The sequence below is a fragment of the Clostridium nigeriense genome (assembly GCF_900086595.1).
Classification (GTDB): domain Bacteria; phylum Bacillota; class Clostridia; order Clostridiales; family Clostridiaceae; genus Clostridium; species Clostridium nigeriense.
The window spans coordinates 1585514-1643184 of record NZ_LT575472.1 but is presented as its reverse complement, the minus strand read 5'-3'; the positions used below and the strand labels follow the sequence as shown (position 1 = coordinate 1643184).

Genomic DNA, 57671 nt, shown 5'->3' with positions numbered 1-57671 from the left:
TATTATATAGTAAAATTAAGTTATATTATTTACTAAGGAGTGATATAATGAACGAACATAAACCAAATAAAACTTGTCCTATATGTGGAAAAGATAATAACTGTCAAGTTGGACAAAAAGAATGTTGGTGTCATACTGTAAAGTTTACAAAAGAAATTTTAGAAATGGTTCCAGAAGAAAAAAGAGGGAAAGCTTGCATGTGTAAATCCTGCTTTGAAAAACTATCTCAAACTAAATAAAAACCTCTCCCATGTAACTATTGTTACATACTTAAATTAATATTATATATATAATTATTATAGGATACTATTAATTTAAATTTTAGGAGGTCAAATTATGAGTTGTGGTTGCGGAACAAATACTAAAGACGGAAAAGCTATTGTTGATAGATTAAGACAAAAAGGAAAAGCAGATTTAAAATTAACTACTCCTTATCCAATAAAATGCTTATGTGGAGAAGAGTTTATAATGGAGACATTTGTAACTATTTGTCCAAATTGTAAAATGACTTATGCAATTACTCCATGTTCTCAAAGTGATATTAATAACATAAAGTCAGCAGGAATTAATTATTAAAAAAGGTATGAGTTTCTTCTCATACCTTTTTTACTTTTTACGTACATTTTTAGACTTTTTAACCTTCACTTTTTTAGTTGGAGGTTGTTTTCTTATATACTTTAAATATTTACTTATCTTATCATCGTTTTCTAAACTATCTAATGTATTTAATCTTATAGCTAATTCCCTATTAGTATAAAGTGCATGAATTTGTTTATGGCAATTCTCACAAAGCCAGGCTACTTCACCATAATTCCCTCCTTCTTCTCTAGGAACTAAATGATGCTCTGTAACTTTTGGCACACCTATTCTTTTGCATAACTCACATACATATTTATCGCTCATAATAATTGTTTCACCATATACTTAATAATTTAATCTTCCACCTTTATGATAGCCTCTAAATATAAAATTTAATCAATATTATATACAACCTAAAAATTTATTTTGCTTTTAGTTACTATTTTACTAAACTACTTACTCTGAGCAAAATCTTAATAAATATCCATTTAAATCTTGTACAAGAAATTCTTTTTGCAGTATTATTTCCCCATTACATTCATATTCACTTATAGTTATATCTCTAAATAATTCAATATTATTTTTAACAAGATTCTTTCTTATCTCCTCAACACTAGGTACTTCCATTTGAAAATTGATTCCCCTACCAAATGGGTACTTTAATTCACCAGTATTCCAATATCCATTCACTTCTTCTATCATAATTTGTATATCTCCTAATGATAAAAAAGCAAACTTATCTTCAATTCTTTCATATTCTAACTTAAATCCTAAAATATCAATATAAAATCTTTTAGATTCTTCAATATTATTTACTGACAACTCCGGTATTAAACTATTAAACTTCATAATTATTATCTCCTTAACTAATATATAACGATAATATCATATAATAAAATTACTGTAAAAAAGAGTTAGTGTTCACACCAACTCTTCTAGTCTTTAACTATACAATTTTTGTAGTCCAATCCTCGCAGTTCCATATTTCTGTTACTACATCTCTATAGAATTCTGGTTCGTGAGATACTAGTAAAATTGAACCTTTATATTCTTTTAATGCTCTCTTTAATTCGTCTTTTGCATCTACATCTAAGTGGTTGGTAGGCTCATCAAGGATTAATATATTTGTTTCTGTATTTAAAATCTTACATAGTCTTACCTTAGCTGCTTCTCCTCCTGATAAAACCATTATTTTTGATTCTAATTGCTTAGTTGTTAATCCGCATTTTGCAAGAGCAGCTCTTATTTCGTATTGCGTTTTACTTGGGAACTCTTGCCATACTTCTTCTATACAAGTATTGGTATTTTTCTCTCTATCTTCTTGCTCAAAGTATCCTATATGTTGATAGTCTCCTAAATGTACTTCTCCACTTAAAGGACTAATTTTCCCAAGCAAACTTTTTAATAATGTACTTTTTCCAAGTCCATTTGCACCAACTAAAGCTATTTTTTGACCTCTCTCCATATATAAGTTTAGAGGCTTAGTTAATGGTGAATCATATCCTATAACTAAATCCTTAGTTTCAAATATGATTTTCCCTGAAGTTCTTGCTGGTTTAAAGTTAAACTCAGGCTTTGGTTTTTCTTTTGAAAGTTCTATAACTTCCATTTTATCTAATTTCTTTTGTCTTGATTTAGCCATATTTGCTGTTGCAACATTTGCTTTATTTCTAGCAACGAAATCTTCTAATCTAGCTATTTCCTTTTGTTGCTTTTCGTATGCTGCTTCTAATCTCTTTTTATTTTCTTCATATAATCTCTTAAATTCGTTATAGTCACCAACATATCTAGTTAGTTTTCTTTCTTCAACATGATATATTAAGTTAACTACAGAATTTAAAAATGGTATATCGTGAGATATTAATATAAATGCATTTTCATAATTTTGAAGATATCTCTTAAGCCACTCAATATGTTCTTCATCTAAGTAGTTAGTAGGCTCATCTAAAAGTAAAATATCTGGATTTTGAAGTAATAACTTACCTAAAAGTATTTTAGTTCTTTGTCCACCTGATAAATCATCTACATCTCTATCTAATCCTAAATCTAAAAGTCCAAGTCCCTTTGCTACTTCTTCAACTTTTGCATCTATTATGTAAAATCCATTATGATCTAAAAGATCTTGAATAACTGCTGTTCTTTCAAGCATTTTTTCTAATTCTTCTGGAGTACAATCTCCCATTTTTTCATAAAGAGAATTCATTTCCATTTCTAAATCAAAAAGATATTTAAATGCATCTCTTAAAGCATCTCTAATGCTTTGTCCTTTTTCTAAGGCTGCATGTTGATCCATATACCCAACTCTAACATTATTTGACCAAATAACTTTTCCTTCATCTGGCATAAGTTTATTTGTAACTATGCTCATAAAAGTTGATTTTCCTTCACCATTGGCACCAATTAATCCAACATGCTCTCCCTTTAATAATCTAAAGGACACATCTTCAAATATTGCTCTATCACCAAAACCATGGCTCATATCCTTAACTGTTAATACACTCATTTATTATCCTCCTGAAGTTATATCTATTTAATAAAAAGTCATTCACAAAACACAATTTTTATAATTTTTTAAATTAAAAATAAGGCATGATTAATATCATACCTTATTTATTATAAACTATAATGTAAGAAAATAAATAGATTTTTTTTAACAATTTTAGTATTCATATTCTTTAATATTTTCACAAATAGAAATTTTTAAAGTTTTATTGTCTATAAGCTTTTTATATGAACATAAGAAATCATTTAGTTCTAAATCATTTAAGTCTATTTTTCCTTCACTAGTTAGAATTAACTTTTCTCCATCAGTTAATATATCTACATTATTTTTATCATTTTTTATATAGTAATTATTGACTGTGGAAACCTTAATTCTATCCTTATATTTTTCTTGGAAACTCATATTCTTTCTTATTTTTTCTATATCTCCAGCCCCTGGAATCACATTATTTAACCCTAAGGATTTAAGTTGTTCTTCGATACCAGAAGCATCAAACCCATATCTCTCCATAAGCTTTGTTTGCATCTTTAAAAATTTATCTTGCGATATATTGTTTTCTTCCATGTATTCCATCATCTTTTTAGTGAAGTCTGACATATTTAATTTTCCTGAAGACATATCATAATACAAGTTATAAATATATGATTCAAACTTATCTACATCTTTATCATTAACTCTGTTTTTTAGTTCATTAAAATCTATAATTCTATCCATAATACTAACCAACTCCTATGTTATTAATAGATGTTATTAATATTATACTATTAATAGTTTATTTATTCTATTTACTTAATGTAATATTAATATTTTTTAATAAAATTTTAATTAATCTGCTGTTTTTACAGCATTCCAAACATCTTCATATAATCTTAATTTATCTTGAGGCAAGTATTTATAAATTTCACATCTTTCCATGACTTCTTTTGGCATATATGCTCCTTCATTGTTTCTTACTTCCTCTGGTTGTTCTTCCATTGCTAGTTTGTTTGGAGTAGTATATCCTATTTCTTCTGCAATTTTATAAGCATTATCCTTACCACTTACAAAGTTAATAAAAGCTTCAGCAGTATCCTTATCATTTGCATTTGCTGGAATTGCCCAAGAATCTAGCCAGTAATTAGCACCTTCCTTAGGTATTATATATTCTAGATTTTCATTTTCATCTGCTAAAGTTAAACCTTCTCCAGACCATATCATGGCAATAGCTGCTTCCCCTGAGGTCATTAAGTCTTTAACTTCATCAGCACCGTATTTTAATACTAAAGGCTTTTGCTTTATTAACAAATTCTTAGCTTCTTCAAGTTCTTTTTCATTAGTAGAGTTTAATGAATATCCTAATTTTTTTAATGCCATTCCTATAGCATCTCTTTGAGCATCTAAAACAAAAATTTGTTTTTTATATTTCTCATTCCACATTATGTCCCAGCTATCAACTGTATCATCAACTAAATCTTTATTGTATATAATTCCTATAGTTCCATTCATATATGGTACAGTATAATCATTATTAGGATCATAAGGTTGACCCATATCACTTTCACTCATCTCTTTTATATTTGGAATATTTTCTTTATTTATCTTCTGAAGTAATCCTTCTTGAATCATTCTGTCAGCCATGTAGTCAGCTACTAAAACAGCATCCCATTTAGTTTTTCCTGAAGAAACTTCTATGTACATAGTTTCCATATCATCAAAAGTCTTATAATTTACTTTTACATTATACTTATCTTCAAATTCTTTAATTATTCCATCTGCTATGTTTTCTCCATAATTTAAAACATTAATCGTTTTTTTATCACTTTTTTTACATCCTACAAAAAGTGATGCAGTAAATAATATACTAAAAAGTAATACAGCTACTTTTTTAAATTTACTCATTTCCCTATCTTCCTTTCTTTATTTAATAATCCTTATTTAGCAATAATAATTATAAATATAATTAAATTATTTGCAAGTAAAAAATATCCAATATTTATATATATTTTATTATAAGTGTAAATATACTTGCTTTTAAATATACAGAAAGTATTAACTATGATTAAAACAGTTAATACTTTTCTTAATTAATCTTCTTATATCTCTATTAACTTTGTTGTAACTCCCTTTAGAATTTCTAATTCTTCCTTCAATTTATTTATTTGCTCTTTCTCTTCATTCATTAAATTCAATATTATTAATCCTGAATTAGAACAAGTATCTTTAGTTGCTTCATGTAATCCTAATCTAGTGTGAATTACACATCCATACTTTGTTAATATTTCCTGTACTGTTGGTGCTACTGAAATTCTAGGTTCTAATTTTATAATCATTATATTAAACACATTTATTCCTCCTTAACTTTTCTCACTTGTTATAATTTCCAATATTATCTTTTTTATTCCTTTGATATTTTTTAATAATCTCTTGAACAAAGAACATATGTTCTGTATAATGATAATAAATACTTTTTGTAGGTGATTTTATGGATATAAAAGAAAAACTTAATATACTTTCAGCTGCTGCAAAATACGATGTGTCTTGTTCCTCTTCTGGTTCTAAAAGAAAGAACTCTAATGATGGTTTAGGAAATGCAGCAAATAGTGGAATATGTCATAGCTTTACAGCTGATGGAAGATGTATTTCATTATTAAAAATATTATTAACTAATTATTGTATTTTTAATTGCAAATACTGTATAAATGCTTCATCTAAAGATGTTCCTAGAGCCGCTTTTACACCTGAGGAAGTTGTAGATTTAACTATTAACTTTTATAAAAGAAACTATATTGAAGGATTATTCTTAAGCTCTGCAATTTTTAAAAATCCTAACTATACAATGGAACTTCTACTTTCAGTAGTTAAAAAATTGAGGTTAGAAGAAAATTTTAATGGCTACATACACTTAAAGGCTATACCTGGTGCAGATGAATCTTTAATAAAAGAAGCTGGTAAGTTTGTTGATAGAATGAGCGTTAATATTGAACTTCCTTCTGCTTCTAGTTTAAAGCTACTTGCACCTCAAAAGACTAAAGAGAATATATTAGCACCTATGAATATAATAAAAAATAATATTCTAGAAACTAAGGATTTAAAGAAAAAGATAAAGTCTACACCATTATTTGTTCCAGGAGGTCAAAGCACTCAACTTATTGTTGGCGCAACACCAGAAAGTGATTTTAAAATTTTAAACTTATCAGAAAATCTATATAATAAATTTAATTTAAAAAGAGTTTATTATTCTGCATATGTACCAGTTGTTAAAAATGAAAAAGCTTTGCCTGATATAACCCATCCTCCTTTAGTTAGGGAGCACAGGCTTTATCAAGCAGATTGGCTCTTAAGATTTTATGGCTTTAAAGCTAAAGAACTATTAAAAGATGAAGATGAAAATTTTGATTTAAATTTTGATCCTAAAACTTCGTGGGCTTTAAATAATATAAATAACTTTCCAATGGAAATAAATAAAGTTTCCTATGATGAATTGCTTAGAATTCCTGGAATTGGAGTTCGTTCTGCTAGAAGAATATTAATTACTAGAAAAGTTCACAGTCTTTCCTTTGAAGATTTAAAAAAGATAGGAGTTGTCTTAAAAAGAGCTAAATATTTTATTACTTGCAAAGGGAAATACTATGGAGATGTTTCCTTTAATGATGAGAAAATCAAAAATCGTTTGCTTTATATGGATAAACCTAAATTAGATGATGAAAATTCAACTCAATTATCCTTTTTTGATAATATATATACTACTTCTTCTAATAATATACTTCTTCCTGAACCTAAAAAAATTCTCCTTCCAAAAGATAAAATAACATCTATTACTGGTGAATTATAAGGTGGTGAATAAATGTTAAAATTAATTTATGAAGATTCTTTTGAAGGTTTTTTATCTGCAATACATTATGCTTTTTATTCAAAAGAAGAATTAACTTATATAGGTACTGATACCTCTACCCCTGTTGATATGTTAACTAGAATAGTTTATATAGATACAGATTTAGTTAAATACAATAAAGTTAAAGATGCTATTGTATGTAAAATTGATCCTTATGCATTAAATAAAATATATACACTATATTTATCTAATTATAAGAACAAGGGACTTTTATGTTTTAAATATTTAAAAATTGCTTTTAAAATAGGCAGTGATATTCATAAGTATTTACATTTACATGAAGTTAGGGAATTAGATTTAGTAGAAAGAAGAGTAAAATTAGAAGCTCATAGGTTTACAGGCTTTGTTAGATTTTCATTAATTAATAATAAATTTTTATATTCATCAATAGAACCAGATAATAATATACTTGAGCTTATTTCTCCCCATTTCCAAAATAGATTTAAAAATGAATATTGGATTATACATGATATAAAAAGAAATCTAGCTTCTATTTATAATAAGGATACTTTTGAGATTATGGAAATGGATAATGACATGTACAATTCTTTAAGAAACTATAATGATGAATTTGAAGATCTTTGGAGAAATTATTTTAAATCTACTACTATAAAGGAAAGAATAAATTTAAAACTGCAAAAACGCTCTATGCCTAAAAGATATTGGAATAACTTAACTGAATGTAAATAGGAGCCTTAGGCTCCTATTTACAATTATAATGATGCAATAGCTTCTATTTCTACTACACAATCCTTAGGAAGTCTAGCAACTTCAACACAGCTTCTTGCTGGTGCATTTTCAGTGAAATATTGTCCATAAACTTCATTTACTTGTGCAAAGTCATTCATATCCTTAATAAATACTACTACTTTAACCACTTTATCTAAGCTACTACCAGCTTGTTCTAAAACAGCTTTAACGTTTTCTAAAGATTGTTTAGTTGCTGCCTTAATTTCTGTTACAGCTTCTCCTGTAGCTGGGTTAACTGGAAGTTGTCCAGATGTAAACACCATATCTCCTATTTTAATTCCTTGTGAATAAGGTCCTATTGCTGCTGGAGCATTAGGTGTTGAAATAATTTCTTTTTGCATCTTACTGCACGTCCTTTCCTTTATGTAAATTTTTTAATTGTAAGCTAATAAAAAGTAATCTCTACATTTTTTTCCTAATACTACTATACAATTTTTTAGAAAAAACTTCAATATTAAATAAATTTATATATTTTTCACATAAAAAGTTTATTAATTAATTAACAAGTGATAAAATAATATAAAAACCATGAGGGAGGTAGTATTTATGAATAAAAATGTTAATATTGATTGGAATAACCTTGGTTTTAGTTATATTAAAACTGATTATAGATATGTATCAGTTTGGAAAGATGGAAAATGGGACGAAGGTAAACTTACAGAAGATAATATGTTAACTATAAGTGAAGCTTCTACAGCTCTACATTATGGTCAACAATGCTTTGAAGGGTTAAAAGCTTACAGAAGAAAAGATGGCAAAATTCAATTATTTAGAGTAGACAGAAATGCTAAAAGAATGAATGAAAGTAATAAAAAATTACTTATGCCAGAAGTACCAGAAGATAAATTTATAGATGCTTGTATGCAAGTTGTTAGAGCTAATGAGCATTATGTTCCGCCATATGGTACTGGAGCTACACTATATTTAAGACCTTTTATGATAGGAGTTGGAGATAATATTGGAGTAAAACCTGCACCAGAGTACATATTCTGTGTATTTGCAGTTCCTGTTGGCCCATACTTTAAAGAAGGCTTAGCTCCATGTAACTTTATGATAGCTGACTATGATAGAGCAGCTCCTCAAGGAACAGGTGGACAAAAAGTTGGTGGAAACTATGCAGCTTCATTACATCCACATTTAATTGCTGCTGAAAGAGGATTTGCGGATTGTATTTATCTTGATCCTGCAACTCATACTAAAATAGAAGAAGTTGGTGCTGCTAATTTCTTTGGTATCACTAAGAATAATGAATTTATTACACCAAAATCTCCATCAATTCTTCCAAGCATAACTAAATACTCCCTAATGGATATTGCTAGAGATTATTTGAATATGCCAGTATATGAAAGAGATGTTTATGTTGATAATTTAGATGAATTTAAAGAAGCAGGTGCTTGTGGTACTGCTGCTGTTATTACACCTATTGGAGGCATAGAGTATAAGAATGAACTTCATGTTTTCTATAGTGAAAAAGAGGTTGGCCCTGTTATAAAGGAACTTTATAGAATCCTTTGTGGCATTCAATTTGGAGATATTGAAGGACCTGAAGGTTGGATATTTGAAGTTTAAAGTCTTTATTTAATAAAATATTTATAAATAAAAAAAGTAGTTTTATATTTAAATATAAAACTACTTTTTTATAAAATAATTTTAATATCCTAGTCTTCAAATATCTAAATTATTAACTAATAGCCTATAATTTAATCATTAACATTCCTTTTAAAAGAATAATATGTTCCAACAAAATAACATATATAAACTATAATCATCAAAGTAACACCAAAAACTATACTTAAAATAAAAGTAGTATCACCAACATATACATTAATTATATCCTTATAATATAAATAATAGTTATATGTAAATATTGAAACACCAATCATTGCTATAGCTATAGGAACTGTGAAGTACAATGAAATTTGTTTTAGTATAATCTTATCTATTTCCTTACCCTGAACCCCTAGTTTTTTAAGCACACTAAATCTATCCTTATGCTCAATAGAATCAGAAAGCTGACTAAGGGATAAAATAGTTAAACTTATCATAAGAAGTACTACTCCTAAATATATTCCAAGAATCCTCATAGCTAAAGTCATATTTAAAATATTATTGGTTTCTAAGGAATTAACTCTTGTATAAATTACACTCTTTGTTATATCACTTTCACTGCTATACTTTTTAACAAATTCAGAATTATTTTTTCTAAACCACTCATATACATAATTATATTGAAAATCATCAGCCTCTTCATAACTCATTTCATTTTCAATATTAGCTAAAAAATTAACTTCTAAAAAATCAAGTTCTTCACATACTTTATCTGGTAAGATTATAATATTATCTCTCTTGTGGTAAAAGCCTTCTCCAATGGATTCTTTATAATTTGAATTCTCACTAATATTAAAGATTTTCCCATTGATATTCAACTGATAATTTTTCTTTAAATAATTATTTATTACTTCATTATTAGTAGCACCATGCCATTGAGTAGTAAACTCATTCTCTTTAAGTTCTATTTCTTTATATCCTAGCATACTTCTTAGTTTATTAAAATCACTTAAACTTATTGCTACATTAAATGTATTATTTTCATCTATATTTACTATATATTTTTCTACCTCACAGTAACTTTCCAAATCATATCCAGTATTATTTAAATAATCTATAACTTCGCTATAATCTAATTTAGGTAGCTCTTTAACATCCCTTATATTAGCTTCTTTTAAAAATCTTGTATTATAATTATTTCTTATATCTATATCATATGGAACTCTCATCTCTAAATATCCAAGTGACCATTGAGCCATTACAAGTGTTATTATAAAACTTATCATAGCTCCCAAAAAAGTCATTGATATTGTAGCCATTAATATTGGAGCTGTTTTTATTTTAGATACTATTGATCCTATTAAAAATAAATTTGTTCCTTCATACTTAAAATTAATCCATTTATCCTTTATATAAATCATTATATAAGCAATTGAATAAAATAAAGCATAAGTTCCTATTATAAAAGTAATTAAAGATACTCCTATATACATCAAATATATTGGACTATAATCATTCTTTGAATTTAATATTTTAATAGTACAACTACCACAAATACTATATAAAATTACTGATAAAGCAAATATCGAGCTATATACCTTTCCACTTCTTTTAAACTGAAACTCAACTTGTTTATGAGCATTTAACATATCTATAAGTTTTAATTTCCTTAAAACTATAACATTATATAATCCTATTATACAAAACATAGATATAAAGAATATAAATGTAATACATACTGTATCCATATATAATCTTAGGCTAAATATTATTTCTTGTTTTGCACTTATTAAAACTATAGCTGTAATTGCTTGAGAAAATAAAGTTCCTACAAATATTCCTGCTATTATGGCTAAAATTCCAATTACAAGCGTTTCAACAAAAAACATTAATGCCACACTTTTTTGCTCAGCTCCAAGTAATACATATGTTGCAAATTCCCTTTGACGCCTTCTAATCATATATTTATTTACGTAGCTTACAAGTAAAATAAGAATTGCTGTAATCACATAGGTTGAATACTGCAATATTAATTTTAAAGTTTTAAAGTTATAAGACGCCTCAGTGATTAACTCATAGCTTGAACTTGAAAGTGATGTAATTGCATAAAACAAGCTTACGCATATTGTTATAGTTATAAAATAAATTAAATAATCTTTAATAGATTTTTTTGCATTATTTTTAGCCAGCTTAGCGTACATCTCTAACATCACCGCCTAATAATGCCACTACATCTAATATCTTATTAAAAAATTGTCTTCTTGTATTATCACCCTTTACTAATTCCGTAAATATTTTTCCATCTTTAATAAATAATATCCTGTCACAATAACTAGCTGTAAAAGAATCATGTGTTACCATTAATATTGTTGCATCTAAATTCTTATTCAAATTTGATATCATCTCGATTAACATTTGTGCAGATTTTGAATCAAGTGCTCCTGTTGGCTCATCAGCTAAGATTAACTTAGGATTTGTTACTAAAGCTCTTGCACATGCTGTTCTTTGCTTTTGACCTCCTGATACCTCATAAGGATATTTTGAAAGTATATCTTCTATACCTAATTCTCTTGCAACATTTAAAACCTTATTATCAATCTCACTTTTTTTAGTTTTGTTTATGGTAAGGGCTAAAGCTATATTTTCATGAATCGTTAATGTATCTAATAAATTAAAATCTTGAAATATAAATCCTAAGTTCTCTCTTCTAAACTTTGCTATATTCTTTTGATTTATTTCTGTTAAGTCTTTTCCATCTAAATAAATATTTCCTGAACTAACATCATCTATTGTAGCTATTAAATTTAACAATGTTGTTTTTCCTGAGCCAGAGGGTCCCATCACTCCAACAAATTCACCTTTTTTAACCTTAAAGCTTATACCATCTATAGCTTTAACTATATTTCCTTTATTACCATAATATTTTTCAATATTACTGATTTGTAATACTTCATTCATTTATTATCACCTCAAAAATATTTTAGCTTATATACCACATTCTAGATTCGATTTAATATTACTTTTAGGTGACAATCTTGTAACATTATTAAATCATAATTTAGCAAACAATTTCTTTAACTATAAACTACTTCTATGAAGGTTACTAAGCACTAGGTTTCATTACAAAATTTCCTATAGGAAAAGTAATAATCACTTTTGTGTACCTATTTAATTCTGATTCTATATCTATTAATAAACCTAACTTATGGCATAATTTTCTACATAAATATAATCCAATCCCAGTAGATTTACTGTTTAATCTTCCTATATTTCCGGTGAATCCTTTTTCAAATACTCTCTCTAATTCATCTTTAGGTATACCTATCCCATTATCTTCAATAACTAATTTAATTCCATTTTTTATTTCATCTAAATATACCTTAACTTTTGGATCCTTACTATCTCTATACTTTATAGCATTTACTATTATTTGATTTAAAATAAATTCAAGCCACTTGCTATCGCAATATACTGTTTTATCTATGTTATTTATATCAATCTCTATATTATTTAAAATAAAACCTTGTTTATTTCTTGTAATCACATTATTTACACAGTCTTGTAAGCTTATTTCCTTTACAAGATAATCTTTATCTACATTTTCACTTCTTGCATAGAATAATGCTTGCTCTACATATCTATCAATTTCTTCTAATTGCATAAGTATTATTGAACTTTTATCTGTTCTATTGTTTTCTTCAATTAGTTTTATAAGTGATATAGGCGTTTTTACTTCATGAATCCACTGCTCTATGTATTCTTTATACTCTCTAAGTATAAACTTTTCATTATTAATTTCTTCCCTCATTGACTTACTTGATTTTTTAAGAATATAATAATATGGTTCTGCTTCAAAAAATGGAGGAACTTCTAATACTTCGCTTATTAAATATTTTTTATCTATATTTTCTAAACATCTTTCTATTAATTCAAAATGATTTTTTCTTTTTTTATAAGCAATAATAAAGTAGGTAAGTAAAACAATAATCCATAAAAGTACTATTATAGTTACTACTTTTAATTCATTGCCTATGCTAAGTAGAAAAATAGATAAAGTTATTACTCCTATAATATTTAAGGATATTATTCCTATGTTACTTTTTAAGTAATCATTAAAACTCATATAATATAACCTTGCCCTCTTTTTGTTTTAATAAAATCTTTTAATCCTATTTCTTCTATTTTATTTCTTATTCTTGTAATATTTACTGTAAGTGTATTGTCATTTACAAACATAGAACTATCCCATAAATACTCCATTATTTCAACTCTTGATACAATTTTCCCTTTATTAACGAATAAATAATATAATATTTTAAATTCGTTTTTTGTAAGCTCTCTGCTAACTCCATTGTGTTCAATAGTACTTGCCAAAATATTTAATTTTAAGCCATTATACTCAATTACATCTAGATTATTATTATTTGGATATGCCCTCTTAATAAGTGCATTTATTCTAGCTAAAAGTATTTGTGTATTATAGGGCTTAGTAATAAAATCATCTCCTCCTAAAGTAATCGCCATTAGTTCATCTATATTTGTATTTCTACTTGTTATAAATATTATAGGTATCTTTGAATAACTACGTATTTCTGTGCATATTTTAAATCCATCATCCTTGGGTAAATTTATATCTAATAAAATCAAATCTGGATTATTTTCTTTTACTAGTTGAGGTATCCTCTCAAAATTCTTTGGTTTTAGTACATTATAGCCGTTCATTTCTAACACGTTTCCTATTTCATTTTGAAGTTGTTCATTATCGTCTATTATCATTATTGTAAACATATTTTTCTCTCCATTTAATACATCTTTTAAATAAGTAATATCAATTTATTTAATGTAGTTTAATTTATTCAAATTTAATACTGCTTCTTCAATGGCTTTTATTATTTCTTTCTTACTTATATTCTTACCTGTTCCATTGTAAGAAAAAAATCTTTCAATTAATGTATCAGTTGCACCCATTATAGTATTTAAATCTTCAATAGTTTCTTCCTTTATATTATTATATTGCAATTTATTAACTAGTACATCTGAACAAAAGTAAAAGCTATTACTATCCAAGCCCTTTCCTGTAAGTAACATACTTCCACTATACAATACAGTTTCTAATGCATAAAGGTTACTAGCAAAATACATATACTCATAGTTAATTTCTTCTTCATTTAAGCCTCCTTTTCACTTATAACATTACACTTACAATAAAACTGTCTTCTTTTATTTCAATATTAAATTCTCCCCCTTGTGATTCAGTTAGCCCCTTAGCAATATCTAATCCTAGACCTGATCCCTCTGTACTTCTTGATATATCGCCTCTTATAAATCTTTCTACTAACTTTTCTGCATCTATATTTATTCTTTCTTTTACCTTATTAATAAAAGTAACATTGCTGCGTTTATTGACTTTATTTTCATCATATTCAATTACTATAAATATATCTGATGGGCTTAAAGCGTACTTTATGATATTAGAAATTAAATTTTGATATATTCTAAGAATTTTATTATAATCTCCACTAATCATAATTTTATTTTTCTCTTTATAAGCAACTTCTTTAGAATTAATATACAGCCTTATGTTTATGTTTAACTTTTTCTCTATTAATTTTTCTTTTACTTCAAGTAATGCTTGGTTTAATACCTCTCTTATATCTATTTCTTTTATCTCTAAATTAATTGAACTAGAACTTGAAATAATAGAATATTTTAAATCCTTTAATAAAGCACTTATTCTATTGGTCTTTCTTTCTAATATATCTAAATACTCTTTTTTATGTTTTTTATCTATATCTTCTTTACTTAAAAAATCTACGTAATTAAGTACTGAAGTTAAAGGAGTTCTTAAATCATGAGAAATATTAGTAACTAAATCAATTTTATTTATATTAGATATAGCCTCTTTATCTTCTATAGTCTTTGACATAGAAATAAGTTCATATATAGACCTATTAAGAATATTAAACTCTAGTCCATTAAATACTGCATAATTATTTTTATTATTATCTAAAATCTCAATAACCTTATTAATATTGCCTTCCTCTAAAAACTTAATTGTCTTATCTAAAATTAAATTCAAGTTTCTTATTATTAAATTATTCTTCAAAAGACTTATATAAAGATATATTGCAAGTGTTACATTTAATATAATTATCCAAACTAATATAGTAAACTTTATATCTATCCCTTCCATTGTTAGCTGAAAAATAATTTGATAAAAAATCATATAAAAAACAACTGAAAAAACTAGCTTAATAAACCTATCGAATACTTTTATTTTATAGAATTTTTTTTCGTATTCTTCCATGTTACTTTTATTATATATCCTACATTTTAAAACTATTTGAATTAATGAAATAGCTACTATTATAGAAAAAACTACCCAAGTTAATAAAACTATATATTTAGGGCCTTCTGTATTATAATTTGGTAAAAATTCCCCTCCAGTTTTATTTACTAATTTTCTTACTACAAAATAATTAATTAAAATTAATATCTTACCTATCATTGTTTCTATTAATACTTTTTCATTTATTAATGATAAATTTTTAGCCTCGTAATCTTTAAGCCATCTTGTATTATTTTTTAGTAACGCTTTATCTAATAACATTAGATTACCCCCTTGTCTAAGGAAACTTCATCTTTCGTCGTTAGATTAAAAGTAATAGTGACTTTAAATAAATCTCCATCAATGTCAATTTTAAAATTTCCATTTTGTAACAAAACTAAATTTTTAGCTATTTCTAATCCAAGACCTGAAACATCTTCACTTTTATTGTTATTTATTATATGTACCAAGTCCTTTGGTTCTATATTTAACTCCTTTTGGGAAGTATTCTTTAAAATTATATATAACTTCTTATCTTCTTTTTTTACATCTAAATAAACTCTACTATTTTCTAATGAATGCTTTATAATATTATCAAAAAGAATTTCAAATACTCTCCATAACATTTCTCCACTACAAGATAAAAATGTTTCTTCCTTTGGGAAATTACTTCTAACAACTAAATTATTATCCATTAATCTATCTTCTACTTCCACTATAGCTTGTTTTAAAAACTCTGTTATTTCAATATTATTTAACTCTACTTTCATATCTCCTGTAGATGTCTTTGAAGCTTCAAATAATTCTTCAACTAACTTTTTTAAATTGTTAGATTTAGTCTTTAAATTTTTTATTTCTTCCCTATTATTTTCTTGTAATTTTATTTTATCTATAAGTGTAAGAATATCTTCTAATGGATTATTTAATTTTTCTGTTAAATTATTTATAAGCTCCATATTAACTTTTTCATTTTTTTTAATATTAATATCTGTTCTTTTTAAATTTAATGCTATATGATTTATTTTATCTATTAGCTTCTCATAATTATTATTTATAGGTACTTTAATTTCTTTCTTATTAAATACTTCTCGCGTAATATAATAACTTGTTTTTTCTTCATTTTTAAATATATCTATCCAAGATTCAATTCCATTCCAAATAAAAGAACTTATATTATTATTTTTTAATAATTTTAAAAACATCAATATATTTAACAATCCCAAACTTCCAATAAGGAATATTAAAACTTTATAATTAGAAGATATATAAATTGATGTTAGTGTCAGAATACCTACTACTATAGAAATTAAGTATTTTATATTTTTCATATTACTTTTCAAATTTATAACCTACTCCCCATACCACTTTTAAATACCTTGGTTTTTTGGGATCTACTTCTATCTTTTCTCTTATCCTTCTTACATGTACCATTACTGTATCTGTATTAAAACAGGGTTCTTCCCAAACTCTCTCATATATTTCCTTTGAAGAAAATACTCTTCCTGGATTACTTAAAAGAAGTTCTAATATCTTATACTCTGTTTTAGTTATTTTTATTTCCTTTCCATCTAATTCTAATACTTTTTTAATTTTATCTAATTTTATACTTCCATAAGACAAGATATCATTATCATCTTCTTTCCCATAATTCCCCAAATCTACATATCTTCTTAACTGAGATTTAACTCTTGCTATAAGTTCTAAAGGATTAAAAGGTTTAGTTATATAATCGTCAGCTCCAATGTTTAATCCTAAAATTTTATCTATATCTTGAGATTTAGCAGATAAAATTATTATTGGTATATTTTTATCTTCTCTTATATTTATTGTAGCTCTCATCCCATCCATCTTAGGCATCATTAAATCCATAATGACTAAATGTATTTCTTCTCTTTTAATTATATTTAATGCTTCTATTCCATCATAAGCTTTAATAATATTTAAGTCTTCATTCTTTAAATATATTTCAATTGCATCTGTTATTTCTTTTTCATCATCAACTACTAAAATATTATATTTACCCATATTTTTTAACCATCCCCTTATACATTACTAGCATATGTAAATTATAACATCTATGCTTTTATAATAAGATATAAACTTTAAAATAATCTATACTATTTCTAACAAAATTCTTAAAATAAAACTTTTTTAATTAAATATTTATTCATGATATTTTTTAAAAGAATTCTCTGTTTTATTTGAATATTAATAGTTATTCTTTTTTTAGCAAGAATACATTATTTCCATTTATTATGGAATTATGTTCCAAATAAATATATAATAAACATAATTATATTATATTGTGAGTTTTAGAAATAGGAATTTGTAAATTTATTAAAAAGGGGTGAAAATATGAGGGTTTGCTGTAAATGTAATACCGAAATCAGCATTACACATATACTGAAATCGACTTATAAACGTAATGGGATAATAGAGTGTAATAAATGCCACTCTAAATTTAAAATAAAATATTATCTACTTATTGTGATGAGTCTTATAGCCTTAATTTGTACGATAATGAGTTACGTAACTACGTATTATCCAACTACAATAGTAAATAGTATCATAAGGGGAATACTTGCTGTTGTTATTGAATTGATGATATATACAGGATTAGCCTTTTCTGTACCATGGGAAGAAGAACAATAATATATTATCGCAATTTTAATATATTATTAATTAATTTATAGTAAATGGATAATTGTCTTATTTATATATAATTGAGGAAAGGGGCTATAACAAAATGATTGATAGTATTCAGAGGATATTTAGATACTCATTTGCTATTGTTATCACCATTGCATTTATTGCAATGATTTTTTATTTTTTGACTGGTTTAAAAAATAAAAATTATATAAAGGCAAAAATATTTAAGATAGTAGTTATAATATCTTTTCTTTTAATTGTTTTTAATATAATAGTAACACATGTATATAACAAATTTTATCTAAATGGAAACAATGAAGGTAATATTAAGAGAAGTATAATTAAGTTACAAAACAATGATATAAGTGACTTTGAAGACATCTTCATTATCAAGGAAATTCAACTTAATGAAGAGTTAGTTGTTATTTATAAGAATAAATTAAACTGTGGCATTGCCGAATTTAGTAAGGATAAATTAGGAGATTATAAAATTAACCATTTACAAAGTGGGAGTGTCTATGAAATAAATTTTTATCTAACTATGAATATAAATAATATTAATCAATATTTTATAGTATATGGTGATGGAAGCAATTTAAAATTTAGTAAAGTTGAGATAGGAATAAATAATAATTATGTTACTATTAACATTCCAGAGGGTATGTTTGTAGAAATAATAAATATAAATCAATTTTCTAATGGAGATAATTACACTTATACTTATAGATATTATGATAAGTATGGAAAATTAATTGAAGAACATCCTTAAATTATTAAAACATTTCAATATTGAGCGATTGTATAATAATTAAAACTATATAAAAATGGTGGTGATTATTATGAGTAAAAAAAGAGATGTGTTACAGTTTAGAAAAATTTCTTTGATATTTTTATTTAGTTCTATAATTATTTCTATTATTGCTACTCTTTTAACTATTGATATATTAGGAATTGTTGGAGCAATATTACTGACTATCTATATTTTAATGTCAGTAATATTCTGGAGATGTCCATTCTGCAAAAAGCGATTGCCAACGAGGTTCAATATAGCAAATGTAGACGAAGTTTTATGTCCATATTGTAACTCAAATCTATTATACGGTGAAGAAAATATATAATATCAATATTAGGAAATCTCTCAATCTATTACGAATTAAAGTCCAGCAAATTATTTTTTTGCTGGACTTTTCTAGTATTACATAATATACGTATATAAATATTATAATATTATTTTTCTTTATTTCCACTTGTAATATAGTAATATGGTAAAGCTAAGAATAATGCTCCTCCAATAAAGTTTCCTATTGAAACTAATATTATATTATATGCATAACCACCTAGAGTTATTGTTGATGGATCAATTAAATATCCCATAGCTAAAAAGCTCATATTAGCAACACTATGTTCAAATCCTGCTGTAATAAAGGTAAATAAGCACCAAAATATCATAAGTATTTTAGCTGTCTCTTCTTTTAATTTATAACACATCCAAACTGCTAGACAAACCAATATATTACATAATATACCCTTAATTATTAATTGCCCTGCTGGAGCACTAATTTTAGTATAAGCATTACTTACTATAAATTCTCCAATATAATCACTTTTTCCACTTGTTAATCCAGCTTGAACAAATAATACCGCTCCAAGTATTCCACCCAAAATGTTACCAATCCAACTTGCAACCCAAATTTTAATTGCATCTATCCATGTAACTGTTTTTTCTAATGCTCCCATAGTCATAATCATAGCGTTACTTGTAAACAAGTCTCCCCCTGCCATTAAGACTAAGCTAAGAGCTACACCAAAAGATGCTCCCATTAAAATTTTATAAGTTTCAACTCCATTATGATGCATTATACCACCTATAGTATAAATAAGCATAATTCCTAAACTTACAAATAAACTTCCCAAAGCAGAACTTACTAAATATCTAGTTTTACTTCTTTTTAGCAAATTGCTTTTTAACTCTGCTGAATGGGCTAAATTATGAATTTCTTTACTGTACATGATGCACCCCACTATATCGTCAAAATTTTAACAATAATTGCCATAAGCAATTCTTTTTTTGCCAATCACATTGTACAATGAAAAACAAAGTTTTGCAAATAAAACTTTGTTTTTCATATTATATATTAACCCTTAATCTTATTTATATAAAACCTTCTAATTTCATCATACTCTAATAATGATTTATTAACAGAACATACCTTAATATTGTTATCTTCAAATAATGATTTCCAAGAATTTTTATCGCCAAAAATATCTTTTTTTATATGATTACCTGGTAGTATAAGAATTGGAGATATTAAAACTTCTTCAATATTATCTCTTAAAAGTTCTTTTAATATGTCTTCTTTTCTTATTTCTCCTTCCAATGTTCCCATATAAACATTTTTAAATCCTTTTTTATTAAAGGTACTTTTTAATTTATTGTAACTTTCTGTATCTATAGTTTTAGAACCATGCCCTACTAAAACTATACTCTTATCTTTTTCTAAATTTTTTTCAATAGAATCAACTATTAAATTACATCCTTCTAATAATTCCTTTTCCTCTTTTCCCATAATAGGTTTTCCTAAAGTTATTTTAGAAAATGAATAATCATATTCCTTTATAATATTTTTTATTGATAAGAATTCGCTACCTTCTATTATATGTAATGGTTGTATATAAACTTCCTTATATCCATCATTGCCTAAATTAAATAAGACTTCTTCTAATCTAGGTACTATTTTCCCATATTTATTAAATAAAATATTTGTTATTATACTAGATGTAAAAGCCTTGCATATATAATATTTATCACTAAGTGAATTTCTTACTTCATCTTCAAAGTTCTCAAGAAAATTTAATCCCTCTAAATTAGCAGTTCCAAAAGAAACTATAACAACTGCCTTCATTGACATAAAGTCATCTCCTTTAAATATTAAATTTTTTAAAGGCCTCTAAGAATTTATTTATATGCTCTTCTGTGTGAGCAATACTTAAAAATAAAGCTTCATATTGAGATGGAGGTATATTAATACAATTATTAATCATATGCTTAAAATATTTTTTAAATATTTCTTCATTACAAGTCTTAACATCAGCATACTTCTTAACTTCTTTTAAATCTGTAAAGAAAATTGTAAGCATTCCTCCATATCTATTTATAGTTAATGGAATTGACTTTTCTTTTGCTATTTCTTTTATTCCATCTTCTAATAATTTACCTAGTTTCTCAATTTTATTATAATATTCTTCTTTATTATTTTTTATTTTATTTAAAGTAGCTATTCCTGCCGCCATAACTATTGGATTCCCTGACATAGTTCCAGCTTGATAAACCTCACCTAATGGAGATAAACATTCCATTATTTCCTTCTTACCACCATATGCACCACAAGGAAGGCCACCCCCTATAATCTTTGCATATGTAACTAAATCAGGCTTAACCTTAAATAACTTTTGAGCCCCTTCAAAGGATACTCTAAATCCACTCATAACTTCATCAAAAATTAATAAAGCTTTATACTCATTACATAGTTCCCTTAATAAAATCATAAATTCATCTTCAGCCTTAATAACTCCCATATTGCCTGCAACTGGCTCAATAATAACTCCCGCTATATCATCACCATATTTATTAAATAGTTCTTTAATACTTTCTTTATCATTATAGGTTGCTATTAAAGTATTTTTTATACTATCTTCAGGTACTCCCAATGATCCTGGTATTCCATTAGTTAACACTCCTGATCCCGCTTCTACCAAAAAACCATCAAAATGTCCATGATAGCAACCAGCAAATTTAATAATTTTATTTTTCTTTGTGTATCCTCTTGCAAGTTTTATAGCGCTCATAGTTGCTTCTGTACCAGAGTTAACCATTCTAACCATTTCAATATTCCCTAAATTTTTACATAAAAATTTAGCCATTATAAGTTCTAATTCAGTAGGTGCTCCAAAAGCTATTGCACTTTCTGACACCTCTTTAATAGCTTTTACTACATCTTTATCACAATGACCTAAAAACATAGGGCCCCAAGCTAAAACAAAATCAATATAGTCCTTACCCTCTTCATCTATTATTATAGCCCCTTTTCCACTCTTTATAATTGGTGGTGTCATACCAGTATTTTTATAAGAACGGACTGGAGAATTTACTCCACCAGGCATATACTTTTTAGATTCATGGAATATTACTTCATTTCTCATACCTAATTCTCCTTTAACCATCTTACTGCATCTAAAGCATAATAAGTTATTATAATATCTGCACCTGCTCTTTTCATAGAAAGTAGCATTTCTAATGCAACTGCTTTTTCATTTATTAATCCTGCTTCTGCTGCTGCCTTAACCATTGCAAACTCACCACTTACATTGTAAGCACAAATTGGAACATCTACTGTTCCTTTTGCTTTACTTATTATATCTAGGTACGACATTGCTGGTTTTACCATAATTATGTCTGCGCCTTCATTTATATCCCATTTTATTTCCTTTAATGCTTCCTCTGAATTTGCAGGATCCATTTGATAAGTTTTTCTATCTCCAAATTGTGGTGCTGAATGAGCTGCTTCCCTAAATGGTCCATAGAAAGCTGAAGAATATTTAGCTGCATAACTCATTATTGCTACATTTTCATATCCATTATCATCTAATACTTTTCTTATATGTCCAATTCTACCATCCATCATATCAGAAGGTGCTACCATATGAGCTCCAGCCTTTGCACAAGATAATGATATTTTCCCTAATATTTCAAGGGTTTTGTCATTGTCTACTTCATTACCATTTAATATTCCACAATGCCCATGACTAGTATATTGGCACATGCAAACATCTGTAATTATATATAAATCATTTGAAATTTCTCTTATTTTTCTGATTGCTTTTTGAACAATACCATCATTATTATAACTTTCTGAACCAGTATCATCTTTATGACTTGGAAGCCCAAATAGTATAATTCCTCTAATATTATTTTTTTCAACTTCTTTTATTATTTCAGGAAGTCTATCTAAAGACCAATGATAATTCCCTTTCATTGATGATATCTCTTCCTTTATATTTTCACCTTCTACAACAAAAATTGGGAAAATAAAATCCTTAGAACTTAATGTATTTTCTCTTACTAAATCTCTAATTGCTGAATTTGCTCTTAGTCTTCTTCCCCTTTTAATCATATTATTCACCTTTGCTTTCTTTATATGTTTTATATATTTCTACTATTTCATCTAAGAAACCATCTTCTGAATGCTTTCTGCACATATGACTAACTATGTCACTTTCTTTTAATGCTTTAAAGGTTTGTGGCCCAATTGCAATATTATGCTTTTGCTTAATTTTATCTACTCCAAATAAAGATATCATATTATTTACAGTACTTGGACTTGTATATAAAATAAAATCTACTTCATCAAATACTTTTTTATTTTTAACTTCTCCACAAATTGTATCATAGGTATGAATTCTATCTACAGTTAAACCTAATTTTTCAATTTCATCTTTTAAATAGCTCCTACTTCCTGATGAACAAGGAAGTAATACCTTTTCGCTACTATTTAGATGGGGTTTTAATGAATTAAACAAACCTTCTCCTACAAATTCTCTTGCCATAAGAAAAGCTTGAATACCTTTTTGTTCAAGAGCCTTTCTAGTTGCTTTCCCTACTACTGAAAATTTAGCTTTTATATTTCTTATATCTATCTTGTTTTCTATTATGTATTCAAAAAATAAGTTTACTCCATTTACTGAAGTTAATAATATATGATCATACTCATGAATTTTATCTTTTACTTCATCTAAGTTTTCTTTAGTAGAGTGAATTTTTATAGAATTTATTTCTGTTACCTCTGCTCCTAAATCCTTTAATTTTTTCTTTAAATTAGATGCTTGTTCTCTAGATCTTGTTACACAAATATTAGAACCAAACAGCGGTTTATCTTCATACCAATTTAACCTATCATTTAATGAAACAACTTCCCCCATTACTATAATACATGGAGATTTCAATTTAGCCTTTTCTACTTTTTCTTCAATATCCTTTATAGTTCCAACTACCTTTTTTTGTTTTGAAGAGGTTCCTCTCATAATAACAGCTACCTTAGTATTCTCATCTTTTCCATTACTTATTAGATTTTTAATAATATCTCCTAAGTTATTAAGACCCATCATAAATACCAAAGTTCCTTTTTCTTTAGCAACAGCTTCCCAATTAATGTTTAATACTCCCGCTGTCATTCCTGTAATTATATGAAAACTTTGAGACATTCCTCTTTGAGTAATAGGAATTCCAGCATAATTTAATACTGATATAGGAGATGTAACACCAGGAATAACTTCAAAATCTATATTTTCTTCTATTAATGCTAAAGCTTCTTCTCCACCTCTTCCAAAAACATATGGATCTCCACCTTTAATTCTACCAACTATATGTCCTTCTTTAGCTAAATTAACTAAAGATTCATTTATTTCTTCTTGTGTTTTATAATGAGCTCCAGGCTCCTTACCACAATAATATACTTCACATTTTTCATCTAAGTAATTTAATATATTATTTGAAACTAATCTATCATATAAAACTGCTGTACATTTTTGTAGTGCATCTACTGCTTTTATTGTTAATAAATCCTCATCTCCTGGTCCTGTACCAATAATATAAACCTTACTCATTTTACTATCCTTTCATTATCTTATTAGCTAATTTTATTCCAAGTTCAATATTTTCTTCTAAATTTCCTAAAATATCTTTCTTTACTATTTTTCCTCCACCTACATCAAAAGTTCCTATCATATATAAATCATTATTTTTAATTTCAGAATAAACGCCAATTACACTATGACATCCACCATTTAATTTTCTCATAAAGCTTCTTTCAGCTTCTACAGATATCCTAACCTCTTTATTATCTAACTTCTTTAAATAAGAATTGTATTCTCCATTAATTAAAGCTTCAATTCCTAAAGCTCCTTGCCCAATAGCTGGTAAAAACACCTTAGGATCAAAATAATCTGTAATGATATTTTCCATCTTAAGTCTTTTTAAGCCTGCTGCAGCTAAAATTATTCCATCCATATTTTCATTTTGCATCTTTTCTAATCGAGTTTGAACATTTCCTCTTATGGGAACAATCTTTATATCTTTACGAAGTTCTCTAAGCATTGCTGCTCTTCTTATACTGCTAGTTCCTATGATAGCCCCTTCTTTTAGTTCATCAAAATGAATGTTATTTCTTGATACAAAAACATCCCTAATGTCTTCTCTTTCTGGAACAGCTATAAGTTCAAAACCTTCTGGCAATTCAAAAGGTACATCCTTCATACTATGAACAGCTGCATGAGCTTCCTTATTTAATAGAGCATATTCTATTTCTTTTACGAATAATCCCTTACCACCTATTTTATCTAAAGTTACATCCAATCTTTTATCACCTTCTGTAACTACTAATAATTTCTTTGAATTTATATTATTTATTTCTTTTATAAGTTCCATAACTCTTTCCGCTTGTACTTGAGCTAATTTACTTTTTCTAGTTGCTATAATTATCTCCATAAAATATCTCCTATAAATTCTTGTATAATTTATTTAATATTTCTTTCCCAAAAAACATTTCAATAACTAATTTATCTTTTTTCTTATCATAAATATATTTAAAATCTTCGCTACAAACAAATTTAATTATGTCTTTTTTATATTCCTTTAGTATTTTGGCTTTCCCTCGTATTAAAGAAGAATATCCAATAAAATCATCATATTCACTTAATGTTTCAATTATTTTTTTAGCTAACAATAATGAACCATTAGGATTTCCATGATTAGTATTTATAGCAAAACTTATATTTTTCAAGCTTCTTTGAACAGGAGCAATTGCCATACTTTCTAAATAATTCTCTGCAAAAATATAGATTTTATAACTTTCTTCACAATCTTTTTTAATTTCATTATTTATATTTTTATCATTAGTTGCTATTACTATCAAGTGTTTATCTCTTATAAACTCTTTATAATAAGAATTATGGATAAGCTTAACATCCATTAAATTATTAAATTCATCTATAAAATCTAAAGCCAATACTTCAACATTACATTTTTTAGATAAAAAGTTTTTACATTTAATATAAGAAGCTTTTCCTCCACCTATTATGCCAACATTAAGTTTATTAGAAATTAATGAAAGGTAAGTGTACTCTATATCTTCTTTAGAAATATCTTTTCTAATATTTTTATACATTCTTTACCCTGCCCCTTTAACTGCTCTTCCTTTAATACTTCAATAGCTCTATTTACATAATAATCCGAAGTACTTTTTATAAGTATCTTAGCAATTTCTAAATCTTTTTCATCATGACATTTATTTTGTAGCGTTTTTTCTCTTTCTTCTATTATCTTAGCGCTATTATTTTTTATATCCTTTATTACAGTGGATACTTCTCTAATATTCTTCCACTGAAAGAATTCTTTTATATAGTTTTCTATGATAGATTTATAACTTAGCATTCTCTCTTTTCTTAAATTCTTATTTTCATCATCCATTAAACTTATTTCATCTATATCATAAAGTCTTACTCTTTTAAATTCTTTTATTTTGTCATCTATATCTCTTGGCATAGCCAAATCAAAAATTATAATATTTCCTCCATATTCATTAATATGTTTCTTTTCTATAATCAAATGTGGAGCAGATGTACAAGATATTACACAATCCATTTCATTTATAATTTTTCTTCCTTCGTCATAAGTTGTAACAACCACTCTTTCATCAAATATATCCTTAACTTTTTCTGTATTTCGAACTACTAAAACTAACTTTTCTATATTATTTGAAAGAGCATATTTAACTACTAAGCTACCAACTTCACCATATCCAATAACCATAATTTTTTTCGATTTATTTTTTATTGCTTCACTTACTGCAATAGAAGCAGAAGACACTGGTATTTCATATAACTTCCCTTCAGTCCTAAACTTTTTACCACAAGTAATAGCTTCTAGAAATAGCCTTTGTAATTCGCTATTTACTGATTTCAAATCAATGGCTGTTAAATATGCTTCTTTTATTTGCCCTAAAATTTGGTCTTCCCCTAATATTTTAGAATGAAACCCACAAACTACTTCCATTAAATGTTTCACAGTTTCTTTTTCTTCTAAGTAAAAGCAGCTTTCTTTTAAATTAATATCCCATTTTAATATTTCAAAAATTATATTTAAGCTTTCTTCTCCCTTTAAATTACCTCTATAATAAATTTCCGTTCTATTACAAGTGGATAGTATAACTACCTCTTCAAAATATTTAAGCAACTCTTCCGTATATTCTTTTCTCTTTCTTGGAGATAAACTTAATTTTTCCCTTATTTCTACCTTAGTGTTTTTCTTAATACCTAAAAGCTGAATCATATCACTTCTCCTAAATTTATTAATATGTCTTAAGTTATCTTACCCCTATTATACTCCTATTAATAATTTTTTTCATTTCTAAATATTATTATATTGATAAGACACTTTGAAAGTATAATTAATTAATGAAAGGAGCTGTCTTAGACAGCTCCTTAAAACTTCATATATTTATTTTAACTATTTAGAATCCTATTTGTCTAATAGGTAATATTTATTTCATTTATAAGTAAATGCCTATAATTAGTATCTTATTCCACTCCAATAAATATTATCCTTTACTATCGCCTTATTAGATAAATTTACTCCTTCAAGAGCCCATTTTTTAAATTCCATAAATCCAGTTCTATCAACTATATATCCAATATGCTCCTTGCCACCTGGAGCATTTTTATCTATATACTCTTCAACATATTTATAAGTGTTTAAAATGATTTTAATTATACTTTCTTCATCAACCCAAACAATAAAGTCTTCTGCGAGTCTTGGGTTTTTCTTACCTGTTCTACCCATTATAGCTAACCTATAATATTTTTCCTTACTTCTAGTCCACGCACCAGTTGGACAATTAATTACACATTCCCCACAACCTATACATTTACTATGATCTCTTACTGGTCTATAGTTTTCTGGATGTAAAGCTCCTGTTGATTTTTTAGTACAAGCTCTAACACAAGCCCCACAAGAAACACATTTATCCTTATCAAATTGTGGTTCAGTCATTCCTATAATACCAAAGTCATGCATTCTTGACTTAATACAATCGTTTGGACATCCTGTTAATGCTATTTTAAAATGTAAATCATTTGGGAAGATTGCTTTTTCTATTTTCTTTGCAAAGTTAGTGGTATTATAATTTGCATAAGGACAAACTTTATTTCCTATGCAGGCAGATACATTTCTTGTTCCTGCTGCTGTATATCCCTTATCTGGAACTTCTTGATTTATTTCTAATCCTTCAATTATAGGTTGAAGGAGAATGTTAACCTCTGCTATATCTTCCATGTCTATTCCTGGAATTTCAAAACCTTGTCTTGTTGTTAAGTGAACTGTTCCATCACCATATTTGTCAGCTATTTCTTGAATTAAAGTTAAATATTCAGCCTTTAAGAATCCACCTGGAACTCTCACTCTAGAAGCTGTTACCCCTCTATTTTTAGTAACTCTAAAAGCATTTTTTTTCAGCTTTTTAGTATTTATATCCATAGTGTCTTCCTCCTAATCTATTAATTCTTTTCCTTTTACATAATTAAACACTGGTCCATCTAAACAAATATAAGTATCATCTATTTTACAATGTCCACATTTACCTATTCCACAACACATTTTTCTTTCTTGTGAAATCCATATATTTTCTTCTTTAATTCCAAGCTTTAAGAATTCTAATACAGTAAACTTCATCATCATTGGTGGCCCTACAACAATAACTTGTACATTTTCTTTATCCTTTATTTTCAATTCAGGAATATACTTAGTTACAAGTCCTACATTCCCTTTGTATCCTTCTTCTGCACCATCTACAGTTAGAATAAGATTCATATTCTTTTCCCAAGATTTAATATCATCTTTAAAAAGAATATCCTTTGGAGATTTAAATCCTGAAATTAAAGTAAAATCTCTACACTCTTCTTTATTATTTGAGAAATAATCAACTATTCCTTTAACTGGTGAAAGTCCTGTTCCTCCAGCTACTACTACAATCTCTTTATTTTTATAATTTTCTATATCAAAGCCATTTCCATAAGGCCCTCTTAAAAATAGTTTATCACCTACATAGTTTTTAAATATCTCATCAGTTACTTTTCCAACTTTTCTTATAGTTAAATCAATATAGTTTTTACCTATTCCACTTACTGATATTGGAGCTTCTCCATACTTAGGTAAAGATACTTCAAAAAATTGACCTGGCTTTACATCTCCTTTAAACTCCATTCTAAAAGTGTATTCTATTTCAGTATGCTCTATAACTTCTAAAATTTCTGATATAAATGGTATATATTCATTTTTATTCATTTGAATTCACCTCATCCATAGCTTTTTCTAATTTATTTACACAATTTGAGAATGAAATATATTCTGGACATATATCATCGCATCTACCACATCCAACACACATATGGTATCCCCATCTCTTTTTGTAGTCATGTACTTTATGAAGAACTTTAAATCTCATTCTTTGTCCCTTATCCTGTCTAAAGCTATGTCCCCCAGCCATATCTGTATATCCATCAACATGACATGAAGCCCATACTCTTCTTCTTTCTCCTACTTTTCCATTATCCTTATAGAATATATCTTGCATTGTAAAGCAAGTACATGTTGGACAAACAAAGTTGCATCTTCCACATGCTATACATCTTTCTCTATATTCATTCCACATAGTAGATTTCATAACTTTTAATTCTAGATTATCTGGAATGTTTACTTTAACCTTATTATCTTGAACAAAATCTGGCTTTACATCTAACTTTTCATTATTTAAGTTTTCAAATATGTTGATGAACTCATCATCTTTAATATCTAAATAAACTTCATTACCTTCTTGTTTTATATAAGCATTATATTCTTCAGTTTTATTACTTCCCATACTTACACAGAAGCAATTATCAAAGCTTTTTTCACATCCTATAAGAATAAATTTTGCTTTTTCTCTTAGTTTTTTATAATATGGATCTTCAAATCCATTTCTTAAATATATATCATCAATTCTTCTTAATGAATGAATATCGCAACTCCTTAAAAATACAAGTATTGATTTTTCATCTAAATCTGGTTCTTTTATTTCCTTTTCTGTAAAGAAAAATAAAGTTTGTGTTATTGGAAGAAGAACTTCTTTATATGAAAAGGCTGATTTTTTGTTAAATTCTATTTCTTCTATTCTAGATACTTCTCCGTATCTTACTATATCTGTATCTGAAAATCTTCCTTGCCCTTCAAATATTTTTGGAGCATATATTTTATATTTTTTACTTAATTCACTTAATCCTAAATTGAAATCTTCTACTTTAAGTTTATATCCCATCATTAACACCTCTTAACTTTATTTTTTCTTTATATATCTTCATTAAATTAATCTACGCTTCAGAATTGTTATAATAATAACAATCTCATGTATAAATTATAAATCTTAAAAAAAATAAAAACTGTGATAAATATCACAGTTTATTTATAATTTTTATTTATATTTTTAATTTAAATAATTATTAACATTTTCTTTCTTATATAAAATGTTAAATATTATACAATTTTTCTATTTACAACCTCTAAAAAATTGTGAAAGTTTATCTCTATCTCTAACTACAATCTTTTTCTTTTCCATGATTATTAGGTCATTTTCTTGTAAAATTTTTAATGCTCTAGATATTGTTTCCCTTGGTGTTCCAAACATATCAGCTAAATAGGTTATACTTACATTTAAGTCTATTAGAGTACCGTTTTCAATCTTAATTCCATAATCCTTAGATAATTTCCAAAGCTTTGCTGCAACTCTTTTTTCAACTTTTATTGGTGTAGAGTTCTTTAACTGCCTATATAATCTTCTTACCTTCCTTGTTAAAGAAGACATAACTATTTTTGTTAATTCAAAATCACTTCTCATTACTTCTTCAAATTTAACTCTATCAAAAGATAATATTTCTGCCTTTTCAAACACTTCACAATTAATAGATGCTGGTAAATCATCTAAAACTACTGCATTTATTATAGTATTTTCATTCAAAATAAATATTATTTTCTTTTGAGCTGATTCATTTAGTTTATATAATGCAACTTTTCCACTATATACAATATGTACTCTATTAACTTTTTCCTTATCTCTAAATATATGACTGCCCTTCATAAAGCATCTACTTTCTCCAAAATCAGATAAGGCTTCTTTAGCATCTTCACTTACATTTTCAAATAACTCCATTTTATCTAACTGAGCTTTAACTAATTCTTTCATCTTATTACACCTAATTTCTATGCTTTATAATATAACTATATACTATTATATTTAAAATTTCAAAGATAGTAATTTTTTAATCTTTATTTACATTTATATATTTTTCAGGTCTTTAATATAAAGCTTTTTACATTAATAAAAAAATTACACCTATTAATTTTGCTTATATATTTCTAAATTCAAGAAATTGCAAAATTAATAGGTGAATTATATACTTTATTATTATTCTTTTATAGCTTTATTAACTATAACTACAAACCAAATTAATGCTACCCCTAAAAGAGCATGTCCAAGTCCAGCTATATGGCTTAAGCCTGCAAAATCCTTGCCTAATACTTGAAGTATTCCCCTAGCAGTAAAAGTAGCTAATACATATACTAATGAAACATTATAAAGAATTCCCCATCCTTTTATACCTTTATTTTTTGATATATTAAAGTTTTTCTCTAATAGTAAAACTAAAATAAAGAATACAAATCCTAGAGTTATTGCATGAGTGTGAACTACAGATAAAACAGTTTGTCCTTCAAACCCATTAATTTTTGTAAACTCCCTATAAAATACTCCCATAACTAGTCCTAAAATTAAATAAAAAGTTGCTAAATTAAAATATTTCTTCATTACGCCCTCCACATTGTAATAAATATTATTTCTTAATACTAATTCTATATAATAATATAACTAATTAAGAAAAATTTCAACTTAAATAAAATTCCATATTAAATAACTATTAGCTTAATAAATATTTACTCAATAAAAATAAGAAATATACATTCTTATACAATTTTAAATCAATTTTCTACTTTATATTTTCAATGATAAATGGGGTATTTTGATAAATACAGTAATTTAGCCAATTACCAAATACTATATTTGCGCTTCCCCTCCATTTAACTAATGGTTCACTATTTATATCATCTTGTGGAAAATAATTTTTAGGTATATCAATCTCTAACCCTTTATTTAAATCTCTTAAGTATTCATTTTTTAAAGTATCTCTATCATACTCTAGATGCCCCGTTATAAATATTTGTCTTTTATCTTTAGTTGCAATTATAAAAGTTCCAGCTTCTTCTGATTCAGCTAATATATCTAAAACTTTAACATTTTCAATATCCAATTTATTAATAGTTGTATGCCTTGAATGAGGAGCATAAAATATATCATCAAGTCCTCTTGTTAAATCTTCATTTTGATTATTAACCTTATGTGGAAATACTCCAAACATTTTACTTATTAAAGGTCGCTTCTGTATATTGTAATGATAATATAATGCTGCTTGAGCTCCCCAACATATATGAAGGGTTGAAAAAACATTAGTTTTACTCCACTCCATAATTTCTTCTAGTTCATTCCAATAATCTACATCTTCAAAATCCATAGTTTCAACAGGTGCCCCAGTTATAATTAACCCATCAAACTTTTGGTATCTTACTTCATCAAAATAGTTGTAGAATTTCTCCAAATGTTCTATAGGAGTATTTTGTGAAGTATAGGTTTTAGTTTGTAATAATGTAACCTCTACTTGTATTGGTGTATTAGACAAATATCTTAGCAATTGATTTTCTGCTTGGATCTTTATTGGCATTAAATTCAAAATTGCTATTTTTAGTGGTCTTATGTCTTGTGTTTGAGCTCTTTCTATATTCATTACAAATATATTTTCTTTAGATAGTACCGTAAATGCTGGTAGCTCCCTTGGAATTTTTATTGGCATAATTAACCCCCTCCTTATAAATTATTAAAACATAAAAAAAATTAATTTTAAAGTTATTATTTCTATATAATTCCATATCAATATATCAATATAGTTTTTGACATAATGTAAATAATTTCATATAATATATTAAAATATATGGTCTGGGGTGGTTTTATGAGTAAAAAAGATTTTATTTCTCAAATTAAAGCTTCTAATAAAACTGATAATTGCGACTTAGTAATTAAGAATATTAATATTATTGATGTATTTCAAAGTTCATCCTTCATTGATAACGTTGCAATAAAAGACGGGGTTATAGTCGGCTTTGGAGAGTTTCATGGTAAAACAGAAATTGATGGAACTGGTAAGTTTATTTGTCCAGGCCTTATTGATGCCCACGCTCATATTGAATCTTCTCTTGTTACCCCAAAGGAATACTATAAGGTGTCCTTATTACATGGTATTACTTCTGTAGTTTTAGATCCACACGAAATTGCTAATGTTTTAGGTATAGATGGAATTAAACTAATAATGGATCTTTCAAAGAATATTCCTTTTGATTGCTACTTTATGCTTCCCTCCTGTGTGCCTTCCACTTCCTTTGAAACTTCTGGTGCTACTTTAGAAAACGAAGATTTAGCTCCACTTTATAGAGAAGATAATGTTCTTGGTTTAGCAGAAGTAATGAATTTTCCTGCTGTAGCTCATTGTGATGATAGAATGATAAATAAACTTTGGGAAGCAAAATCAAAGAATCTTATAATTGATGGTCATTGTGCTGGGTTATCAAAGGACTTTTTGAATATTTATTCTACCGCAAATATTCTTACAGATCATGAAGCTATTTCAAAGGAGGAAGCCATAGAAAGATTAAAACGCGGTATGTATGTTCATATTAGGGAAGGCTCTGTTGCTAAAAATTTTAAAGAACTTATTAAAGCAGTTACTATTTCAAATTCAAGAAGATTTTGCTTTTGTACAGATGACAAGCATATAGATGACTTATTAGATAATGGAAGCATTGATTTCTCTATAAGGGAAGCTATCTCCCATGGACTCCCACCTGAGACTTCTATTCAAATGGCAACTTTAAATCCTGCTGAATGCTATAATTTAAAATATAAAGGTGCAATTGCTCCTGGATATATAGCAGATTTTATAATACTAGATGATTTAATTAACTTTAAGATTAATTCAGTCTATAAAAATGGTAATTTAGTAGTTAAAAATAGTAAGTTAGTCATAGAATCTAATAACGATACATTTCAATATAGAAAAATAAACAATTTAAATATTAAAAATATCACCACTAAAGATATAGAAATTCCAATAACTAATAAAGAAGTGTTAAATATTATAGGTATTACCCCTAATAAATTAGAAACTTCATATATTAAAATTAATATTAAAGATTTAAATAGTAATGATACTTTTAAATCTGATACCTCTAAAGATTTCCTTAAAGTTGCAGTTATTGAAAGACATAAATCTACTGGAAATATTGGTCTTGGGGTGATACATGGACTCAATCTTAAATATGGTGCAATAGCAACTACAATAGCTCATGATTCTCATAATCTAATTGTTACAGGGACTAATGATGAAGATATGATTTTTGCTATAGAAAAGCTTAAAGAAATCAATGGTGGAATTATTGTTGTTAAAGATAAAAAAATATTAGCTTCCATTGCATTAGAAATTGGTGGACTTATTACATCTAGAGGATATAAGGAAGTTATAAAGGATTTAGAAAGACTTCATCTTGCAATAAGAAATATAGCTCCTAAAATTAATTTTAACCCATTTTTAACCTTGTCATTTTTATCACTCCCTGTTATTCCTGATTTAAAGCTTACGGATAAAGGTCTATTTGATGTCAATAAATTCAAATTTATTCACGTTACTGATTAAAATTTTATTAGGGCTGCTATACGTAGCCCTTAATATATATATTTTCTTTTATCCTTTAATATAAATCATTTTTCACTTCTATATTTTTTACTATTTCAATTAATTTTTTAAAACTTGTAGTTTGTACTTTTCCTTTTGAAAATACAATATGATTGAAATTAACTAAGTTTAAATTTTCTACATTAATCTCTATTAGTTCCCCAGACTCTATTTCCTGCTCTACTAATACTCTACATATAACTAAAACACCTAAATTTTCTTTTGCTGCATTTACTAATACTTGTGAATTAACACTTGTCCAATATTCTTTCACTTTTATATCATGTAGCATTAGAGCACTATCAAATATATCTCTTACGGAGCTTCCCTTTTCTCTCAATAGGAGTTTTTCCTCTGTTAACTCCTTTATAGTTATTTTGCTTTTCTTAGCAAGCTTATGATTAGGGGATACTAATATTGATATATCATAAGAAGAAAATTTAAGTTGCTCTAAATCTTCATTATAAACAACCCCCTCTATTAATCCTAGGTCAATTTCATTCTTAGATAATCTTTCTTCAATGCTTCTTGCATTATCTACTATTACTCTAATAGGTGTTTTAGGACATTCTTCTTCAAAGCTTCTAACTATTCTTGGTAATTGAAAGTTTGCAATAGTTATACATGAACCTAATTTTATAACTGCATTTTCTTCTAATTCTTTTATATCTTTTTCTAGAGCGTCATATAGATCTAGTAATTTTAATACCTTTACTAAAAACAATTTTCCAGTCTCATTTAAATATAATTTTCTAGAAATCCTATCAAATAATTCCACTCCCAAATGCTCTTCTAATTCAATAATAGTATGAGAAACAGCTGGCTGAGTCATAAATAGTTTTTCTGCAGCCTTAGTTATACTTTTTTCTTCACATACAACTTTAAATATACGTAAATGCCTGATTTTCATTTTACACACCTACTCATTACTATTTATTTATATATTATATAAAATTATACTATTTTACTTATATTTGGTCTATAGTATATACTATCTTAGAGGGTTGGAATTTAAAGGGAGGATAATTATGAATTACAAAAATTTAAAACTATATTTTTCGCTTTTTAAGGTTACATTTTCTGTTAGTTGTTTTAGCTTTGGTGGCGGTTATGTTATTATACCTTTACTTCGAAAATATTTAGTTGAAGACATGAAATTATTAACTAACGATGAATTATTAGATATGGCTGCTGTTGCTCAGTCATCTCCTGGTGCTATTGCTGTTAATTTATCATCCTTAATAGGATATAGATTACTTGGTAAACTAGGAGCTATAATAACGTGCATAGGTACTGTTTTACCACCATTATTAATACTATCAGTAATTTCTATATTTTATGAAGCATTTAGAAGCAATACTGTTATATCTGCAATTTTGAAAGGAATGGAAGCTGGGGTTGCAGCTACTATTGTGGATTTAGTTATAGATATGAGTCAAGATGTTTTTAAAGAAAAAAACTTTCTTTTATCTATTTTAGTTCCCTTTTCCTTTGTAGCTAGCTTCTTTTTTAATGTAAATGTGCTTTTTATAATCCTATTGGGAGCAGTTCTTAGTTTTGGACAAGCTTATATTAAAAAAAGAAGGTTGGGTGATATTAGAAATGATTAAACTTCTTATAACTTTATTTATTACCTTTTGGCAAATAGGTTCCTTCAGTATAGGTGGTGGATATGCAATTATGCCACTTATTCAAGAAGAAATAGTTAATAAATTTGGTTGGTTAACTATTCAAGAATTTACTGATATAATTACTATTTCACAAATGACTCCTGGTCCATTATCTATTAATGCCTCTACTTTTGTTGGAATTAGAATTGCAGGAACCTTAGGTGCAATAGTTGCTACATTTGCTTGTGTTATTACCGGAGTTTTTCTTTCTATATTTTTATTTAACTTCTTTAAAAAGCATAATGATGTAGAGGAAATTTCAAATATTTTAAAAGGGCTTCGTTCAACTTCTATCGGTCTTATTACAGCTTCTGCCTCAACAATAATTATAATAGCTCTTCTTGGAAGGAGCACATTGCAAGGAAGCTTAAATAACTTTAATATAATAGCTGCAATAGTTTTTTCTATTTCTCTATTCTTATTACGAAAATATAAATTTAATCCACTAACAATAATTTTAATAACAGGATTTTTAGGTTTATTTTTCTATATATAAAAAAAATAAAATATCATATTAACTTAGACTATATTTTAGAAAGTCTTAAGTAATATGATATTTTTATAAATATAATATATCTTTTACTATAATTAATCAAATTTTATATTGGAACTTTCCTTAATATATATTGATTTAATTCCAGTTATTTCTTTATACTCTTTTTTACCTATTCTATTTCCAACATGATTTAAGTGTAGTATCTTTTCTCCATTTACTTCTTCAACTTCAAAAGTAAATATACCATCTCCCGCATACATCTTTTTCCCTTTAATACTGAATCCTGAAACTCCATTTTTTCCATCTTTTCTACTTTCATAAAATTTCCCTCCTGATAATTGTATATAATCTAGAGAGTTTAATTTATCTATGGGTTTTTCATCATAACGAATATCACTTCCAGTATAAAGATACCATTTACCATTTAAATCAATAGATGCTGATTCTCGAAAAAATATAAATACTCCAATAGCTAAAATCAATATAGTTATAATTAACCATATAATCCTTTTCTTCATATACCCTCCTTTTAATAAATCACTTTACTATTCATATATAATATGTATAAAAAGGTTGCTTCCTTAAAATTACGTATATCAAATCCAGTTTCTTTCTTTATTTTTTCTATCCTATACATTAACGTATTTCTATGAATGTATAAATTTTTAGCTGCTTTTGTCAAAGATAAATCACATTTTAAAACTTCTTCTAAGGTTTGGATGAGTTCATGATTAAATCCATTAAATATATCTCTATACTCTGACATTAAATCTTGAGAGTATTCCTTAGACAAGTTAAATATTGCTCTTTCTAAATACATTTCTTTTATATTATAAACTTCCGGTTTAATTTTAAATTTGTTGCCAATATTCAAAGCTTGTACAGCTCCTCTATATCCTTTAATAAACCCTTCAAAGCTTTTATCTAAATTAGCTATACTGACTTTAGCTTTTACGCCTAAAACCTCATCTATAGTTCCTTTCAAAGATAAAGCATGATCTAATTCCTCTTCTAAATCTCCTAAAATTATTATTCTATCATATATTTCTCCAACATATACTTCACCATTATCATAAGTATTATTTACTATATCTAAAGCCTCATTTTTATTATTAACTTCTATAAGTAATAGTTTGCTGGCATTTTTAATAATGTTTTCTTCTAAAGCATCCCACTGCTTTTTACCTTCTATAAGCTCTTCAATAATATTTTCATTTATTATTAACTTATTAATAAGATATTCAACCATAGGTATTAATTTTATATTATCTTGCTCTAAAGTTATTTTAAATGCTTTTCCATTTACAAAGAATCTTCTTGTAATACTAGACTCATTTAATGGTAAATTATCAAATAATTTATTATTTCCATCATCTAATACTCTAAGTTTTAATTTTGTTTCTTCACATAAGTCCTTTAATAATTCTACTATTGCTACCATATATACATCACCCTTTTGTAAATCCTTTTCAATATCTATTATATATGAAAATTCAAAATATTAATATATAAAAAAAATTATAGGTTACCCTATAATTTTTTTTATTTCTTCTATTAATTTACTAATATTAATTCTATCTACTTCTATAGCTTGATTATCTTCAAATATATTTACTTTATCAACTATTAAGTAATAGTAACAAACTCCAAACTTTCTCTTTATTACTAGCTCATACTCCTTATTATCTAATTTTTTATAGTCTTTATTAGCTAATAAAATGATTTCCTTAATTTCAGGAAGACTTAAACTTCCTAAATTAATAAGTCTTTTATATAAAAATAATGCAAAAATATTATTTTCTTCATATATTTCTTTTACATCAATTATTTCCTCAAATCTTAAAATTATTTCTTCGGAAATAATATTTAGCAAATATTTTCTGATTATTTTTATGTCCTTTATATTATTAGAAAATCTATAAGCTAAGTCATCTAAAGATGCCTCATCCTTTAATTCTAAAATTTTATTAACTCTTTCTATTATCTTCTCTTTCGGAAAAAATGTTTCTTGGCCTGTTGATACACTTTTCTTAATAAACCAATCTTCAGGTATTAGTTCCTTCCTTTTCCATCTGTAAAGTTGCCCGTAAGATATTCCTGTTAACTCTAAAAGTTCTTTTTTTGATATTAATTCCTCAAGCATAACTCTTCGCCTACCTTGCTATTTTTATCTACAGTTAGTTTTCCAGTATACTCTATTTTATCTATAGAGCAACCTTCTAAAATAGTTATATCCTGTCCTCTTACTATATTACATACAGTATTTTGTAATATTATTGTATCTCCTTCAATTAATTTTGAAAATACCTTCCCATCTACAATATCAATCCAGCCAGATTTTTTAATAATTATTTCACTTCCACCAATTTCTTCAATCCTACTAGTCCTCTTTGGTATTATTTCAATCTTATCTGCTGAGAGCAGTCCTTCTATTTTCACTTCTCCCTTATTATAAAAATTATTTCCTTCACAATTTCCTAACACCTTCATTGAACCTAATATATTAATATCATCAAATATTAAGTTCTTTTTTATTTTTACATCACCTAAAATTTTGATATTTTTTCCTATTAACCCTTCTGCTAAAGACATATCGCCTAAAATTTTTGCATTTTCTTTTACTTCGATATCTTTTTTCCCTTTAAAATCTCCTCTAACTTTTAATGATTCAATAATTCCTCTCCCATTTAAAGTAGTATCTCCATATATATTAAATTCTTTTAATTTTACATCATTATTAAAAGTTGAATCCCCCATTACTTTTACATTTCTAGCATCTACTTCGCCATTAAATTCTCCATCTCCCATTACAGTTATATCTAAACATTCTATATCTCCTAGTGAAGTACAGTTCCCCATAATTTTTATATTATTATACTTACCTGAACCAATGGTTCCATCTCCTAATATTTTTGTATCATAATCATTCATAACATATCTCCTATAAATATACTTTTTCTTTTATTTCAGATTTTCCAGTTATATTTATTTCACCAGTGTACTCTATTTTATTAAGTACACAGCCATCTCCAATTGTAATATTTCTCCCCCTTACAATATTACAATAAGTATTTTCTAAATATATTTCATCTGCTTCTATTTCATCACATATTAGTTTTGCATTTCTTTCTTTAGAAAAAAATAATAGCTTATAAATTGTTTTATTCTTTTTTACAGATACCTTTTCTCCACCAATTTCTTTTATTTCATTTACCTTTGATATATTTAAATCTAAATTATCTCCTGATAAAAGGCCAGATATTTTCATTCTTCCATCTAAATATAAATCTTCACATTGGCAATTTCCATTAACAAAAAGTTCTCCACTTACTTTTATATTATCAAAGCTAACTTCCTTTTTTGAATTTACTCTTCCATTAACCTCAAGAAACTTACCTTTAATTATTCCTTTAGTTTTGCAATATCCATTCACATCCATTTCATTACAACTTATTTTCCCTAAAGCTTTTGATTTCCCATTAACTTCAATTCTTTTTACACTTATATCTCCTTGGATAGTTCCTACTCCATCTATTGTTATAGCTTCGTACTGCCCCTCTCGTATACTTCCAATTCCTTCAATATTAATATTATTTTCTAACATAATTCCCTCCAACGTAACATTGTTACATTTACTTTTATAAATAATAATTTCATTTCACTTTTATACTATTTATATTATCGTAACATTGTTACATTGTAAATAGATTTTATAAAAATATATAATTTTCTAGATAATTAAAAGGCTGTCCGTAGGACAACCTTTTGTTAATATTTAAAATTTTATTTTATTGAAGTTAAATATTTTTCTATTTCTTCGGCTACTAATTTTGCATGAGTTGCTGCTTCTACAACAGTTTTGGCACCAGTTACTACATCTCCTGAAGCAAAAACTCCTTCTCTTGTAGTATGCCCAAATTCATCTGTTAGCAATAATCCCCACTTATTTGTTTCTAGACCCGTTGTATTTGATACTATATTATTCTTTGGAGATTGGCTTACTGCTATTATTATTGAATCACACTCAAATACGCCTTCTCTTCCATCAATATTTACAGTATTAATTTTCCCATTTTCATCTACTTCATTTTTAGTTTCGATATATTTTACACCTTCATCTAGTAATTCTATTGGAGACTTAAATAACTCAAAGTTAATTCCATCTGAAATAGCACCATCTAATTCAGCTTTAGTAGCTGGAATATTTTCCATCCCTTTTCTATAAAGTATTGATACTTCTTCTGCTCCATTTCTTTTAGCTGTTCTTGCTGCATCCATAGCAACATCTCCAGCTCCAATTACACAAACTTTTTTACCTAATTTATAGGTATCAGGTGATTTTAAATAATCAATTGCATAATGTACATGGCCTAAGCTTTCTCCTCTAATATTTAAAGTTCTTGGATTCCAAACACCTGTGCCAATAAATACAGCCTTATATCCATCATAGAAAAGCTTATCTAATGTAATTACTGGACCTATTAAAGTATTAGGTCTTATTTTTACACCTAACTCTATTAATCTTTCTTCATAATGGTCTAATATACTTTTGGGTAATCTAAACTCTGGAATACCGTATCTTAATACCCCACCAATCTTATCATGAGAATCAAATAACGTAACCTTATATCCCTTTTGAGCTAATATAAAGGCAATAGTTATTCCAGCAGGACCTCCTCCTACTATTGCAATTCTCTCTTCTAAAGTATCCTCTTTTTCTAATCTTATATTTTCTAAATAGTACTTTGATATATGTCTTTCTATATCACAAAATCTTACTGGTTCATCCTTAATTCCTCTAATGCAATTCCCTTTACACTGAGCCTCATGAGGACATACTATTGAACAAACTAAAGATAATGGATTATTTTTAAATAGTACTTCTCCAGCCTTGGCTATTTGTCCTTCTTTAAATAAGTCTATAACCATTGGAATTGGAGTGCTTATTGGACAATTTGCTTGGCATCTAGGATTTTTACAAAGATAACATCTATTAGATTCTATAAGTAAATCTTTCACTTTACATCCCCCTTTTCTCCTTTGTTAAATTTAACTTTTATATTATATCATCAATATTAATGTTAAACAAAGATAAACTTCTTTCTAATATTCCATTTAAATATGCTAAAACTATACCGTAATTTGTTATAGGAACTTTTTTTTCTTTACATTCTCTTACTCTATTTAAAACAGTCTTTCTGTTAATCATACATGCCCCACAATGAATTATTAGGTCATACTTATCTATATCCTCAGGAAAATCATGAAATATACTATAATCATAACTTAATTCTGCCCCAACATATTTATTAATTAGCTTAGGTATCTTAACTCTACCTATATCTTCATGAGATACATTATGAGTACAACTTTCAGCGATTAATATTTTGGAGTTTTTATTTAATGTTTTTATTTTAAATGCTCCTCTTATAAATTCTTCAAAATCACCTTTTTGTCTTGCAAATAACATTGAAAAACTAGTTAATTTAATATTCTTTGGAACAATTTTATCAACTTCTTTAAAAGCTTGAGAATCTGTTATTACTAAATCAATATCCTTTATATCCTCTAAAGCTGACTTTAATTCAGTATCTCTTACAACATAACTCTTAATTCCATGATCTAAACAATCTCTAATACATTGTACTTGAGGTAATATTATTCTTCCCTTTGGAGCCTCTGAATCAATTGGAACTACCATTATTACTTTGCTATTATAAGGAAGTAAATCACCTACTATAGGTAATTCATCTTCCTCTTCCTTTAAAACTTTAATTATATTTTCCCTTAACTCTTCAATACCTTCTCCAGTTAATGAAGATAAAAATAAATATTCTTTATATTTTTCTTTTAGTAATAATAATTCTGATTCACCTAGTCTATCTATCTGATTAATAACTACAATGTATGGTATATTATATTTTTTAAAACTTCTTTTTACATTTTTAAATTCTTCTAAATCTATATCTATAGCACTTAACACATATATTGCTACATCCGTTCTTTTTAATACATCTAATGTCCTTTTGGCTCTTATTTTACCAAGGCTACTTTCATCTCTAAATCCTGCCGTATCTATGAATAAAACTGGTCCTACAGGTATTAGCTCCATAGCCTTTTGAACTGGATCAGTAGTAGTTCCTTCTTTCTCAGAAACTAAAGAAACTTCTTGACCTAAAAATTTATTAATTAAAGATGATTTTCCAGCATTTGTTTTACCATAAATGGCAATGTGCTTTCTATTTGCATTTGGTGTTGAATTCATTTAATACCTCCTATAAATATAGGTCTCTTTCACCTGCTTTTAATCTCTCTAAGTTCTTTTCTAGTAAATCTTTAATGTCTTTTCTCTTAATTCTTTCTTTTTCAATTTTTATAACTTCTTCAGCTTTTTCTAATATTTCCTTGTCACCATAATCTATTGCAAATTCTAGAAGAGTTGTCATTGCATTTGGCTCACAAACATTTTGAATTTCTCCACTCTTTGCAAGCTTCATAAATCTTTCTCCAGTTCTTCCTCTTCTATAGCAAGCTGTACAATAACTTGGTATATATCCATCATCTAAAACTGATTTAATAACTTCTAAAGGCGTTCTGTCATCTGAAGTCTTAAATTGAAGAGTTTCTCTTCCTTCTTCCCTTTCTTTATATCCACCAACTCCAGTGCTTGATCCAGCACTTATTTGAGATACTCCATATTTTAATAGCTCTCTTCTCATTTCTGCTGTTTCTCTAGTAGACATTATTATTCCTGTAAATGGAACTGCAATTCTTATAATTGCTACCAACTTTTTAAACATTTCATCATCTACTAAATGCGGGAATTCTTGTAAGGTCACTCCTGATGCTGGCTTTAATCTAGGCATAGATATTGTATGGAATCCTACACCATATTTATCTTCTAAATGCTTATTGTGCATCATAAGTCCTATAACTTCGAATTTAGGATCAGCTAGTCCAAATAATACCCCAGCACCTACATCATCTATTCCTGCTTCCATAGCTCTATCAAAAGAAGTTAAATGATAATTATAATCGCCTTTTAATGATTTAGGATGCATATTATCGTAAGTTGGCTTATGATAAGTTTCTTGGAATAAAATATATGTTCCTATTTTTGCATCTTTGAGTTTTTTGTAATTTTCTACAGTTGTAGCTGCTATATTTACATTAACTCTTCTTATTTCTCCGTTATCATTTTGAGTTTCATAAATAGTTTTTAAACACTCTAAAACATAATCTATAGGTGCATTTACTGGATCTTCTCCAAGCTCTAAAGCTAATCTTTTATGTCCCATTTTTTCTAATATCTTAACTTCTTCAGATACCTCTTCCATAGTTAATTTTCTTCTACAAAAATCATTAGTTCTCTTATATCCACAATAAACACAATTATTTACGCAATAATCACTAACATACAATGGAGCAAAAATAACTATTCTTTTCCCATAAATAGAATCTTTTATTTCACCAGCTAATTTAAAAATTTCATTTAAATCATCTTTATCTTCAACTTGTAGTAATATTGCAATATCTTCATAAGATAATCCATCTCTTTTTTTAGCTTTTTCTAAAACCGCCTTAATATCTTCTCTTGTAGCTCCTTTAGCATTTTCTAAAATTCTTTCAATATACTCATGATCAATAAACATATAAAACACCCCTACACTTTAAAAATTATATTAATTGTATATTTTCAAGTTGAATATTGCCTTTAGCAACTTTATAGTGGCCATTATCTTTAGCCCATGCTATATTGTCTCCTCTTGTAACTTCAACCTTAAAACCAGCTTTGTTTATTCTTCCTTCAATACATTTTCTGCACTCTGCAGCTTCATCTCCTGTACATATCTTTCCATCATATAAAGAATATTTTTCTCTTACACTTGTAGGAGAAAGATTCGGCATTACTACATTGCCTCCAGCCTTAATACCCTTTTCTCTACCAATTGGATCTATACTTCCAAGAGCAGTAGTAGATGGTAATAGGACATTTGGAAGTAATAATCTAACTAATGCAAGCATAGTCGTAGTCATTTCTACAGTTCCAGCTTTTTCATCCTTTAATGGTGTATCCTTATGTGGTATAAATGGACCTATTCCACACATATGAGGTTCAAATTCCTTTACAAAAAGTAAATCATTAACTAAATCACTATTACTTTGATTAGGAAGCCCAACCATAAATCCTGCCCCCACTTGATAACCAATTTCCTTTAAATCTCTTAAACATTTTCTTCTCTCCTCAAAACTTGCACCTGGATGAAGAGATTCATAAAGCTCTTTAGTTGCTGTTTCATGTCTTAAAAGATATCTATCAGCACCAGCTTCAAACATTTTTTGATATGATTCATAGCTTCTTTCCCCTAAGGATAAGGTAATAGCATTTTTAGGATATTTCTTTTTTATTTCTTTAATTATTTCAATCATTCTGTCATCTGTAAAATAATCATCTTCTCCACCCTGAAGCACATAAGTCTTATATCCAAGTCTATCACCGATTTCTACACATTCTAAAATATCATCTAAGGTTAATCTATATCTATCTGCATCTTTATTTTCTCTTCTTATTCCACAGTAAATACAATTCTTTTTGCATATATTAGTAAACTCTATAAGCCCTCTCATATATACAGTATTTCCATAGCTTTTCATTCTAGTTTCATGTGCTTTTTCAACTAAATATTTTTTATCAGCTTCTGTTAAATTGTCTAGTAAAAATAAAAGTTCCTCCCTGCTAGCATTATTTTCATTGTATAACTTGTCTATAATATCTTTAATTTTCATATTATACCTCCATAATAATGTTAGTAGGCTATTCCCCTACTTCCTTTTTACTTATAGCTGTTTTTACCGTTACACCTTCTATATTCCCTAATTTTCCCGTTAAGCTATTAATTTCATTTAAACTTCCTACTACAACTATTGAAATAATAGATGTTTCATTTTCTAAAGGTATTCCCATTCTTCCTTTAATACTACCTCTGAAGTTTGCTACAACCTCATTAAACATTGAGTTACACTTACTAGGTTCTTCTAAAATTGCACTTATTACGGCTATTTTCATTTCTATCCCCCCAAAATTAATATCCAAAGTCATTAAGTCTATATAAAGATATAAAAAATATTTTATAAAGAAAAAAAGCCTATTTTCTTAAAAGAAAATAGGCTTATATATTAATAATAAAAGATATGATTGCTCTCTAAAATAAGCTATGACATGATAATCATAACCTTTATTATTAATACACTATTTCTATTCTCTTTCAAATCAGATTTCTCTTTTTTGTTAGACAACTTTTTTATTTAACTTCTAATGAAATCAAATGAGTAAAGATATCTTCTCTAAACAAATGATTTATTATTTATATTTACATCATAAGTATTATATATGTCTATGTCAATAGTTAACTTTTTATCAATTAAAAAGAGCGATATATAATCTTACTCATAATTTGGATTTTCCAAATCATAATCCCATTACATATCACTCTTAAAAATTAAAGGAAACTTTTAATACTTATTTACATAAAGTGAAATTTTCTCTTTTTCCCCATCTGCTAAATCATAGTTATTCACTTCTTTTAAACTAACCCACTTTCCTTCAGCTATATCATTTCCATATACAACTTTTTCTTTAAGTTCTCCTATATAAACTGATGAAGCTTCACCCAATGTTTCATCAATGATAGTTTCTCCTATCTTTTCGATATTAAAAACTATAGATTTTAAATCATCTTTAACAGCCCTTGCGATACACTTTTCTTCTGTTTCTCTTCCCTTAAGTTTTCTTCCTACAGTGTACCATAATATTGGTTGATTTTTTTTAGTTTTTCTTCTCACTAAAAAAATGTTATTAAAATCATCTTTAATAATTATAGAACATTCTGTAATCTTATTCATTATTTTTCCCCCTAAAGCCTATTCTCTTATGTTTTATTTTTATATAAATAATTTATCTAATGTTTATATTCTACATAAAGCAAAATTTACCTTCATTTTAATAAATTTTCTGTATAATTTCTATTAAAAAATATTTACCTATTGCAAAAAATTCTCTTGAATACATAACTGGCATTAAAAGTGGTAAAGTTCTATTAGTTAAAAAGTTACTCTTTTCATAATCTAGGCTTTTAGCAATTAAATTGCTTCTAAAAGCATGAAAATCTGAAGTAATTATTTTTACATCTATATCTTCAATATCTTTATGCGTAATGTTTTCTAGTATTTCTTTGGAAAACATTAAATTTTCTCTTGTATTAGTAGATTTATCTTCTTTAATTATTTCTTCTTTTATCCCACTTTTTAATAAGTATCTTTTCATAGCTTCAGCTTCAGATATATCTTCTCCCTTTCCTTTTCCACCAGAAACTATGATTTTGATATCTTTATTTTGACTATTTATATAATCAATTGACTTTTCAAGTCTTTCAGATAAAGTTAAACTAGGAGTTTCCCCCTTTACTCCTGCTCCTAGTATAATGATATAACTTGAATATGCATCATTATTCTTTGGAAAAACTATTATTATAGCTTCAATAACTATAAATATTATTATTCCTATTGAAATCAAAAACCTAAATATATTTACTACTGCTTTTATTTTTCTATTTTTACTTATAATTTTACTAGCTTTATTTTTTATAAAATGATAGATAATAAATAAAATACCTATAACTAAAAAAAATTCACTAAAAGTTATTTTACCAAATATTAAGTTTATTATTATGACATACAAAATCATAATAATACCTAGTATTATATTAATATATTTTTTCAAAGCTACACTCCTCTCATTCTTACTACCATAAATATTACCATAATTTTGTATTTTTATTACTAATAAAAAGCATTTGTAATTTTTTCTTAAATATTAAAAAACAAAAAAGAGCTGCTTCACAGCTCTTCTATTAAATTGGATTTCCATCAAAATCTGTATACTCAGATTTATTTTTATCATTGCCTACATTATTTTGATTTTTATGCAATCTTTGTCTTCTTTGCCCTTTTTGCTTTGGAGTTTCTGTTTTTGTATTCTTTGGCATAACAACACATCCTTTCAAATGTATTTTATACCCTTATAAAATTTTAATACGTATACTTTACATTAAACTTCAAACTCTTCTATTTCAACTGCATAAGTACCACAATGTTTACATACTATTACAGTTACCATATAACTCTTATCTACTATTCCTTCTCTATTTAATCTAGTAAAGGATTTTTTATCATATTCAGAGTCTATACTACTAGTTACAAAATTATTATCTTTACCATAAACATAAAAATAATATTCTAAGAAGTCAAATACTTTCTTTTTTTCTTCCTTACCAGCTTTACAGTTACTACAGCAACTTTCATAATATGCATTTTGAAAATCAACTTCATCACTATTTTTAAGTAATTCTAATATTTTATTAGGATCTATTCCTTTAAGTTCTTGCTCTTCATCATTTACAAAATACTCTAAATTATCTTTTCCTAAAACATATTCTTTTTCATCAAAACTAAATATATATTCCATTTATCTCTTCCTTTCAGGATTGGTTTTAGTACATTATACCACAGATTATAGCCTAATTAGTATTTCATTTATGTCTTCACTTACTTTAATTCTTTCCTCATATATCCATTTAAAATCAAATTCTAGTTTAAATACCTTACAAAATGAGTAATACATATTTATTCTTTGATAGTATATTTCTAGTTCGTCTAAATTTCCCTTGAAGCATTGAGGTTTACTTATAGTTTTGTTTTTTAATATAAATAATTCTTCCACGTATCCTAAGAAGGTTTCCATAAGTTCATCTTTAGAAATATCAAAAGGAATTTTTAAAAGCTCCCATTGTATTTTCTCTTTCAATTTATATTTTTTAATTCTATCTAAAATAATTAAATATTCATTTATATCCATTTTTCTATAATAATCTAAAACATCTTCTCTAGTAGCCCATAACGCTAATTTTTCATTTAATGGTAAACTTTTTATATTTAATATTGCTTCAGATGGTCCTAATACAGCTTTTCTTATTAGTTTATCCTTTTCTTCTAACTTTTCCTTAATAAATTTTTGATTATCTCTTACTGTAGCTACATATCCAATTTCATATATCCCTTTTCTTCCAGCTCTTCCTGCAACTTGCTTTACTTCCTGAGATGTTAAACTTCTTATTTCTTCTCCATCAAATTTTTGTATATCTAAGAAAATTATTCGTTTTATAGGTAAATTAACTCCCATTCCTATAGCATCTGTAGTTACTAGAATCTTATTTTCTTTATTAATAAACATATCATATTGTTTTCTTCTTACTTCTGGAGGTAAATCCCCATAAATTATACTTGTTTTTATCCCTTGCTCTGAATATTGCTTAGCAATTTGTAGAACTTTCTTCTTAGAAAATACAACTATTGCATCCCCTTCTTCCACATAACTATAACTGAAGTTTTTATCTTCTACTTCTAAAGGAATACTTCTTTTATATTCTTTAAATTCATATTCATCATTACAATCTTCTAATATTTTTTCTATTATTTCTTTAGCATTTAAGGCTCCACAAATATGAAGTTCATTACATCTTAATCCTAATAATGCTCTAGTCCAAGCAGCACCTCTTTGGGAATCATCTATCATTTGAATTTCATCAATAATAGCAATATCATATTCCTTTTTTATATCTACTTTTTCTATTGTACATGAAGTATGAGTTGCAACTTCTTTTATTATTTCCTCTTCTCCAGTTAAAAGATTACAGATTATATTACTATTATTTAACTTTTCATAATTCTCTAAAGCTAATATTCTTAGTGGAGATAAGTACACTCCTTGTCTTGCTTCCTTTAACCTTTCCATAGCTGTAAAAGTCTTTCCTGTATTAGTTTCACCTAGATGAATATAAACTTTTCTTTCTATATTCCTTGCTAGTTTATACTCATCCTTAGGATTTTCAGGAAAGTTTTCTTCAAATTCTTTTGAAACTATCTTAGGTATATGATGCTTTGTCAATACTGACATAAATCCTGAGTTAATAAAACTATTGTAATTTCCCCTAATAACTTGGTAAAAGTCAAAATCAGTATTATTTTTTTTATTATAATCATCTAATAGTCTTTTAGAAATATACTCTAGAAGCTCTTCGTATCTTTCCCTAACATCTGAATATTCTTTTAAGCCCTCCTTTTCCATGTCTATAAGTTGTCTTATCTTCTTCCTAAGAGAAGATTCCTGCTCTATTAAAGCACCTACCTTTGAATTATGAGCAATTTCCTCTATATGATTAATTTGAGATTTTAATTTTTTAAATTCTCTTTGCATTGCATTTCTCTTCAAATCATCACCTCTTCATTATATACTATAATAAATTATATCATTTATATATTTCTATTTTTACTTAAAAGCTCATAGATTATTATATTTCATTAATATTTAATTAATAATTTATATATAATCTATTAATGTTTTTAATATTTTTTATATATTGTTAAGGATATATTAAGATTTATATTATATAATCATATATGTATTTATCTTTTCATTATATTATTGGAGGATGATTTTTAATTATGAACAAGAAAAATATTTATTTAGTATTTTCTAATACTGGAACAATGTTAGCAAAATGTATTAATTATTATACAAAAGATAAATATGTACATGTATCCTTAAGCTTTGATGAATCTTTTAAAAAAATGTATTCATTTGGACGAGTATTTCCTAGTAATCCCTTTATAGGAGGTCTAGTTGAAGAAAATCTAAAGGATGGCGTATATAAAAAGTTCCAAAATAGTCAATGTATTATTTATAGAGTTCAAGTAAGTAATAAACAATATCTTCTACTAAAAGAAGAACTTGAAAAATTCTTAAAAGATCAAAAAAAGTACAAGTATAGCCTTCTAGGATTAATAGGGGTAATAATAAATAAACCTATAAAAAGAAGTAATAGATATTTTTGTTCTGAATTTGTTTCTCACTTACTAATTAAAAGTAATATTTATGACTCAGATAAAATCCCTAGTCTAACTAAGCCTAGCGATTTATTAAATATTAACCAAAAAGAATTTATATATGAAGGCTTAACTTATGAATATAAAATAAGCTAAAGCTAATGGCAATTATATTATATTTATTTAACTCAAAGTTATAAAAAATGGACATACGTAAACTTATTATTCACCAATTTACTAGTCATAACAAAGTTACGTGTGTCCACTAAAAATTAAAGAAATACTGTTATATAAGCTTCTTAATAGATTTATATAACTTATATAACCTTGGATACTTTTCTTCTTCTTCTGTTTTCATCTTATATTCAGTAATTTTCATAATAGGTTCCATAAGTCTTATAGTATCTTCATATCCCTCTTTTATCCTATTTTTTTTTGCTTCATCATTTAGATTTAATGTCCCATTAATTACACTCTCATTTAAATTTCTAGGATAAAGCTCAATGATATGAGTATTTGGATACAAGGCTCTATCTATCCTAGCTTCCTTGGATAATAAGACAACAATAATTATATCGCATCCCTCTCCATATACTGGTTGAATAGGTGTATTATCAGAAATCCCCCCATCAATATATTTTTCTCCCATTACTTCCGTTGCTTCATATATTAATGGTAAAGATGCTGATGCTATCACAATATCTTTTCCTAAATTCTCCTCATAGTCATTTACTTTAAAATACTTAACATTGAAATTAGGTAATTCAGTACATGCAGCATAACATATTTTATTATTTCTTTTAACATTTTCTATATTTAAATACTTATCTATAATCTCTTTTGCACCATCTTTAGATACTGCTCCTTCTTCAATCCTTTGATTTAAATACTTTTTTGCAATATTTAAATTTTTACTACCTATTACAAGTCCTATTCCTCTTTTTAATAAATCAAGTTTGCTTATAGGAATAAGCTTCTCTATGGTTACTTCTTCCCATAAAGCTTCAGCAGCTTCTAAATTATCTTGAGCAAATAAAACAGCATTAAATGCACCTATTGACGTACCAGAAAAAACATCTATGTATCTATCAACACCTAGGTCCTTCAACGCCTTCCAAACCCCAAGCTCATAAGCACCTTTTCCTCCGCCCCCAGACAAAACTAACCCTATCTTCATACTAATCCCCTCTTTATGGCATATGTTACTATTATTTATTATATCTCTATTATACCCTCTTTGTTCTTTTATTTTTTTAACATTATGTAAAAATTTCTATTGTAATTTCTTAAATAATAAAAAAGTCTATAAAACAGATAATTCTGTCCTATAGACTACTCTTACAATCTATTAGTTATAAACTACTTTAAAGAATTCTTTGCTAATTCTACTAAATCAGCAAATGCCTTTGGATCATTTATAGCTATTTCAGATAACATTTTTCTATTCATATCTATTCCAGCTAATTTGATTCCATTCATAAATTTTGAATATGAAAGTCCGTTCATTCTTGTAGCTGCATTTATTCTAGCTATCCAAAGTCTTCTGAAATCTCTCTTCTTTAATCTTCTTCCTACGTAAGCGTTTCTTAAAGCTCTTATTACTGATTCATTAGCAGTTTTGAATAATCTGCTCTTTCCACCGTAATAACCTTTAGCAAGCTTCAATACTTTTTTATGATTCTTACGTGAATTTACCGCTCTTTTAACTCTAGCCATGTTTAATCCTCCTAAAAAACCTTTCTATTATAGGTATGGTAATAATTTCTTCATTGCTTTTTCTTGAGTAGTTGAAACATAAGCTGCTTTTCTTAAGTTTCTCTTTCTCTTTGAACTTTTCTTAGTTAATATATGACTCTTAAAAGCTTTAGCTCTTTTTAGTTTTCCAGTTCCAGTTTTCTTAAATCTTTTTGCTGCACCTCTGTGGGTTTTCATTTTTGGCATGATACTAATCTCCTCTCAAGTTATGCTTTTTTTGGCCCTAAAACCATTGTCATATTTCTACCTTCATGTTTTGCAGGCTTTTCAACTACACAAACATCTTCTAACTTAGAAACAAAATTTTCTAAAATCTTTTGTCCTATATGTCCTAATTGTGCTTCTCTTCCTTTAAATCTAACTGTTATTTTAACTTTATCGCCGTCTTCTAAAAACTTTCTAGCATTTTTTGCTTTTATTGCGATATCATTTTCTTCAATAGTTAAACTACATCTTATTTCCTTAAGTGTAGTTACTTTTTGCTTTTTCTTTGCTTCTTTTTCTTTTTTAGATTGCTCATAAATATACTTTCCTAAATCCATTATCTTACATACTGGTGGATTAGCTCCTGGAGAAATCATTACTAAATCTAATTCTTTCTCTTCTGCTAAATTTTGAGCCTCCTTTGTCGGAACTACGCCTAATTGAGCACCATCTGCATCAATTAATCTAACTTCCTTAACTCTTATTGCTTCATTACAAGTAAAATCCTTACTTATATCTGGTCACCTCCAAAATTTTAAATAAAAAACACAACAAAAATAGAGGACATATTATGCCGTCCTCTAGTACTTATAAAAAACTAGTTGTATAACTAGTAATTATTACAAAACCAATTACCCTACTAAGCTTTGCCGTAAGGTGAGAAACGGCTGTTTCTACTTAAATACATCACTTATTTTAACATGCCTATTTATTCTTGTCAAATTTTTTTACATTTTTATTTTATACAAATATTTTAAATTATATACAATAGTTATTAATTACAATAAATATTATTCAATTTCACCATTAAAGTCTAATATCCCACCTCTTAAATTATATAGGTTATTAAAGCCTTCTTCTTCTAAAAAAGTACATGCAACACTACTTCTTACTCCTACCTTGCAATATACTAAAATAGGTTTATCTTTATATTCTTCTAATTCTCCTACTTCCCATTCTATTTCTTCTACTGGGATATTTATTGAATTTACTATTCTTGACTCTTTAAACTCATTAGGTCTTCTAACATCTAAAATAACTAAATCTTTATTGTTTTTTATTAAATTTTCTGCTTGATTACTATTTATTGATTTTATACTCATTTTTTTCTCCTATGTTTCTTCTATTATGTAAGAATAAAAATGCGAGCATTTTTATTCAAAATCTTCCATTCTAATTAAGTTATTTATCTTATATACTGAATTTAACTTACATACACTTTCTAGTGCTTTTCTTATATTCCCTTCTTTACAAGTGTGAGTAACTAATACTAGTGTAACTTTATTTTCATTTTCTAACTCTAATCCCTTTTGTATAACAGATCTTAAACTAACATTTATTCCTCCGAAAACAGAAGTTATTTCTCCTAGCACACCTACTCTATCTTCTACTGTTAATCTAATATAATACTTACTATTGATCTCATTAATATCGTAAGACTCCTTTTCCCACAAGTTGTTCTTAACTACTGGGTTTAAATTATATATATCTACATTACTTCTCAATATAGATACAATATCTGAAACTACTGCACTTCCTGTTGGTAAATCACCTGCACCCTTTCCATAAAACATTAAATCACCTACAGCATTACCTCTAATCAAAACTGCATTAAATGCATCATTAACATTAGCTAAGGGATGAGTTTCTGGTATCATAGTAGGATGCACTCTAAGATCTAAGCTTCCCTCATTATCTTTTACAATAGCTAGAAGCTTTATTACTCTTTTAAATTCTTTTGCATATTCTATATCTATAGACTCTATTTTAGTTATACCTTCTCTATAAACATCTTCCACTTTTATTTTAGTTCCAAAAGCTAAAGATGATAGTATAGCTAGTTTATATTGAGAATCATATCCCTCTACATCAGATGTTGGGTCTGCTTCCGCATAACCTTTTTCTTGTGCTTCCTTTAATACATCATTGAAGTTTAAACCATCATGATCCATCTTAGTTAAGATATAATTTGTTGTTCCATTTACTATTCCATATAACCTCTCAACTTTATTAGCTGTTAAACTTTCATTTATTCCATTTATTATTGGAATACCTCCTGCTACACTTGCTTCATAATGGAACATAACCCCTTCTTTATCCGCTTTTTCAAAAAGCTCATCTCCACCAGTTGCAAGGAGCATTTTATTTGCTGTAACAATATGCTTTTTTCTTGCCATAGCCTCTAGCATATATTCCCTTGCAGGTTCTATCCCACCAATTACTTCAATTACTATTTTTATAGAATCATCTTCTATAATATCATTAAAGTTTGTAGTTAGTATTTCTTTGGGAACTTCAAAACCCCTATCTTTATTCTTATCTCTTACTAGTATTTTGGCTACCTCTACTTCGTAACCTGATCTTTTCATTATTTCTTCTTTGTTTGAATTTAATATCTTCCAAACGCCACGTCCAACATTGCCTAGCCCCAACAAAGCAATTCTGACCTTTTTCATTTCAATTCCCCCTTAAATTTTATATTGCTTATTGCTTAATATATACATTATACTAATTTATTTCTAAATTTGCTATTATTACTTCTATAATTAAATATAAAGAGGTTGTTAAAAACAACCTCTTTATAAAAATATTTATTTATCTTTTCCCTGCATCAAAAGGTTCTCCAGCTGCCTTAGGAGCTTGAGATGATTTTGAAAATAACACTAATGCTATTAAAGTCACAACATAAGGGAATATTTTTAATAAAACACCTGGTATTTGAGCTAATGATGGTATTGCTTGTGATACATTAGCAATAGTAGATGCAAATCCAAAGAAGAATGTTGCTCCTAATATTCCAAGTGGTCTCCACTGTCCAAATATTAAAGCTGCTAAGGCTAAGAATCCAAGACCAGCAACACTTCCATTAAATTCTCCAGCAAAAGTTAAAAGCATTATAGCTCCACCTAAAGCTGACATACCACCTGATATCATAACTCCTAAATATCTCATTTTAAACACACTAACTCCAGCTGCTGCAGCTGCTTGAGGATGCTCACCACAAGCTCTAAGTCTTAATCCAAAGCTTGTTTTATATAATATAAATATACTTAATATTAAAATTAACAATACTAACCATGTAGTTATATAAGTCTTGGTGAAAAATAGTGGACCAATAACAGGAATTTCAGACAATACTGGAATATCCTTTGGAATAAATCCATTAGTAACTCTTATATTACCACTACCAGTAATATTTCTTGCTAAAAATATAGTTAAAGCTCCAGCTATCATATTTATAGCTGTACCACTAATAACTTGATCTGCATTTAAATTTATACTTGCAAAAGCATGTAGTAATGAAAATAAAATTCCAACTAACACTGCTACTAAAAGTCCTATCCATAAAGCTCCAGCTACACCATTTGCTTGTAATTTAGAAACTGTTAAAGCCCCTGCAAAAGAACCTACTATCATCAGTCCATCTAATCCTATATTTACAATTCCACTTCTTTCGCAATAAAGTGCTCCTAAAGCAGTTATAAGTAAAGGAATTGTATAAGAAATTGCATATGGAAAAACTTGCTCAATTATACTCCACATTATTTTTCCACCACCCTTTCATTTGAATTATCTTTTTTTCCTTTATTTTTTGATTTCTTAAACCACTTAATTACCTTATCCATAACCATACTAGTTGCTGCAAAGTATATTATTGTAGCCATTATAGTATCTGCAAGTTCTGGTGGTACTTTTACAGCAGCATTCATAAATCCTTTACCTACATAAAGTACTCCAAAGAATAATGATGAGAACATAACTCCAATTGGATTACTTGCTCCAAGTAAAGCAACTGCTATACCATCAAAGCCTTGGCTTGGCATAACTCCAATTTGCATTATGTTAGCATTACCAGTGTATTGTATTGCTCCTGCAAGTCCTGATAAAGCTCCTGCTATCATCATTGAAATAACAATATTTCTATTAACAGGCATCCCTGCATATTCAGCACCAAATCTGTTAAATCCACCTGCTTTTAATTCATATCCTAAAACAGTCTTATTTAAAATAAACCATATTATTAAAACTGTTATTATTGCTAAGAAAATCCCTAAATTTATATATGAACCTTTAAATATGTCTGAAAGCCATTGTACTTTTAAAGTAGCTGCTTCTGGTAGCATTTTAGATTCAGTTTCTAAAAATTCTCCTTTAAAATACTGTGGAACCATATAATAAACTATCCAATAAGCTATCCAGTTCATCATTATAGATGATACTACTTCATGAACATTAAATTTAGCTTTTAATATTCCAGGAACTATTCCCCATATTGCACCGCCAAGAATACCCACAAGTACTACTACTGGTACTAATATTCCTTTTGGTAAGTCTAAAGTTAACCCTGTAGCTATAGAACAAAATCCTCCAAATAGCATTTGTCCTGGAGTTCCTATATTAAATAA

Annotated in this window: 65 protein-coding genes; 12 read left to right on the top strand and 53 right to left on the bottom strand. The window is 27.0% G+C overall.

The annotated features are described in order from the left end of the window. The first annotated feature begins 47 nt into the window (after positions 1-47). Positions 48-239 (top strand): cysteine-rich CWC family protein, encoded by a 192-nt coding sequence (locus BN6774_RS07780; protein ID WP_066892200.1) that lies wholly within the window; start codon positions 48-50, stop codon positions 237-239. A 97-nt stretch (positions 240-336) separates the two neighbouring features. Then, positions 337-576 (top strand): hypothetical protein, encoded by a 240-nt coding sequence (locus BN6774_RS07775; RefSeq protein WP_066892197.1) that lies wholly within the window; start codon positions 337-339, stop codon positions 574-576. Positions 577-606: 30 nt separating this feature from the next. Here the strand turns inward: BN6774_RS07775 and BN6774_RS07770 are convergent, their stop codons facing one another. The 6 genes from BN6774_RS07770 to BN6774_RS07745 all read right to left on the bottom strand — a co-directional run bounded on the left by BN6774_RS07770 (position 607) and on the right by BN6774_RS07745 (position 5403). After that, on the bottom strand, positions 607-903 hold the full coding sequence (locus BN6774_RS07770) for an HNH endonuclease (protein ID WP_066892194.1): 297 nt from the start codon (positions 901-903) through the stop codon (positions 607-609). Between the two features lie 132 nt (positions 904-1035). Next, a complete protein-coding gene (locus BN6774_RS07765) occupies positions 1036-1428 on the bottom strand; it encodes a bleomycin resistance protein (protein ID WP_066892191.1) in 393 nt (130 codons plus the stop codon). A 97-nt stretch (positions 1429-1525) separates the two neighbouring features. Next, positions 1526-3082 carry an ABC-F family ATP-binding cassette domain-containing protein gene (locus BN6774_RS07760; RefSeq protein ID WP_066892189.1) on the bottom strand — a complete coding sequence of 519 codons (1557 nt, stop codon included), beginning with the start codon at positions 3080-3082 and terminating at the stop codon, positions 1526-1528. 156 nt (positions 3083-3238) lie between these two features. Continuing rightward, the gene (locus tag BN6774_RS07755) at positions 3239-3799 is read right to left on the bottom strand and encodes a DUF3867 domain-containing protein (RefSeq protein WP_066896530.1); all 561 of its coding nucleotides are present in this window, start codon (positions 3797-3799) and stop codon (positions 3239-3241) included. A gap of 108 nt (positions 3800-3907) precedes the next feature. Continuing rightward, complete coding sequence (locus BN6774_RS07750; protein WP_066892186.1) at positions 3908-4960, bottom strand: ABC transporter substrate-binding protein; 1053 nt, start codon at positions 4958-4960, stop codon at positions 3908-3910. 194 nt (positions 4961-5154) lie between these two features. Then, positions 5155-5403 (bottom strand): CPF_0552 family protein, encoded by a 249-nt coding sequence (locus BN6774_RS07745; RefSeq protein ID WP_066892182.1) that lies wholly within the window; start codon positions 5401-5403, stop codon positions 5155-5157. 140 nt (positions 5404-5543) lie between these two features. Between BN6774_RS07745 and BN6774_RS07740 the strand changes: the two genes are divergently transcribed. Both BN6774_RS07740 and BN6774_RS07735 read left to right on the top strand, forming a co-directional pair. Further along, positions 5544-6893, top strand: coding sequence for a putative DNA modification/repair radical SAM protein (locus BN6774_RS07740; RefSeq protein ID WP_066892179.1), 1350 nt, complete (start codon positions 5544-5546; stop codon positions 6891-6893). A gap of 12 nt (positions 6894-6905) precedes the next feature. Then, complete coding sequence (locus BN6774_RS07735; protein WP_066892176.1) at positions 6906-7643, top strand: TIGR03915 family putative DNA repair protein; 738 nt, start codon at positions 6906-6908, stop codon at positions 7641-7643. A gap of 23 nt (positions 7644-7666) precedes the next feature. On the opposite strand, the gene BN6774_RS07730 is transcribed toward BN6774_RS07735, so the two are convergent. Continuing rightward, positions 7667-8044, bottom strand: coding sequence for a RidA family protein (locus tag BN6774_RS07730; protein WP_066892173.1), 378 nt, complete (start codon positions 8042-8044; stop codon positions 7667-7669). Between the two features lie 205 nt (positions 8045-8249). Here BN6774_RS07730 and BN6774_RS07725 point away from each other — a divergent pair, with 205 nt between their 5' ends. Further along, on the top strand, positions 8250-9272 hold the full coding sequence (locus BN6774_RS07725; RefSeq protein ID WP_066892170.1) for a branched-chain amino acid aminotransferase: 1023 nt from the start codon (positions 8250-8252) through the stop codon (positions 9270-9272). Positions 9273-9403: 131 nt separating this feature from the next. Here the strand turns inward: BN6774_RS07725 and BN6774_RS07720 are convergent, their stop codons facing one another. From BN6774_RS07720 to BN6774_RS07685, 8 genes are all read right to left on the bottom strand, one after another. Next, positions 9404-11452, bottom strand: coding sequence for an FtsX-like permease family protein (locus BN6774_RS07720; protein ID WP_066892167.1), 2049 nt, complete (start codon positions 11450-11452; stop codon positions 9404-9406). Beyond that, positions 11442-12209, bottom strand: coding sequence for an ABC transporter ATP-binding protein (locus BN6774_RS07715; RefSeq protein WP_066892164.1), 768 nt, complete (start codon positions 12207-12209; stop codon positions 11442-11444). Before BN6774_RS07715 ends, BN6774_RS07720 begins: the two co-directional genes overlap by 11 nt. A 145-nt stretch (positions 12210-12354) precedes the next feature. Continuing rightward, entirely contained in the window at positions 12355-13374 is a 1020-nt protein-coding gene (locus BN6774_RS07710; protein WP_066892161.1) for a sensor histidine kinase, read from the bottom strand. Further along, positions 13371-14039 carry a response regulator transcription factor gene (locus tag BN6774_RS07705; RefSeq protein WP_066892157.1) on the bottom strand — a complete coding sequence of 223 codons (669 nt, stop codon included), beginning with the start codon at positions 14037-14039 and terminating at the stop codon, positions 13371-13373. Before BN6774_RS07705 ends, BN6774_RS07710 begins: the two co-directional genes overlap by 4 nt. A 45-nt stretch (positions 14040-14084) precedes the next feature. Next, positions 14085-14393, bottom strand: a complete 309-nt coding sequence (locus tag BN6774_RS07700; RefSeq protein WP_066892154.1) for a hypothetical protein — start codon at positions 14391-14393, stop codon at positions 14085-14087. A 43-nt stretch (positions 14394-14436) separates the two neighbouring features. After that, positions 14437-15861, bottom strand: a complete 1425-nt coding sequence (locus BN6774_RS07695) for a sensor histidine kinase (protein ID WP_066892152.1) — start codon at positions 15859-15861, stop codon at positions 14437-14439. Further along, positions 15861-16907, bottom strand: coding sequence for a sensor histidine kinase (locus tag BN6774_RS07690; protein ID WP_159426822.1), 1047 nt, complete (start codon positions 16905-16907; stop codon positions 15861-15863). The genes BN6774_RS07695 and BN6774_RS07690 overlap by 1 nt, the downstream gene beginning before the upstream one ends. Position 16908: 1 nt before the next feature. Further along, positions 16909-17604 (bottom strand): response regulator transcription factor, encoded by a 696-nt coding sequence (locus BN6774_RS07685; protein ID WP_066892146.1) that lies wholly within the window; start codon positions 17602-17604, stop codon positions 16909-16911. A 495-nt stretch (positions 17605-18099) separates the two neighbouring features. Between BN6774_RS07685 and BN6774_RS18960 the strand changes: the two genes are divergently transcribed. The 3 genes from BN6774_RS18960 (at position 18100) to BN6774_RS07670 (ending at position 19346) form a co-directional block, all read left to right on the top strand. Next, entirely contained in the window at positions 18100-18231 is a 132-nt protein-coding gene (locus tag BN6774_RS18960; protein WP_268873133.1) for a hypothetical protein, read from the top strand. A 94-nt stretch (positions 18232-18325) separates the two neighbouring features. Continuing rightward, positions 18326-18997 (top strand): hypothetical protein, encoded by a 672-nt coding sequence (locus BN6774_RS07675; RefSeq protein ID WP_066892140.1) that lies wholly within the window; start codon positions 18326-18328, stop codon positions 18995-18997. Positions 18998-19067: 70 nt separating this feature from the next. Next, positions 19068-19346 carry a hypothetical protein gene (locus tag BN6774_RS07670; protein WP_066892137.1) on the top strand — a complete coding sequence of 93 codons (279 nt, stop codon included), beginning with the start codon at positions 19068-19070 and terminating at the stop codon, positions 19344-19346. 109 nt (positions 19347-19455) lie between these two features. Here BN6774_RS07670 and BN6774_RS07665 read toward each other — a convergent pair whose 3' ends face one another. The 14 genes from BN6774_RS07665 to metA all read right to left on the bottom strand — a co-directional run bounded on the left by BN6774_RS07665 (position 19456) and on the right by metA (position 33267). After that, positions 19456-20238 carry a formate/nitrite transporter family protein gene (locus BN6774_RS07665; protein WP_066892134.1) on the bottom strand — a complete coding sequence of 261 codons (783 nt, stop codon included), beginning with the start codon at positions 20236-20238 and terminating at the stop codon, positions 19456-19458. A 125-nt stretch (positions 20239-20363) separates the two neighbouring features. Next, on the bottom strand, positions 20364-21137 hold the full coding sequence (locus tag BN6774_RS07660; RefSeq protein ID WP_235829593.1) for a sirohydrochlorin cobaltochelatase: 774 nt from the start codon (positions 21135-21137) through the stop codon (positions 20364-20366). 13 nt (positions 21138-21150) lie between these two features. After that, complete coding sequence (gene hemL, locus BN6774_RS07655) at positions 21151-22428, bottom strand: glutamate-1-semialdehyde 2,1-aminomutase (RefSeq protein WP_066892130.1); 1278 nt, start codon at positions 22426-22428, stop codon at positions 21151-21153. A 2-nt stretch (positions 22429-22430) separates the two neighbouring features. Next, entirely contained in the window at positions 22431-23399 is a 969-nt protein-coding gene (gene hemB, locus BN6774_RS07650) for a porphobilinogen synthase (protein ID WP_066892127.1), read from the bottom strand. 1 nt (position 23400) lies between these two features. Next, positions 23401-24888, bottom strand: coding sequence for a uroporphyrinogen-III C-methyltransferase (cobA, locus tag BN6774_RS07645; RefSeq protein ID WP_066892123.1), 1488 nt, complete (start codon positions 24886-24888; stop codon positions 23401-23403). A 4-nt stretch (positions 24889-24892) separates the two neighbouring features. Continuing rightward, positions 24893-25768 (bottom strand): hydroxymethylbilane synthase, encoded by an 876-nt coding sequence (hemC, locus tag BN6774_RS07640; RefSeq protein WP_066892120.1) that lies wholly within the window; start codon positions 25766-25768, stop codon positions 24893-24895. Positions 25769-25778: 10 nt separating this feature from the next. Next, on the bottom strand, positions 25779-26447 hold the full coding sequence (locus BN6774_RS07635) for an NAD(P)-dependent oxidoreductase (RefSeq protein ID WP_066892117.1): 669 nt from the start codon (positions 26445-26447) through the stop codon (positions 25779-25781). Continuing rightward, the gene (gene hemA / locus BN6774_RS07630) at positions 26405-27610 is read right to left on the bottom strand and encodes a glutamyl-tRNA reductase (RefSeq protein ID WP_066892114.1); all 1206 of its coding nucleotides are present in this window, start codon (positions 27608-27610) and stop codon (positions 26405-26407) included. The genes BN6774_RS07635 and hemA overlap by 43 nt, the downstream gene beginning before the upstream one ends. 240 nt (positions 27611-27850) lie before the next feature. Further along, on the bottom strand, positions 27851-28813 hold the full coding sequence (gene asrC / locus BN6774_RS07625) for a sulfite reductase subunit C (protein WP_066892110.1): 963 nt from the start codon (positions 28811-28813) through the stop codon (positions 27851-27853). A 12-nt stretch (positions 28814-28825) separates the two neighbouring features. Beyond that, positions 28826-29620 (bottom strand): anaerobic sulfite reductase subunit AsrB, encoded by a 795-nt coding sequence (gene asrB / locus BN6774_RS07620; protein WP_066892107.1) that lies wholly within the window; start codon positions 29618-29620, stop codon positions 28826-28828. After that, complete coding sequence (asrA, locus tag BN6774_RS07615; protein ID WP_066892104.1) at positions 29613-30629, bottom strand: anaerobic sulfite reductase subunit AsrA; 1017 nt, start codon at positions 30627-30629, stop codon at positions 29613-29615. Before asrA ends, asrB begins: the two co-directional genes overlap by 8 nt. 228 nt (positions 30630-30857) lie before the next feature. Beyond that, positions 30858-31550, bottom strand: a complete 693-nt coding sequence (locus BN6774_RS07610) for a Crp/Fnr family transcriptional regulator (RefSeq protein WP_066892101.1) — start codon at positions 31548-31550, stop codon at positions 30858-30860. A gap of 222 nt (positions 31551-31772) precedes the next feature. Next, positions 31773-32171, bottom strand: a complete 399-nt coding sequence (locus BN6774_RS07605) for a DUF2871 domain-containing protein (RefSeq protein ID WP_066892098.1) — start codon at positions 32169-32171, stop codon at positions 31773-31775. Positions 32172-32349: 178 nt separating this feature from the next. Next, positions 32350-33267, bottom strand: a complete 918-nt coding sequence (gene metA / locus BN6774_RS07600; protein ID WP_066892095.1) for a homoserine O-acetyltransferase MetA — start codon at positions 33265-33267, stop codon at positions 32350-32352. A 156-nt stretch (positions 33268-33423) separates the two neighbouring features. Between metA and ade the strand changes: the two genes are divergently transcribed. Then, entirely contained in the window at positions 33424-35160 is a 1737-nt protein-coding gene (ade, locus tag BN6774_RS07595) for an adenine deaminase (RefSeq protein ID WP_066892092.1), read from the top strand. 55 nt (positions 35161-35215) lie between these two features. Here ade and BN6774_RS07590 read toward each other — a convergent pair whose 3' ends face one another. Further along, entirely contained in the window at positions 35216-36109 is an 894-nt protein-coding gene (locus tag BN6774_RS07590) for a LysR family transcriptional regulator (protein WP_066892089.1), read from the bottom strand. 118 nt (positions 36110-36227) lie between these two features. Between BN6774_RS07590 and BN6774_RS07585 the strand changes: the two genes are divergently transcribed. Together BN6774_RS07585 and BN6774_RS07580 are read left to right on the top strand one after the other, a co-directional pair. Next, on the top strand, positions 36228-36809 hold the full coding sequence (locus tag BN6774_RS07585; RefSeq protein WP_066892086.1) for a chromate transporter: 582 nt from the start codon (positions 36228-36230) through the stop codon (positions 36807-36809). Next, positions 36802-37365 carry a chromate transporter gene (locus BN6774_RS07580; RefSeq protein WP_066892083.1) on the top strand — a complete coding sequence of 188 codons (564 nt, stop codon included), beginning with the start codon at positions 36802-36804 and terminating at the stop codon, positions 37363-37365. The genes BN6774_RS07585 and BN6774_RS07580 overlap by 8 nt, the downstream gene beginning before the upstream one ends. 92 nt (positions 37366-37457) lie before the next feature. Here BN6774_RS07580 and BN6774_RS07575 read toward each other — a convergent pair whose 3' ends face one another. The 15 genes from BN6774_RS07575 to BN6774_RS07510 form a co-directional block, all read right to left on the bottom strand. Then, entirely contained in the window at positions 37458-37883 is a 426-nt protein-coding gene (locus tag BN6774_RS07575; protein ID WP_066892080.1) for a hypothetical protein, read from the bottom strand. Positions 37884-37894: 11 nt separating this feature from the next. After that, positions 37895-38806, bottom strand: coding sequence for a PucR family transcriptional regulator (locus BN6774_RS07570; protein WP_066892077.1), 912 nt, complete (start codon positions 38804-38806; stop codon positions 37895-37897). An 84-nt stretch (positions 38807-38890) separates the two neighbouring features. Beyond that, entirely contained in the window at positions 38891-39508 is a 618-nt protein-coding gene (locus BN6774_RS07565; RefSeq protein WP_066892073.1) for a DUF4004 family protein, read from the bottom strand. Further along, on the bottom strand, positions 39493-40296 hold the full coding sequence (locus BN6774_RS07560) for a hypothetical protein (RefSeq protein WP_066892070.1): 804 nt from the start codon (positions 40294-40296) through the stop codon (positions 39493-39495). The genes BN6774_RS07565 and BN6774_RS07560 overlap by 16 nt, the downstream gene beginning before the upstream one ends. Positions 40297-40306: 10 nt before the next feature. After that, positions 40307-40969, bottom strand: coding sequence for a hypothetical protein (locus tag BN6774_RS07555; protein ID WP_066892067.1), 663 nt, complete (start codon positions 40967-40969; stop codon positions 40307-40309). A 179-nt stretch (positions 40970-41148) separates the two neighbouring features. Then, a complete protein-coding gene (locus tag BN6774_RS07550; protein ID WP_066892064.1) occupies positions 41149-42384 on the bottom strand; it encodes an NAD(P)-dependent oxidoreductase in 1236 nt (411 codons plus the stop codon). Positions 42385-42421: 37 nt separating this feature from the next. Then, complete coding sequence (hydF, locus tag BN6774_RS07545; protein ID WP_066892061.1) at positions 42422-43630, bottom strand: [FeFe] hydrogenase H-cluster maturation GTPase HydF; 1209 nt, start codon at positions 43628-43630, stop codon at positions 42422-42424. Positions 43631-43640: 10 nt separating this feature from the next. Continuing rightward, the gene (gene hydG, locus BN6774_RS07540) at positions 43641-45017 is read right to left on the bottom strand and encodes a [FeFe] hydrogenase H-cluster radical SAM maturase HydG (RefSeq protein ID WP_066892057.1); all 1377 of its coding nucleotides are present in this window, start codon (positions 45015-45017) and stop codon (positions 43641-43643) included. 25 nt (positions 45018-45042) lie between these two features. Next, positions 45043-46152 carry a [FeFe] hydrogenase H-cluster radical SAM maturase HydE gene (gene hydE / locus BN6774_RS07535; RefSeq protein WP_066892055.1) on the bottom strand — a complete coding sequence of 370 codons (1110 nt, stop codon included), beginning with the start codon at positions 46150-46152 and terminating at the stop codon, positions 45043-45045. Between the two features lie 28 nt (positions 46153-46180). After that, positions 46181-46432, bottom strand: a complete 252-nt coding sequence (locus tag BN6774_RS07530; protein ID WP_066892052.1) for a TM1266 family iron-only hydrogenase system putative regulator — start codon at positions 46430-46432, stop codon at positions 46181-46183. A gap of 446 nt (positions 46433-46878) precedes the next feature. Further along, on the bottom strand, positions 46879-47268 hold the full coding sequence (locus tag BN6774_RS07525; RefSeq protein ID WP_066892049.1) for an NUDIX hydrolase: 390 nt from the start codon (positions 47266-47268) through the stop codon (positions 46879-46881). Positions 47269-47365: 97 nt separating this feature from the next. Continuing rightward, on the bottom strand, positions 47366-48145 hold the full coding sequence (locus tag BN6774_RS07520; protein ID WP_066892045.1) for a YdcF family protein: 780 nt from the start codon (positions 48143-48145) through the stop codon (positions 47366-47368). Between the two features lie 130 nt (positions 48146-48275). Further along, complete coding sequence (locus BN6774_RS18955) at positions 48276-48410, bottom strand: clostri-philic family protein (RefSeq protein ID WP_268873132.1); 135 nt, start codon at positions 48408-48410, stop codon at positions 48276-48278. 62 nt (positions 48411-48472) lie between these two features. Continuing rightward, entirely contained in the window at positions 48473-48889 is a 417-nt protein-coding gene (locus BN6774_RS07515; RefSeq protein WP_066892041.1) for a DUF3785 family protein, read from the bottom strand. 45 nt (positions 48890-48934) lie between these two features. Next, positions 48935-50692, bottom strand: coding sequence for an SUV3 family DEAD/DEAH box RNA helicase (locus tag BN6774_RS07510; RefSeq protein ID WP_066892039.1), 1758 nt, complete (start codon positions 50690-50692; stop codon positions 48935-48937). Between the two features lie 233 nt (positions 50693-50925). Here BN6774_RS07510 and BN6774_RS07505 point away from each other — a divergent pair, with 233 nt between their 5' ends. Continuing rightward, positions 50926-51462: a hypothetical protein gene (locus BN6774_RS07505; RefSeq protein WP_066892036.1), complete on the top strand. Its 537-nt coding sequence runs from the start codon at positions 50926-50928 to the stop codon at positions 51460-51462. A gap of 130 nt (positions 51463-51592) precedes the next feature. On the opposite strand, the gene BN6774_RS07500 is transcribed toward BN6774_RS07505, so the two are convergent. From BN6774_RS07500 to BN6774_RS07465, 8 genes are all read right to left on the bottom strand, one after another. Continuing rightward, the gene (locus BN6774_RS07500; protein WP_066892033.1) at positions 51593-52483 is read right to left on the bottom strand and encodes a patatin-like phospholipase family protein; all 891 of its coding nucleotides are present in this window, start codon (positions 52481-52483) and stop codon (positions 51593-51595) included. A 182-nt stretch (positions 52484-52665) separates the two neighbouring features. Beyond that, complete coding sequence (rplT, locus tag BN6774_RS07495; protein WP_066892030.1) at positions 52666-53022, bottom strand: 50S ribosomal protein L20; 357 nt, start codon at positions 53020-53022, stop codon at positions 52666-52668. Positions 53023-53049: 27 nt separating this feature from the next. After that, the gene (rpmI, locus tag BN6774_RS07490) at positions 53050-53247 is read right to left on the bottom strand and encodes a 50S ribosomal protein L35 (RefSeq protein ID WP_016206790.1); all 198 of its coding nucleotides are present in this window, start codon (positions 53245-53247) and stop codon (positions 53050-53052) included. 20 nt (positions 53248-53267) lie between these two features. Next, positions 53268-53780: a translation initiation factor IF-3 gene (gene infC / locus BN6774_RS07485; RefSeq protein ID WP_066892027.1), complete on the bottom strand. Its 513-nt coding sequence runs from the start codon at positions 53778-53780 to the stop codon at positions 53268-53270. A gap of 276 nt (positions 53781-54056) precedes the next feature. Continuing rightward, positions 54057-54368 (bottom strand): rhodanese-like domain-containing protein, encoded by a 312-nt coding sequence (locus tag BN6774_RS07480; RefSeq protein WP_066892024.1) that lies wholly within the window; start codon positions 54366-54368, stop codon positions 54057-54059. Between the two features lie 51 nt (positions 54369-54419). Next, a complete protein-coding gene (locus tag BN6774_RS07475) occupies positions 54420-55721 on the bottom strand; it encodes a homoserine dehydrogenase (RefSeq protein WP_066892021.1) in 1302 nt (433 codons plus the stop codon). A 139-nt stretch (positions 55722-55860) separates the two neighbouring features. Further along, the gene (locus tag BN6774_RS07470; RefSeq protein WP_066892018.1) at positions 55861-56808 is read right to left on the bottom strand and encodes an ABC transporter permease; all 948 of its coding nucleotides are present in this window, start codon (positions 56806-56808) and stop codon (positions 55861-55863) included. Then, the coding region (locus BN6774_RS07465; protein WP_066892015.1) for an ABC transporter permease at positions 56808-57671 on the bottom strand (864 nt) is incomplete at its 5' end. The genes BN6774_RS07465 and BN6774_RS07470, both read right to left, overlap by 1 nt.

Coding starts and splice junctions, on each gene's coding strand:
- BN6774_RS07780 (WP_066892200.1), top strand. CDS start 48: ATGAACGAACATAAACCAAATAAAACTTGTCCTATATGTGGAAAAGAT.
- BN6774_RS07775 (WP_066892197.1), top strand. CDS start 337: ATGAGTTGTGGTTGCGGAACAAATACTAAAGACGGAAAAGCTATTGTT.
- BN6774_RS07770 (WP_066892194.1), bottom strand. CDS start 903: ATGAGCGATAAATATGTATGTGAGTTATGCAAAAGAATAGGTGTGCCA.
- BN6774_RS07765 (WP_066892191.1), bottom strand. CDS start 1,428: ATGAAGTTTAATAGTTTAATACCGGAGTTGTCAGTAAATAATATTGAA.
- BN6774_RS07760 (WP_066892189.1), bottom strand. CDS start 3,082: ATGAGTGTATTAACAGTTAAGGATATGAGCCATGGTTTTGGTGATAGA.
- BN6774_RS07750 (WP_066892186.1), bottom strand. CDS start 4,960: ATGAGTAAATTTAAAAAAGTAGCTGTATTACTTTTTAGTATATTATTT.
- BN6774_RS07740 (WP_066892179.1), top strand. CDS start 5,544: ATGGATATAAAAGAAAAACTTAATATACTTTCAGCTGCTGCAAAATAC.
- BN6774_RS07735 (WP_066892176.1), top strand. CDS start 6,906: ATGTTAAAATTAATTTATGAAGATTCTTTTGAAGGTTTTTTATCTGCA.
- BN6774_RS07730 (WP_066892173.1), bottom strand. CDS start 8,044: ATGCAAAAAGAAATTATTTCAACACCTAATGCTCCAGCAGCAATAGGA.
- BN6774_RS07725 (WP_066892170.1), top strand. CDS start 8,250: ATGAATAAAAATGTTAATATTGATTGGAATAACCTTGGTTTTAGTTAT.
- BN6774_RS07720 (WP_066892167.1), bottom strand. CDS start 11,452: ATGTACGCTAAGCTGGCTAAAAATAATGCAAAAAAATCTATTAAAGAT.
- BN6774_RS07715 (WP_066892164.1), bottom strand. CDS start 12,209: ATGAATGAAGTATTACAAATCAGTAATATTGAAAAATATTATGGTAAT.
- BN6774_RS07710 (WP_066892161.1), bottom strand. CDS start 13,374: ATGAGTTTTAATGATTACTTAAAAAGTAACATAGGAATAATATCCTTA.
- BN6774_RS07705 (WP_066892157.1), bottom strand. CDS start 14,039: ATGTTTACAATAATGATAATAGACGATAATGAACAACTTCAAAATGAA.
- BN6774_RS07700 (WP_066892154.1), bottom strand. CDS start 14,393: ATGTATTTTGCTAGTAACCTTTATGCATTAGAAACTGTATTGTATAGT.
- BN6774_RS07695 (WP_066892152.1), bottom strand. CDS start 15,861: ATGTTATTAGATAAAGCGTTACTAAAAAATAATACAAGATGGCTTAAA.
- BN6774_RS07690 (WP_159426822.1), bottom strand. CDS start 16,907: ATGAAAAATATAAAATACTTAATTTCTATAGTAGTAGGTATTCTGACA.
- BN6774_RS07685 (WP_066892146.1), bottom strand. CDS start 17,604: ATGGGTAAATATAATATTTTAGTAGTTGATGATGAAAAAGAAATAACA.
- BN6774_RS18960 (WP_268873133.1), top strand. CDS start 18,100: ATGAGTTACGTAACTACGTATTATCCAACTACAATAGTAAATAGTATC.
- BN6774_RS07675 (WP_066892140.1), top strand. CDS start 18,326: ATGATTGATAGTATTCAGAGGATATTTAGATACTCATTTGCTATTGTT.
- BN6774_RS07670 (WP_066892137.1), top strand. CDS start 19,068: ATGAGTAAAAAAAGAGATGTGTTACAGTTTAGAAAAATTTCTTTGATA.
- BN6774_RS07665 (WP_066892134.1), bottom strand. CDS start 20,238: ATGTACAGTAAAGAAATTCATAATTTAGCCCATTCAGCAGAGTTAAAA.
- BN6774_RS07660 (WP_235829593.1), bottom strand. CDS start 21,137: ATGTCAATGAAGGCAGTTGTTATAGTTTCTTTTGGAACTGCTAATTTA.
- hemL (WP_066892130.1), bottom strand. CDS start 22,428: ATGAGAAATGAAGTAATATTCCATGAATCTAAAAAGTATATGCCTGGT.
- hemB (WP_066892127.1), bottom strand. CDS start 23,399: ATGATTAAAAGGGGAAGAAGACTAAGAGCAAATTCAGCAATTAGAGAT.
- cobA (WP_066892123.1), bottom strand. CDS start 24,888: ATGAGTAAGGTTTATATTATTGGTACAGGACCAGGAGATGAGGATTTA.
- hemC (WP_066892120.1), bottom strand. CDS start 25,768: ATGGAGATAATTATAGCAACTAGAAAAAGTAAATTAGCTCAAGTACAA.
- BN6774_RS07635 (WP_066892117.1), bottom strand. CDS start 26,447: ATGTATAAAAATATTAGAAAAGATATTTCTAAAGAAGATATAGAGTAC.
- hemA (WP_066892114.1), bottom strand. CDS start 27,610: ATGATTCAGCTTTTAGGTATTAAGAAAAACACTAAGGTAGAAATAAGG.
- asrC (WP_066892110.1), bottom strand. CDS start 28,813: ATGGATATAAATACTAAAAAGCTGAAAAAAAATGCTTTTAGAGTTACT.
- asrB (WP_066892107.1), bottom strand. CDS start 29,620: ATGAATAAAAATGAATATATACCATTTATATCAGAAATTTTAGAAGTT.
- asrA (WP_066892104.1), bottom strand. CDS start 30,629: ATGGGATATAAACTTAAAGTAGAAGATTTCAATTTAGGATTAAGTGAA.
- BN6774_RS07610 (WP_066892101.1), bottom strand. CDS start 31,550: ATGAAAGAATTAGTTAAAGCTCAGTTAGATAAAATGGAGTTATTTGAA.
- BN6774_RS07605 (WP_066892098.1), bottom strand. CDS start 32,171: ATGAAGAAATATTTTAATTTAGCAACTTTTTATTTAATTTTAGGACTA.
- metA (WP_066892095.1), bottom strand. CDS start 33,267: ATGCCAATAAAAATTCCAAGGGAGCTACCAGCATTTACGGTACTATCT.
- ade (WP_066892092.1), top strand. CDS start 33,424: ATGAGTAAAAAAGATTTTATTTCTCAAATTAAAGCTTCTAATAAAACT.
- BN6774_RS07590 (WP_066892089.1), bottom strand. CDS start 36,109: ATGAAAATCAGGCATTTACGTATATTTAAAGTTGTATGTGAAGAAAAA.
- BN6774_RS07585 (WP_066892086.1), top strand. CDS start 36,228: ATGAATTACAAAAATTTAAAACTATATTTTTCGCTTTTTAAGGTTACA.
- BN6774_RS07580 (WP_066892083.1), top strand. CDS start 36,802: ATGATTAAACTTCTTATAACTTTATTTATTACCTTTTGGCAAATAGGT.
- BN6774_RS07575 (WP_066892080.1), bottom strand. CDS start 37,883: ATGAAGAAAAGGATTATATGGTTAATTATAACTATATTGATTTTAGCT.
- BN6774_RS07570 (WP_066892077.1), bottom strand. CDS start 38,806: ATGGTAGCAATAGTAGAATTATTAAAGGACTTATGTGAAGAAACAAAA.
- BN6774_RS07565 (WP_066892073.1), bottom strand. CDS start 39,508: ATGCTTGAGGAATTAATATCAAAAAAAGAACTTTTAGAGTTAACAGGA.
- BN6774_RS07560 (WP_066892070.1), bottom strand. CDS start 40,296: ATGAATGATTATGATACAAAAATATTAGGAGATGGAACCATTGGTTCA.
- BN6774_RS07555 (WP_066892067.1), bottom strand. CDS start 40,969: ATGTTAGAAAATAATATTAATATTGAAGGAATTGGAAGTATACGAGAG.
- hydF (WP_066892061.1), bottom strand. CDS start 43,630: ATGAATTCAACACCAAATGCAAATAGAAAGCACATTGCCATTTATGGT.
- hydG (WP_066892057.1), bottom strand. CDS start 45,017: ATGTTTATTGATCATGAGTATATTGAAAGAATTTTAGAAAATGCTAAA.
- hydE (WP_066892055.1), bottom strand. CDS start 46,152: ATGAAAATTAAAGATATTATAGACAAGTTATACAATGAAAATAATGCT.
- BN6774_RS07530 (WP_066892052.1), bottom strand. CDS start 46,432: ATGAAAATAGCCGTAATAAGTGCAATTTTAGAAGAACCTAGTAAGTGT.
- BN6774_RS07525 (WP_066892049.1), bottom strand. CDS start 47,268: ATGAATAAGATTACAGAATGTTCTATAATTATTAAAGATGATTTTAAT.
- BN6774_RS18955 (WP_268873132.1), bottom strand. CDS start 48,410: ATGCCAAAGAATACAAAAACAGAAACTCCAAAGCAAAAAGGGCAAAGA.
- BN6774_RS07515 (WP_066892041.1), bottom strand. CDS start 48,889: ATGGAATATATATTTAGTTTTGATGAAAAAGAATATGTTTTAGGAAAA.
- BN6774_RS07505 (WP_066892036.1), top strand. CDS start 50,926: ATGAACAAGAAAAATATTTATTTAGTATTTTCTAATACTGGAACAATG.
- BN6774_RS07500 (WP_066892033.1), bottom strand. CDS start 52,483: ATGAAGATAGGGTTAGTTTTGTCTGGGGGCGGAGGAAAAGGTGCTTAT.
- rplT (WP_066892030.1), bottom strand. CDS start 53,022: ATGGCTAGAGTTAAAAGAGCGGTAAATTCACGTAAGAATCATAAAAAA.
- rpmI (WP_016206790.1), bottom strand. CDS start 53,247: ATGCCAAAAATGAAAACCCACAGAGGTGCAGCAAAAAGATTTAAGAAA.
- BN6774_RS07480 (WP_066892024.1), bottom strand. CDS start 54,368: ATGAGTATAAAATCAATAAATAGTAATCAAGCAGAAAATTTAATAAAA.
- BN6774_RS07475 (WP_066892021.1), bottom strand. CDS start 55,721: ATGAAAAAGGTCAGAATTGCTTTGTTGGGGCTAGGCAATGTTGGACGT.
- BN6774_RS07470 (WP_066892018.1), bottom strand. CDS start 56,808: ATGTGGAGTATAATTGAGCAAGTTTTTCCATATGCAATTTCTTATACA.